Source organism: Pseudomonas abyssi, from assembly GCF_002307495.1.
GTDB lineage: Bacteria > Pseudomonadota > Gammaproteobacteria > Pseudomonadales > Pseudomonadaceae > Halopseudomonas > Halopseudomonas abyssi.
The window spans coordinates 337930-394752 of record NZ_NTMR01000002.1; the positions used below are offsets into that span (position 1 = coordinate 337930).

Sequence of the window (56823 nt, forward strand, 5' to 3'; positions counted from 1 at the left end):
GCGGACACGTGCTGTTCATCCGCTACCGCCAGGGCATGACTGCGTTTCTGGTCATCGCGCTGCTGCACCACACCGAGGGCGTCACCGTGACCGACGAGCTGGACGTGGCCGCTGCCCGCCACCTGGACCTGTCCAGCCTCAATATGGCCGCGCGCATCAACCTGACCGAGTGGAAACAGAACGCCAGTGCGAAGAACTACATTTCCTTTATTCGCGGGCGCAGCGGCAAGCGGGTATCGGACTACTTCCGCGACTTTATCGGTTGTGTGGAAGGGGCCAATCCTGAGGAAGAAACCAACACGCTGCTACAGGCCTTCAGCGATTACGTCGGCGAGGCGTCGCTGGAACCCGAGCTGGTGAAGGACAAGGCCAAGGCCATGAGCAGCTACGTGAACAGCCAGACCCGCGCCGGTGAGCAGGTGGCGCTGGAGGAGCTGTCAGGCGTGCTGGATGAAGAACACCCCCGCGCCTTCTACGACTATATCCGCAACAAGGATTACGGTCTTAACCCGGAGATGCCGGCCGACAAGCGGGCGATCAACAACTTCCTGCGCTACTACGGCAAGGCCGACGGGCTGTCGATCAGCTTTGAGTCGCACCTGCTCGGCGAGCGCGTGGAGTACGACGAGAGTGAAGACGCACTGGTCATCCGTCACCCGCCCAAAGGGCTGGTACAGCAACTGCGCAACAAGCGGCGCTGAGCACAGGTCAGAGGCCTGTCGGCCCGCCCAGAACGCGGGCCGCTAGCCTCAATGTTCCAGCATGAAGGTGCTGTATTCCAGCTTCTGCAGTGCACCGTTCAGGCGCACCAGACCGGCCAGTACACAGACAATCAACGATACGGTGAAGCCGTAGCCGAAGAAGGTCGGCCCGAGATAGAGGGTTAGCAGGGTCAGCACTGTGTTCAGCAGCACAAACAGCAGGCACAGCTCCAGGGCAATGCGCCGCTTGTCCAGATAGAAGAACACGTTCAGCAGCGCCATGAACACCACCTGCACACTCACCCCGATCAGATCCACGTAGAACAGCGGCAGGTAGTGCTGAGAAATGCCCAACCGGTCTAGCAGCATGGGCGCGCCGAGAAACAGCAGCAGCACGGTCAGCCCCTGCACCTTGCAGATCTCCTGCAGGCCTTGACGAATCGACAGGGTCATCTCGTTCTTCAGCTGACGGATGTGCTGCAGTGTCTCGCCCTCACGCACGGCGCGGAACAGGCGGTCATACCACTCGGCAAAGTCGGTTTCGATACGTACCAGAAACACCGCCATACCAGGGATGATCGACAGGTAGGCAAGAAAGATCGGCAGGTCGTAGATCAGCGAGGCGCGCAGCGGGCCAATAACCTGCTCAGAGGTACCCGGGTTAGCCCAGAACAGAAACTTGTCGATCCAGATACCCAGGTTGTAGAAAAAGCCGGTCAGCAGCAGGCTGACAAAGACCTTGCGGCGCTGGAAAAACTCAAAGGCCACCAGACGCTCGGACGGATACTGGCGCAGCACATCAAACAGGAAGATGAACAACAGCAGCGCGTGGCCAATCAACAGCGCCAGCAACAGCCCTTCCATGCCGACATTACGCAGAAAAAAAGCGCTGGCAATCATGCCCGCATAGCCCAGCAGCATGACCACCAGGATGCGGTTATAGGCCTTCATGCCGGAGAGGAAGACAATCACCAGCCAGAGGTTGCACAGGGTGACGAAGTTGGCCAGCATCAGCACGCGATAAACGAACGACTGGTCAAACAGAACAACCATCACCAGGGTGCCAAGCAAGCCGGCAAACAGCGTCACCATCAGCAGGATACCCAGCAGGTTGGGCGTGATGGCATCCATCCGCTGCTCAAACAGGCGGTCGGACACAAACCGGGTGAAGAACAGCTGCAACCCGCCGGTGACAATCAACGAGGTTGCCATCAGATAGGTGACGCTGACCAGAAACTGCCGCACCAGCAGATCCGGCACCACAAAGCCGATACTCATGACGCCGATCAGCATCACGCTGATGATCGACAGCACCCAGGGCCCGGAGCTGATCAGCCCGGCGTACAGGTAGGCGCGCAGCGTGGCGCTGTAGCTGTCCTTGGCGAGAATCCGCCGCAGTTCAAATCCGATACCGGCCATCTGCTCCTAACCCTCTCCGATCGCGTCGCGATACAGCCGCGAGTAACGCGCAAACATCAATTCATCACTGTAGCGCTGTTGCACCCGCTGCTCGCCGGCCCGTTGCGCTGCGTGCCAGCGCTCGGGGTCCTGCAGCAGGCGCTGGATGGCCATGGCGGTCGCCTGCGGGTCGGCAATCGGCACCACTTCACCCGCCATGCCCAGCGCGCGGTCCTGCTCGCCAACCCCCTCGATCAGCTCGCGACAGGAGCCCACATCCGTACTGACCACCGGCGTGCCGGCGCACCAGGCCTCTAGAATGACCAGCGGCTGAGCCTCGCTGATTGAGGTCAACACCATCACACCCAGCTGCGGCATGATCTCGCGAATATTGCAAAAGCCCAGAAAGTGCACCTGGCCGGTCAAACCCAGGCTGCTGACCAGGCTGTGACACTCCTGCGCGTACCCCGGGTCTTCGTCTTCCGGACCGACAATCCAGGCTTCGAACTCGGGGATGTCGCTGACCACCGAGCGCACTGCGCGCAAGAAGGTTTTGACGTCCTTGATCGGCACCACGCGGCCAATCAGGCCGGCAACCGGCGCGATGCCCTCGCCGCGCTGTGCCCGCACCCGTTGCCAGTCGCTCAGAGCAATACCGTTGGGAATGACCTGAGTCAGCGCCGCCTCCGCGCCATCGCGAATCTGACGGGCGCGATTGCCCTCGTACAGCGAGATGATCGGGTCGGCGTTCTGATAGGCCAACAGCCCGGCGCGCTCGAAGTAGCGAATCCACAGGGTACGGATATAACCACTGCTGGCCGCCAGGCCGCTGATTTCGGCTTCTTCGCTCTTGCCCGCGACCCAGGCTGCCTGCGCCAGGTCGATCTTGCGCTCTTTGGTGTAGATACCGTGCTCGGTCAGGATGAAGGGACACTGCCAGTAGCCCTTGAGTAGCGCCCCGAGCAACCCGGCATAGCCAGTCGACACGGCGTGCACGGCACGCGCTCGCGGCAGGCTGGCCAGCAACTCGGTCAACATGATCAATGGCGCCTGCATGGTGCGCAGGGTCCAGAAATAATCAATGAACGAGGGGTCGCTGCAATGCTCCAGATAGCCCTGGCTCAGCACTTGCCAACTGGCTTCACTGCGCAGCAGCTGAGCACTGGTGATACGGCCCGCGGCCAGTTGCTGCAGCAACTGTTGACCCTGCTCCGGGCTGGGCGCCTCCGGGTGCTGAAAATAGCGGTACAGGCTTTCCAGCGCGTCGCGGTCGCCGACCGGCGGCGTATCATCCGGCCGCGCCGGGTAACGCCAGGCATCGGAGACGAACACTTCCTGCAGGTGCACCACATTGGGCGGCACCTCGTAGTGACGCTTGGGATAGGCGCTGCGCTCGCCGCCGATAAACACCACGGAAAAGCGCACATCCGGCAGCCCCAGCAGCATCTGATGTACCCAGCTGGACACACCACCGCGTACGTACGGCCAGGTTCCTTCCAGCAGCAGACAGATGTCTGCCTGTGGTGCACTCATAACCAATACCCCACCGTCGCGGCCAAGGGCGGCTTGGCCTGCAACGCGGGAGGAATACGCTGCAGTTGCACGACCACCTCGCGATAGCGATGTTCAAGAAAGGCAACCTCTGCCAGCAGTGGCGCCAGCCGCGCCGGCCCGACGCCGAGATCAGCGGCCTGCTGCAGATAACGGCGTGCCTCCAGGCTCTGGCGGCGCGCGATCTGGACACGTCCTGCCAGCACGGCCAGCTCCCCGCTGGGCTCTGCGTTCAGCGCAGCGTCAGCATGCTCCAGCGCCTGCTGCAGCACGTGGCGCAATACACCTCCCTGAGCCAGCCCCAGATAGGCCAGCTCCCAATACCAACTTGCCAGGGCCGCGCGGGTACCCGACGACGGACTCTCGGCCTGCAGTTCCAGCAGGCGCTCGATCTGCTGGTTGATGTGGTTTTCACGCTGATCCAGCATCGAGTAGGCCAACAGGCGAACATCGTCCTCCGGATCACGCAGCGCCAGCTTGAGTACCGGTACCGCTTCGTTACCGGGCATGGTCCGAGTGGCCAGCAACGCTGCGAGGCGGCGCTCGGAGTCACCAGCCAGTTGCAGCACGTCCTGCAGACCACCATCGTTGAACAGGGGGGACTGCCATTGATCTACCGCGCGATAGGGCAAGCTCGGCATACGCGTCAACTGCCAGCCCTGCTCACGCTCGCGGCGCGGCAGATAGAGACCGGGGAACACTCCGGCGATGGTACCGACGGCGCCGACCACCGGGATAAAGAAGATCAGGCTGAACAGCAGCAACGGCGACCAGGGCAAAGGAAAGCGGTAACGCCGGGGCAACACCAGCCAGAGCGCAGCCGCCAGCATCAACGAGGCAATGGCATGCGGAACGACATACAGATACAGCCCCTCGATCAGCGACGGGTTGCTCAGCAGTCCTCCCCAGCTCCCCAGCTCAAAGGCCAGGGCGCCGCTAAATAGCCACTTGCTGGTCATTCAGACCACACTCCTTGTAGAGGAAGTCGGCCAGCGCGCTGTCACTCTGCTGCTGGCGAATCTCGAAGTTGTGGACGACCACGCCCAGCTCGCTGAGAGTGGATGCGTTTTCAAAGCGCTCCTGCACCATGCGGTCGAGTCGCTGACGGTAACCGCGACTGCCATCCTGATCGGTCAGTGGCATCAGCACCAGCAGGCCTTCGCCGCCATTGGCGCGCGGTACCAATACCTGCAGATCCAGGCCACGCTGGCTTTCCACCAGCAGCTTCTGCAGCTTTTCACTGTCTGCCGGCAACTCGACAAAGGCCAGGCTGCCCGGCAGATCATGTTCGGCAGCATCTCGCCGGGCGCGGCGCAGTTGCTGGGAGAACCGGCGCGCTTCGGCATCATCCGGGCGCAACAGCTGCCGTGGCGTCTGCAACAGGTCGGCCATATGGCCACCCAGCAGCGCCAGCAGCGTAAAGGTGCGTTCGTTGAAGGCAAAGAAAGGCATGCTGTGCACAGCCACCACGGCGAGTACCTGTCCATCCACCGAGAGCAGCGGTATACAGGCCTGCAGGGCCGACACCTGTTCCTCGCGGCCGGTCTCCAGATAGCTGTCGCGCACACTGACCACCTCGCCGCGCTGCAAGCACAGCGTCAGCAGCAGGTCGTCGGCAGGCACCTGGCCGGGCTCGCCCACCTCGGCCAGCGACCGTTGCAACTGCGCCTCACCGTCCTGTACGGCAAACAGGGCCGCAGCGTTGAACGAACCATACTGTCCCAGCACGCCCAGCAACGAGGGTGCCATTTGGGCCAGCAGGTCGCCTTCGGACTTGTCCTGCAATTGGCGACGCAGCAACAACAGGGTACTGCGCAGGCTGGTATCGCTGCCGGCGACACGCTGCTCCAGACGTTCATGGGAGCTGCGCAGCACATGGTAGGCGCGGGTAAATTCGTCGAGGCGGTACTGACGGTATTCGTTGGCCGTTTGCAGGCGCTCCAGACGGCGCCCCCAGAGGTCACGGAACTCGCCCACCACCATGCTGGAGACCAGCACCCCGACGATAAAGGAGCCGGGCAACTGCACGTAGCCGGGCGTGCCCAATCGGTGCAGCACAAGGGCAGCCAACACCAGCAGAGCCGCACTGCAAGCGCCCTGCAGGAAGCCATAGCGCACAGCCAGCAGCAAGGGCGCCAGAATCGGCCAGGGGAAGCCCTGCAGAAACAGCGGGTCCGCCGGGTGCAGCCAATAGCAAAGCCCCAGCACCAGCGCCGTCAGCAACGGCGTTTCCAGCCACGCCCAGCGGCGATTGCCGATGGCGATGAGGCTGTAGTCCTTGTGCACCGAGTTCTTGAACATTAGTCGATCCGCAGGTCACCGATCAGGGTATTGAGTACCTTCTGTGCCGAGCCGGCCAGGCTTTCACGCGACCAGCCGGCGCGGGCGCCGCTGTTGCTCCACAGCACCTGTCCGGTGCGCGCATCCAGCACGCGCAAGCTCAGGCCCACGGCGGGTTCACCGTCCAGACCATTCTTGTACTGCCACTCCTCGACGCTGCCGCTGACGAGGTAGTCAAAGCTCTGGCCCTGGGCCCACTGCAGGGCCTGCTCATAGCGCTTGCGATCATCCAGCACCAGCAGATCCTGGTCCTCTACGTGGGGATAAACCCGCGGCTGGATGCCCTCTTCCGAGAGCACGCTGAGCAGGATCTGCTCGCTGCGCTCGCCAGCCTGCGGCGTCTGTGAATAGTTGACCATCGGCAGCAGGCCCCAGCTGGCGGACGCCGGAAAGCTCGGGCCGTTGTTGCCGGAGAAGGTGCTGCAGGCGGAGACGGCCAGCAAGGTCGCCGCCAGTGTCATACCCTTGAGAATACGCATGTTGTGCTCCTTTGTTGTGCCTTCAGCGACCGAAGCGGCTGCTGTAGGAAATCGTTGCGGTACCGCCCGCCTCGCCGTCACCGCCGACCGGCTCCGACTGGTAGCCCGCGGTAAACGCCAGTTCATCATCACCAAACACCTCAATACCAATACCGGCATTGATGGCAAAATTCATGCTCTGGTCTTCCCAGTCCCAACCGGTCGAGGTATCCAGCAACCAGGTGTACTGGCCCCGGTTGCGGTTGATCAGTCCCGGCATGCCACGACGCAGCTGACTGCCGATATAGATCCGCCCGACGCGCTCAGGCAGCAGTTGATCGACCGTGACATCGTTCTGCCGCACCGCGCCGCCGTTGGCCACCAGCAGAGAATCCAGCGGCTCGCCGCTGAGGCTGTTGCGCTGATACTCGATGCCGCTGCGCAGAATCCAGGTGGGTCCCTCAAAGAACTGGATCTGGCTGAACTCCAGGTTCAGCTGCTGCCCGGAGCCGATATCAACACCCGAGCGGGTCTCGAACTCACGCTGGGCGACCTGCCAGCTCAACTGGTCACGCGCGCTGAAGGCGTGGCTGGCTCGCAGCCAGAGTGCGCTTTCCTGTCCGAGCGCGCGCATCAGACCCGTCTCGCGGCTTTCTCGCTGCCAGTCGGCGCCCACTTCCACCTCGTTGCCGCCTTCACTCCAGCGCCTGGCGATGCCGGCGCCGGTGCGGTTATCATCCTGTCGGTCGCTGTGGTCCAGCGTCACCGACAGGTCGCCGTTGCCCAGCTGGCGCTCGGCGCGCAGCAGCAGGTTCTGCTCGGACCCGAGCACACTGCTGTCGAGCAGCGAGGAGTCATAGGTCACCCGGCCGCCATCGGCACGCAGGTACCAGTTCTCGCCAATAAAGCGCGCGATGCTGAGCTGCGGGCCACGGGTCTTCAGGCCGCCAAAGTCTTCCTGCCCCCAGCTGACACGCACGCCCTGCGGGTAGCGCTCAAGAAAGGCAACCGACTGTCGCCACAACTGGCGGCGCACAGCCAGCGGCTGCTCATCGCCGAGCGAGGACAGCGCCTGGGCCATGGCCTGATTGTCGTCACCCAGACGCTCCTGCGCGGCAACCCGGTGGGCGTCATCAACCTGCGGGTTGACCAGCAGCGCGGCCAGCGCCTCGCGATTGTTGGTGCGCAGCGCTTCCTGAATGCGCTGATAGCCCTCTTCACGCAGCCCGCGTGCACGGCCCCAGGCCAGCCAGGCGTCCTTTTGCGCTTCCTGATTGATGCTGTCCAGCCGTGCCAGCTGCGCGGCATACCACAGCTGCAGCATGCCGACCGAGCCATCGTGCCAACGCTGCAGCCCGGCCAGCGCCTGGCGGGGTGAGCCACCGGCGGTCATCAGACGCGTCCAGATCTGGCGTTCGGTAAAGGGCGCCCGTTCGGTCTCGGCAAAGCGCAGGCGGTTGAGCAGGCGTGAACGCAGCTGCAGCGCGGCCGCCTCTCTGCCGCTCGCCTCAAGTGCGTCGGCGTAGGCCGCCAGCGCCAGCGTGTCCTCGGGTTGTTCGCGCAGGTGGCGATTGAACCATTGCAGCGCCTGAGTATTGCGCGAGAGCAGTTGATTGGCCGCGCCCATGGGCAGCCACATGACCGGCACCGATTGCGCTTCGCCCTCCCACTGACGCAGGGCACGGGCCAGCTTGGTCCGGTCAGCACTGTCGACAAACAGCCAGAGGATCCGTGCGCGCAGCAGGCTGTTGCGCGGCTGGCGCGACAGCCCCTGCAGGTACAACCGCTCTGCTTCGGCAAACTGCCCGGCGCGCTCGGCCAGCAAACCGCGCGCCAACAGCACCGGCATCAGATTGGCGCTTGCCGGCTGCTGCATCGCCTCGGCCACCAGCGTTTCCATCAACTCCCAGTCCTGCTGTTCTTCGGCCAGTTGCAGGGCATCGGTCAGGTAGCGGGTATCGCCCGTGCGCCGCCAGTTTGCTACCTGAATCCGCAGCGCCAACGCCGGGTCGCGTTGCCGGTACATATCAACCAGCTGCGCCTGCTCGCTTTGCAGCAGCACGGCGCCCTGCGCCAACAGCGCCTCGTAGCTGGCCAGTACCGCGTCGTCGCGCTCCAGCTCCCAGGCCAGCGCAGCGCGCAGGCGCCAGTAATCCGGGCTGAGCTGATCGAGCGGTGCCACGTCCAGCACCTGCCAGGCCTGCTCAGGCTGATACAGATTCCAGAGCACCTCGGCCCAACTCATGCGTTCAGTGATCGTCAGCTGGTGACGCCCGGCAAATTGCGGCCAGGTATCGGCTTCGCGTTGCAGCAGCTCGCGGTTATGCAGGTTCTGCACCAGACGGGTCCAGGCCAGACGCTGGCTGGAAGCGCGCTGCAGATAGCCGCGCAGCCAGTTCTCCGCCATGGCCGGCGTGCCGCGCTGCTCATGGGCATAGACCAGTGCGTCAAGCTCCTCATCGCTGAGGCGGCGGGAGGCTGCCGTGGCGCCGAGCAGCTGTATGCCGCGGTTGTAATCAAACAGCTGGAACGCCAGACGCCACGCTTTGTCGCGCGCTTCGGCATCCGCCGCCATATCCAGATAGGCCACCCAGTAGTCCAGCGCCGCTTCGGGCTGGCCGCGCCACTGCCCCAGCTGAGCCATTTGCCGCAGCAGCTCGGCGCTGGGCGGTGACTGCGCCAACAGGTCTTTGCCCACCTCCCAGGCCGTAGCCGTGTCGCCTGCCGCCAGCGCCATGTCGAATCGTGCTTGCAGGGCAGCCACGCTATCGGGCTCAGCCCGACGCCAGTGCTCTGCCAGGCGCGTTGCCAGGTCATAGCGCATCGCGCCCTGCGCTGTCTGTACGCTGCGCAGCCACCAGTCGTCGCCCAAGGTGCTCAAGCTGCCGCTGTCGAGCAGTTGCACCGCATAGACACTGGCTGCCTGAGCCTGATCGGCAGCCAGCAGACCGTTATAGGCCAGCAATGCAAATTGGCGCCGCCCCTCAACAGTGCGTGCTTGCTCGGCCAGTTGCTGGTAGATGACGGCGGCATCGGCGGGCTGCTCCGCAGCCAGATACCAACGTGCGGCGGCCAACTGGTGCGCTTGCTGATCAGGCCCTTCGACCTGCGCCATCGCCAGGTGCAGATCTGCGGCGCGTCCCGGCAGACCAAGCGCCAGCGCCAGGTCTGCCAGCTGGATTTGCTGCGCGGGAGTCAGCCCGGCCAGATCGAACTCGGCCAGCCGCTGACGTGCACTCAGAATCGCCTGCTCGTCACGGCGCACAGTGGCCATGCGGCCATCGAGCACCAGGTTGTAGAAGCGCCGAGCCTGCTCATCACCGCCCTGCCAGTCACCCAGATGCTTCAGCGCACGCGAGAACTCGCCGCGCGAGATCAGCATCTCAACCAATTCCGAGCGCAGCTCGATATTGTCAGGCTCAGCCGCCAATAGCAGCTCGGCGTAGCCCACCGACACCGCGTCGGTCTCGCCCTGGGGCATAAAGGCGTCCTTGTTCTGATACGTCAGCACCAGAACCACCAGCACCAGCAAAATAGCCAGCCCCATGGCCCATGGCCGGAACAGCGGGGTCGACTCAGCGGCAGGCGAGTACTGCATCGCTCACCTCCTGACGCTCAAGGTTGAACTCCAGCAGGTCGCCACGGCGCTGCCCCTCATAACGACGCCCGGCAGCAGACAAGCTGCAATTGCCGGCATAGCGCACGGCAAAGCGCAGGGCGAACTGGCCGGCCATGGATAGCCGCACCTCACGCTCGCCACGATATTCCCACGCCTGCAACGGCACATTGGCGTACTCCAGCGCCGGCGCTGTGTCGCGCGTCGCCTGCAACGCCAGCACCGCGCGGTCGTTGCTCAGATGCACATAGCGCCCCTGCGGCAGATCACGAACGCCGGCCACACCCTCGGAATTGAGCAAGTCCGGCCAGCCGAGCCGTGGGTCCAGACGCACGGTGCGCAGCCCTTGCAGGGAGCGCAACTGCCAGCGGCCGTCGGTGCGGCGCGCCATGCTCCCTTCATAGAGGCCGCGCACACGACGCAGATAGTCCCCCATCCAGAGCGAAATGGGCTGCTGGCGTTGCATCGCGGTGTACACGTCGTCCATCGCCTTGATCGACGCCTGCTTGGTGCCGGAATAGAAGTGGTAGTACAGATTCAGACCGCGCAGACGCCGGGGCGAGTCGGTCAGTTCAAAGGTATCGAGCACCCGCTCGAACCCGTAGAAGGGGCCGGTCCAGAGATTGGTATACAGGTTTTCGTTGATGATCGGCGCGTAGATCTGCAGACCGCCCGAGGTCGGTCACAGCAAGGGGTAGAGTCCGGTCAACGAGGGGTTGGCACGGGTGATAAAGGTCTCAGCACCGTTGACGTTAGCCATACCCGCCGCGTACGCCATGCCAATCGCCTCTGCACTGGGCAAGGCCTCTCCCGACCAGAAGATCAAGCGTACCTGCTTACCCGCCGGCAGCAGCTCACGCTGGATGTAGTCACGCGAGCCGACAATTTCCCGCTCAAGGTTCATGGTCGGGTAATTGGGGATCGCCATGTTCATCCCGTACTCGGCAGTGAAGCCTTCGCGTTGGCTGGCTTTTTCCGGCTCCCAGAAGAACGGATGGCTGAAGGTATGGGTTGCCGGCTCGACCTTGGGGTCGGCAAAGATGCGCCGGGCAATCGGCTCCAGGCGCTTGGTGAGATAGGGGTACATGCCTTGGGGCCCCACCTCGCCTTCGACCACCGAGACCGAGGTCAGAAAGTCATGGGCGCGGATAAAGTCCTGCAGCACCACCTCACCGGAATAGGGTGTGCCCGGTATCTCGGCGCGGGAGGCAAAGCCATCACCGTCGATATGCACCGTGGCGATGCGGCGGCCGTTTTCAGTGGTGACGTCCAGGGCCGGCAGCGGTGGCAGTTGCAGGCTGTCCTGCAAGAAGCGGAACGGGTCCAGCATCCAGCGACGTCCAGAGGCCGACTCCTGAAACAGGTAGGGTGCCAGCGCATAGCCGCCCCAGTCTGCCGTGGCCACCGGTGTCAGCAGATTGCTCTGCTCGTCCTGCACCTGCAGCGCCGGCTTCAGCAGCCTGTTGTCGGCAGACAGGGCCAGCAGATCACGCGCGCGCAGTCGCAGCGGTGCTTCAAAACTGCCAACCAGCGCGGCATCCACCTGTTTGAGGCTGACCTCGCGCGGCTCGTAGGCCAGGCGACGCAGTCCCAGACGGGCAAGCAGGCGCGCGTCGTCTACCGGCATGCCGCCAAAGAACGCGATGCGCGTCCCCTCATTCAGCCGCGCCTGTAGAAAACGCCGGAACTGACCGGCCTGCGCTGGTGCACCGCTGGTCATCCACACCACGACGCCCGCGTAGAGCTCGTCAAAACGACGCTCGGGCAAGTGGCCGTCAACGGCAAAATAGTCGACACGATAGCCTAGGTATTCAAGCAAGCCGCCCAGCAGTACATGACCGGGCGAGCGGGTTAACTCACCTTCACGGGGGTCATACAGCAGAGCAATACGGCGCGGCACCACTTCCAGCGTGCCGACACCCAGAGAGTCCAGCTCCGGCGTTGTGATGACCGGCAGATAGCCCTGCTGCTGCAGCCGCTGACTCAGCTCGCGGGCCTGCGCACGCTGCTCCGGCGGCAGGTACTCAATCGCCACGACGAGCGTCCCGGCATCGAGCAGCGGCTTGAGCTGGCCATCAAGCCAGGCGCGATCACTTTCCGAAACCCGACCGTATCGGTCCTGGGCCTGATCCCAGCTGGCTTCAAGCGACTCCACCGCAACCGCAGCCGGCGCAAAGCCCAGTTCCGGCAGTGCCTCAAAACCACGATTGAAGAACAGCTGAAGATCCGGATAGTCGGTATGCAAGCGTTGCAACAGCGCGACCAGCCCCTGCTGCTGCGCCGGGCGCCGCTCCTCCGGCAGGCGCATGAAGCTGTCCAGGGTGTCCAGAAACAGGCCGCTATACCCCTGACTGCGCAGGCGCGCGGCCCGCTCAAGCAGGTGCTGCTGCCAATCCGGACTGGCCAGGTCTGCTATATCGCTCTGCCACTCGTGATTACGCTCGCCGCTCGACAGGCGCGCCGCATCTGCCGAGGCTTCATCCTCAGGAGACAGCTCACCAACAGACAGATAGGCAAAGGGGACGGCGCCCTGGGCGTGCAGAAAGGCAACCTGATCGGGCTGGACATGCCCAGGCTCCAGCACAACCCAATCGTATTGGGCCAGCTCGGGCAACGGCGGTTCGGCGGCATACCAGAAAGCCACCGACCCGGGCCCGGTTGAGGCCTGTGCTGATGCCATGCAAAGCAGCCCAGAGAGGGTGAGCATCAGCGAACAGCACACCGTTCGGAGACGCAAAATTCCACGCGACAACAGCACCAAATTGTCTCCTAACCTGACGTCACTGTGTGAGTTTGGGAGTCAGCCTGGCGACGACAAAGAACGCATCCGTGGCAGGCGTCGCACAGCAAATCCAAATGATATTAAAGCGACACCATAACAAAACGATGACATATTCTCAATGCGCAACGCTAGAAAGTCAATAAAATGGCTTGATAAGGCACTCATATGCCCCCTCTGGCAAGGGGGCGCGCGCCGGGAGGGGACAGATCTGTCAGGGTTTGATGCGGTAGCCGGTGCGGAATATCCAGCTGATGACCAGCAGGCACAGCGTCAGGAACACCAGGGTCATGCCAACACTCACGCCAATGTGCACATCCGCCGCGCCATAGAAGCTCCAGCGAAAGCCGCTGATCAGATACACCACCGGATTGAACAGCGTAACGGTCTGCCAAAACGGCGGCAGCATGGTGATGGAGTAAAAGCTGCCGCCCAGAAAGGCCAGCGGGGTGACGATCATCAGCGGAATGATCTGCAGCTTCTCGAAGCCGTCCGCCCAGACCCCGATAATAAAGCCGAACAGACTGAAGGTGATGGCGGTCAGCAGCAGAAAACCCAACATCCAGACCGGGTGCTGAATCTCATAGTCGACAAAGATCCGCGCCGTCAGCAATACCAGCAGGCCGAGCAACACCGACTTGGTGGCAGCTGCCCCCACGTAGCCGACCACAATCTCGAACGGCGACACCGGCGCAGACAGGATTTCGTAAATGGTGCCGGTGAAACGCGGCATGTAGATACCGAAGGAAGCATTGGAAATACTTTCGTTCAGCAGCATCAGCATGATCAGCCCGGGGATGATAAATGCCCCGTAGCTGACGCCGTCTACCTCGGTCATGCGGGTGCCGATGGCCGCGCCGAAGACGATGAAATACAGCGACGTGGAGATCACTGGCGAGGCGATGCTCTGCAGCCGGGTGCGCAGCATGCGCGCCATTTCGGCCAGGTAGATTGCCTTGACTCCTTGCAGGCTCATGCGGCACCTCCCAGTGTCGACGCCTGTTGCGGTTGTTCGCGACTGTGCACCAGCCCGACAAAGATGTCCTCCAGCGAGCTCTGACTTGAACGCAGGTCCCGCACCTCAATTCCCAACTGATCCACACTACGCAACAGCTCGGCGATACCGCTCTGCTCGGCTTTGGCATCGAAGGTGTACACCAGCGCGTAGCCCTGCTCCTCCAGCGTCAGCGGATACTCCGCCAGCGCCGCCGGGATGGCCGGCAATGGCTGCTGCAACTGCAGCGTCAGCTGCCGGGTACCGAGCTGCTGCATCAGGCTGTGCTTGTCTTCGGTGAGGATCAGCTCGCCCTGACGGATCACGCCAATGCGATCCGCCATTTCTTCGGCTTCCTCGATATAGTGCGTGGTCAGAATGATGGTGACCCCGCGCTGCTGCAGGCGGCGCACCATATTCCACATATCCCGGCGCAGCGCCACATCGACCCCCGCGGTGGGCTCGTCGAGAAACAACACCTCCGGTTCGTGCGCCAGGGCCTTGGCAATCAGCACTCGACGCTTCATGCCGCCGGACAGATCCATGATCCGCTCATTGCGCTTGTCCCACAGCGACAGCTCACGCAGGATCTGCTCCAGCAGCGCATCATTGCGCGGCTTGCCAAACAAACCGCGACTGAGACGCACGGTAGCCCAGACGCTGTCGAACATGTTGTTGGTCAGCTCCTGCGGCACCAGGCCAATGCGCTGACGGGCCTGACGATAGTCGCGGCGGTTATCGAACCCGTCGACCAGCACTTGCCCGCCGGTCGGGTTCACCAGCCCGCATACGATGCTGATCAGCGTGGTCTTGCCAGCACCGTTGGGCCCAAGGAGCGCGAAGATTTCACCACGTCGGATCTGCAGGCTAACCCCCTTGAGCGCCTGAAAACCACTGGCGTAGGTTTTGGTCAGGTTGTCCACCGCAATAATGCTGTCCACGCCGTCTCTACCCCTGTCTGCTCGATCACCCGTTGTGCAGCGGTACAACTGACCGCGCTTGAATTGCAATAGCGACCCTACACCAGATTGACGACGAGGCGAAGCCAGACGACAGTTAGTCACTCCCCCTTGCGAGCACACCCCATGAAAATCTACGGTGATCACCGCTCCGGCAATTGCTACAAGCTGGAGCTGCTGTGCGCCCTGCTTGACCTGGACTATGAATGGCAAACGGTGGACATCATGCGCGGCGACACTCGCACGCCCGACTTCCTGGCCCGCAACCCCAACGCCAAGGTGCCGCTGCTGGAACTGGACGACGGCCGCTGCCTGGCCGAGTCCAATGCCATCTTGCTGTTCCTCGCCGAGGGCAGCCGACTCGTTCCGACGGAGCCATTCAGCCGCGCCCGGATGCTTCAGTGGCTGTTCTTTGAGCAGTACAGCCACGAACCCTATATCGCCGTGGCGCGTTTTATCGCGCTTTACCTTGGCCTGCCAGAGGAGCGCCGAGCCGACTACCTGAGCAAACAGGCAGGTGGCTACAACGCGCTGGACGTGATGGAAACACAGCTGCAAAGCAGCCCCTATCTGGTTGCAGACGAGCCCAGCCTGGCCGATATCGCACTCTACGCCTACACCCACGTTGCCGCCGACGGCGGCTTTGAGCTGACAGGCTACCCTGCCATCACCGCCTGGCTGCGGCGCATCGAAAGCCTGCCTGGCTACCAGCCCATGAAGGCCTGAACCTCAGCCGTCCTGCTGCGTCCGGTTGCGGCGCACCCGGATGTTGAGCAGCTCGACCACTACCGAGAAGGCCATCGCAAAGTAGATATAGCCCTTGGGCACATGCACATCCAGCCCCTCGGCCATCAGCGTCAGGCCGATCATCATCAGGAACGACAGCGCCAGCATCTTGATGCTGGGGTGGCGGTCAACAAAGTCGCCGATGGACTTGGCGGCGAACAGCATCACCGCGACCGCGCCGAGGATAGCAATCACCATCACCGACAGGTGGTCCACCAGCCCGACGGCAGTAATCACCGAATCGAGGGAAAATACGATATCCAGCAGAGCGATCTGCACCACGATACCGACCATGCCATTGCGCGCAGCCGCCGCCATTGAGGCCTCGGCCTCCGCCGGCGCCTCCAGACTCAGATGAATCTCGTGGGTCGCCTTGCCCAGCAGGAACAAGCCGCCGAGAATCAGCACCAGATCGCGTCCGGAAATATCCTGTCCCAGCACACTGAACCAGGGCTCGACCAGCCCGATAATCCAGGCCAGCGAAAACAGCAGAGCCAGCCGCGTCAGCATGGCAAAGCCGATACCCAGCCGGCGCGCCAGTTCACGCTGCTGCGGCGGCAGGCGGCCAACCAGAATAGAAATGAAGATGATGTTATCGATGCCGAGCACAATTTCGAGCGCCAGCAAGGTCGCCAACGCCACCCAGGCTTCGGGCAGGAAGATCCAGTCAAACATGGCAGGGGGTCCTGAGGAAGAAACGGTCGAGCTGACCGCTTGCGCAGATTAACGCAGCGCCATCAGGCTGGCGAGAGGGACGCAATCCAATAGAGTGTTGCAAGACGCGTCAGTGGCCAACGCCGGCCACTGACGCGGCTAGACTCATGCCGCGCGAATACGGAAGCCGAAGCGCGGGAAGTGCACGTGTACCAGGCCGGCACGCTCATCTTCACGGGCGATAATGATTTCCTCGGCGCCCTCGTACAGCAGAGTGCCCGCCACCTCATCGGTGCCGTAGTCGACCGCATTGACGATCACCGCCTGACCTGCGGCCAAGCCCGTCGGGCTGCTGATGGCATCGGTCGGCAGCGCCGCCGGTGTGGCCTCGCGGGCAATCCGAATCGCTTCGTCGGCGCTGAGCTCGGCATGCGAGCCGTGACCGATGTCGCGCACGCGCTGCATCCAGGCACGTACCGCCGGATAGGGCTCAAGGGCATCGGCTACCGCGCGGTTGGAAGCAACGAACCAGAGCGCGTGATAGTGGGAAAAGTCGGCGATGCTTGGCTGGCTGCCCAGCAGGAAGTCGCCATCGCGCTCCAGTTGGGTTTCCAGACGTGACAGCAGCGCCGGCCACTGGCCCAGCGCCACCTCGGTATCCAGACGGCTGGCCGTCCCACCACTGAACAACTTCTGACGATCGGCCACAAAGCCCTTGATTACCTGCTCGGGCATGCCGGCAAAGCGCTCGGCCAGACCCTTGGGCTGGAAGTTGATCGCCACGGCGTGCTGGAACAGCACCTGGTCGGCGAACTGCGCCAGGCTGGCAGCGGCCGCCTCCTGGCCCTCGGGAAACAGCGCCGGCGCTGCCTTTTCCTGCTCCAGACGGCGCGCGATCAGCGCGGTGTCGCAGTAAATGTCAGCCCCCACCTGCAGCACCGGTGTACGCCGGTAGCCACCGGTCAGCGCCGTCAGATCGGGCTTGGGCATCACCGGCGGAATCATCACCGAATGCCAGGACAGGCCCTTGAAGCCCAGCAGCAAGCGAGCTTTTTCGGCAAAGGGGGATTGCGGGTAGTGATGCAGAATCAGGTCGGTCATGACAGCTCTCCGGCGAAATGAACCGCCACTGTAGACCGCCCATACGGAGGCTGGCTAGCCCTTCGGGCCGACTGATAAGTCACCATCGGGCTGATCTATCAGGCACTCCTTGGCTTTGCGCGTCAGCGCCTTGATCGCCCTCTCCTGTCGCAAGGCATCGCCATGACCGGCGCAGCTACGACGCCACACCAGCGCCGCCGCCGGACTGCGATTGAAGAAGCGCGCGCCCTTGCCGCTCTGATGCTGAAGAAAGCGCCGCTCAGGGTCCACACTGATGCCGGTATACAGGTGGCCATTCTCGGCACGCACCATGTAAACCCACCAGATACGCTCAACCGCAGACAAGGTAGACTCTTCAACAGACATACGCAGACAGACTCAGCGCAAAGGGATACCGGATGTTCATTCAGATTTTCAGCACGGGCGGCACTATCGACAAGGTCTATTTCGACGCGCTCAGCGAGTTCCAGATCGGCGACCCCATGGCTGCAGACATCCTGCAGCAAGCGCGCGTCGGCTTTGAGTACCAAATCGAGTCACTGACACGCAAGGACAGTCTTGAACTGACCGACGCCGACCGCGATCTGATGCACGCCAGCGTCGCAGCCTGCCCCTATGAGCACATTCTGATTACCCACGGAACCGATACCATGACGGTCACTGGGGCGGCGCTGGCGGATATCGAGGACAAGGTTATCGTACTCACCGGCGCGATGCAGCCGGCACGCTTTCGCGATACCGACGCCAGCTTCAACCTGGGCCTCGCCATCGGCGCCCTCAACTGCCTGCCCCACGGCGTCTACGTCGCCATGAGCGGCAAGGTGTTCCCGGTTGACCAGGTACGCAAGAATCGGCTGGCCGGGCGGTTTGAAGCGCAGTAGCAGCGGCAAGCCACAAGCCACAAGCCACAAGCCACAAGCCACATCAGATTGTGCTTTGGTTCGGCTTGTGCGCTTGTACCAACGTCCTTTACTGCTATCCAGGGCCTTGGGCTTACCGTCAACATCCGCCCTGCTCGGCCTTTTTGCTTGCAGCTTGAAGCTTGCGGCTGCGGGACCGGCGTCAGCCGGTGCCGCCGACTGTAATCTGATCGATCTTCAGTGTCGGCTGACCAACGCCGACCGGCACCGACTGCCCATCCTTGCCGCACACGCCCACACCGGTATCGAGCTTCAGGTCGTGGCCGACCATGGAGACGCGGTTCATCACCTCGGGGCCGTTGCCGATCAGGGTGGCGCCCTTGACCGGGGCGGTGATCTTGCCGTCTTCGATCAGGTAGGCCTCACTGGTGGAGAAGACAAACTTGCCGCTGGTGATGTCGACCTGACCACCGCCCAGGTTGGCGCAGTAAATACCCTTTTTCACCGAGCGGATAATCTCTTCCGGATCGCTCTCGCCCGCCAGCATATAGGTATTGGTCATGCGCGGCATCGGCAGATGAGCATAGGATTCGCGGCGACCATTGCCGGTCGCGGGCACGCCCATCAGGCGCGCATTCAGCTTGTCCTGCATATAGCCTTTGAGTACGCCGTTTTCGATCAACGTGGTGCAGTTGGAGGGCACGCCCTCGTCATCGATACTGAGCGAGCCCCGGCGACCTGGCAGGGTGCCGTCATCGACGATGGTGCACAGGCTGGAGGCGACCTTCTCGCCCACTCGGCCACTGTAGGCCGAGCTGCCCTTGCGATTGAAGTCACCCTCAAGACCATGACCGACTGCTTCGTGCAGCAACACCCCAGACCAGCCCGGGCCCATGACAACCGGCATGCTGCCGGCCGGCGCGGCGATCGCCTCGAGATTGACCAATGCCTGGCGCACGGCCTCACGCGCGTATCCCAGCGCCCGCTCCTCTGCCTCGAAATACAGGTAGTCGGTGCGCCCACCGCCGCCACTGCTGCCGCGCTCGCGACGCCCGTTCTGCTCCATGATCACGCTGACGTTCATGCGCACCAGCGGGCGAATATCACCGGCCCAGGTGCCGTCACTGGCAGCAACCATCACGGTATCGTGGACCCCGGCCAGGCTGACCGTAACCTGGCTGATACGCGGGTCGAGGCTGCGGGTAAAGGCGTCGATACGCTGCAAAAAGGCCACCTTGTCACCCTGCGGCAGCACATCCAGCGGGTTGTCCACGGCATACAGCGCAGCAGCCTGCGGACGTTGCCAGGCCTGCACGCTGCCGGCCTGGCCGGCCCGGGCGATGGAGCGCGCCGCGCCAGCCGCCTGGCTCAATGCCCCCAGACGAAGGTCATTGCTGTAGGCAAAGCCGGTCTTTTCTCCGGACAGGGCACGCACGCCAACGCCCTGGTCGACATGAAAGCTGCCGTCCTTGACGATACCGTCCTCCAGCACCCAGGACTCGCTGATCTGGTGCTGAAAATACAGGTCGGCGGCGTCTACCCCCGGCGCCTGTACCAGTGAGCCCAGTACGCCGGCTACGGCATCTGCGCTCAACTCGGCGGGCTGCAGCAGCGCCTGCTCGGCGCGGGCGACGATATCACTCATGTTCACTAAACTCCTTTGCCCGGCGGCAATGGCTCGGCCGGCAGGGCGAAACGACGATGTCGGGTTATCGGCATGCGCTCACGCACACTTTGCAACTGATCAGGCACCAGCGTACCGGTCACCACGCCCTCACCCGCAGCCAGACACTGCTGAACGGCGCCCCAGGGATCAATCAGGCAACTATGACCATAGGTCTGTCGTCCATTGGGATGCTCGCCCACCTGGTTGGCCGCCAGCACCCAACACTGGGTTTCAATGGCCCGCGAGCGCAACAGCACCTCCCAGTGCGCGGCACCGGTCACGGCGGTAAAGGCGGCTGGCACCACAATCAGTTCGGCGCCCTGGGCGCGCAACGCCTGGTAGAGCTCGGGAAAGCGCACATCGTAACAGATACTCAGACCCAGCCGCCCGACCGGGCTGTCGATGCACACCACCTGATCGCCAAAGTCGTAGTCCCGGGACTCGCGATAGCTGCCGTGACTATCGGCAACATCGACATCAAACAGGTGTAGCTTGTCGTAGCGTGCCACCTCCTGACCACGCTCATCGACTACCAGCTGACAGGCCATTGGCTTGCCGCCAGCCTGGGCCGGCAGCGGCAAGCTGCCGCCGACCAGCCAGACACCATGCTGGCGCGCCTGCGCGGCGAGAAAGCGGCGAATCGGGCGCGCCTCGCCCCACTCGGCCTCGGCAATGGCCGCCAGCGACGAGGTGCCCATGGCGGCGAAGCATTCGGGCAGCAGCACCAGTTCAGCGCCCTGCCCGGCGGCTTCGGCGATCAGCCGTGCGGCCACCTGCAGGTTTGCCGCCGGCTCCGGGCCGCTGGTCATCTGTACCGCAGCCACCGTTGCCATCTCATTCCTCCTCGAGCGCCGCCTTGTCGTCAAAGGCGCGGTCAAATTCAACATTGGGCTTTTGCCAGTCGCCGCTAATCCGGTATTTCACCGACGCAAAGCGCGCGACCTTGTCGCCCAGAATCTTGTCAGCCAGAAACAGCACCCCGCCAATCTGCGGCGCGCCGGCAATAATCGCGGCCAGCGGCAGATTGTTGGTCACCGGCAGTGTTACCAGCAGCCCCATGTCCGCCTGGTTGCTGCGCAGATTCAGCTTGCCTTCAAGCTGCAGTTTTACGCCGGGGCCCTCCAGCACAACCGGCTGTTCGCTGTGCAGCACGCCATTTTCCACATACAGGCCGGCGTCCAGGCTGTCGTAAGCGGTCCCCTTGCTGAACAGATCAGAAAAGTCGAGCCGCAGGCGCCGGGTCAGCGCATTGAAGTTGAGCAGGCCGAACACGCGCAACGCCTCGGCGCTGCCTTCGCCACTCTGCAGCATGCCATCGCGAGCCTCAATACCCAGCGTACCGGAGGAGGTGCGCAAGGCAAACGCGGCGGGAGAGCCGGGCCAGTTCAACGCAGCGTTGGTGACAAAGCGGTCGCTGGTGATGGTCGGTGCGTAACGCCAGTTCTTCAGCACCTCGCCGATGTCGTCAGCCTCCAGGCTGCCTTCGAAGACCGTGTGCGCCGGCGCCTCCCGCCAATCCATACTGCCCTTGATGCGCAAACCGCGCAGGTCGACATCCAGCTCCGGCAGATGGGCGCCGGTGGCGTCAGGACGCAGGGCAAACCGGGCGGCACCGATCGGGTCAGCGCCCCACGACAGCCGGTCGATATTCACATCCAGAGACGGCAGCGTGGAGGGTTTGATCCCCGCCAGGCGGTCCACCGGCTCGGCATCCGTTTCCCCTGGCTGCGGCAATGGCGGCGCGTCAGCACTCTCGGCACGCGGCAGACGCAGGCGACTGAGGTCCACCCGAATGGGCTCGCCATCGGGATCGGGCACCAGCACCTGCCCCGCCACATCGCTCTGCTCCACATCGATCTGCCAGCCAGCATTGCCGTGGCCGACGCGGGCCTGCAGATTGTCCAGCTCCAGGCCCATACCGACGAACCGGTCTGCCCGCACCTGCAACTGCCCCAGGGAACCGGAAAGCTGCCGCGGCCTGGCCGCACCGGAGGACTGCAAACCGGAAAGCCATTGTCGCCATTGGTCCCAGTCCAGCACCGGCAGACTGGCCTGCAGGTTGATGCCTGGCGCCTGCGGCAGGCTGGGCGCGCCGCTGGCGTAACGCACGTCTCCGGCCAGCTCACCGCCGCGATAGCGCAGCACCGCCTGCAGGCCGTCGTCGCTTTGAATCTGCCAACGCTGCTGGCCGTTCGCCAACGTCAGGTCGACCTGCAATGGGCGCGGCGTCTTCGCATCCTTGGCAAAGGGCTCGGGCAACGACAACACCAGACCCTTCAGGTCACTGCGCAGGCGGATCTGCTGACGACCGGCCTGCAGATCAACCCGAGCCTGCCAACCCAGCTCACCACTGAACAGCGAGGCCGGAACCGCCTCCAGCAGGGCCCAGCGTCGCAGCTGCTCGACACGGTGACGACCGTGCAACTGCAGGCGCTGCCCACGCTCACCCAAGGGCGTCAGCTGTCCCTCAACGGACGCGCCAAGAAAACGGGCAGACAGCGTGTCAGCACTCAGCCCTTCGCCACGAGCAAAGCGAAACTGCCCGTCAATCGCCTCCAACGGGGCCTGCAATACGGGGATGTTCACTTGCGCGTCAGCCAGTTGCCACTCAACCAGCGCCTGCGTCTGCGCCGCCTGCTCGCCGCTGCGGCGCAGCGGAATGGACAGCTGCAGTTCACCGCTGACCGCCCCCTCCCCACTCCAGCCGGCCAGCGGGTTGCCGGTCAGCTCGGCCAGGGGGCTGTCCTGCATCAGCTTGAGCGCATCGCTGACCGAACCCTCGAAAGCGGACTCGACCTGCAGCTGCAAGGGCCCGGTGGTATTCATCAGCTGACCATGAACGCGCGCACCATGGGCCTGAGCGCCCAACAATCGGGCATTGCTGGCCCGTATATCCAACGCCCCGCCACGCAGCAGCAAGTCTGCATCCAGCTCGGTCAGGGGCGGCCAGCCGCTCTGGAATACTAGCTCGCCACTGCGCAGCTGCGCATACAGGGCGATCTCGCGCTCCTCGGCACTCGCCCCCTTGAGCAGCGAGCCGTGGTACTCAAAGATCGCCAGCGGCACCTGACCTTGCACACCACTGGCAGCCATCCAGGTCGCCAGCGCCGGGCTGAACCCCCGCGAGCGCACCGGCAGATAGGCACGGTGTGCCGGGGCCTGACTGTTGCGCAGGGCGACCTGCAGATCCATCGTCGGGGTCTGCCCTGTGGGCGGCAAATGTAGCGACAGCGTCGCGCTGGCATCCCCATCTTCACCACTGACGGCCATGCCCGGCGAGTCCAGTTGCAACCCCTGCTCCTTGGACCAGCGCCAGTTCAGCAGGCCCTGAGCACGCTGATATTGCCAGGGCTCGGGGAACAGGTTGGGCAATTGCATGCTCCACTGCTGCGCATCCACGCGCAGCTCTCCCTGCTGCGGGCTACCCTGCACCGTGCCACTGACACCGGTGAATGACGGCGCGTTATGGAAAGCGGCCATGCCGACCTCTTCCAGCCGGCCGCTGAAATCCAGCGAGGTCAGATCACCGGCAGGGTCGATGCCGTTCACGCGGACCTGGCGCAAGGTGCCCTCGGGCGCCAGCTCATTGACCAGATCTGCTACCGGCTGGTCCGGCGCCAGCAACGTCAGCCAGGTGCCAAGCTTGGACAGGCGCAGGCGATCAAGGGCAACAGACCAATGCCCTTCAGCGCTCTCGCGCTCCAGTTGCAAGCGAGTGGTGGGCCAGACTTCCTCGCCCAGGTGCAGACTCAGGTCCTGCACCTGAAGCTGCTGGGTCTCACTGTCGTCGACGTATTCAAAGCGGGTAAAGAGGTCATGCAGCACCGGCTCGCGCTCACCGCTCTGCAGGCGAATCTGCGGGGCGATCAGGGTCCCTTGCAGGCGCTGCAGACGCTGATCCTGCCAACTGCCCCAGAAGCGCCCGCCGGCGGTCAATTCTCTCAGGTGCGAGCGCTCCAGCCACTCCAAGGGCAGCCAGCGGCTCCAGTCACTGGCCGGCAGTTCAACAAAGAAGCCAAGCGACGCGTCGGACAATTGCTCGCCAGGCATCAGGGCGCTGACCTGCCAGCGCAGGCGCTCGCCATCGGGCAGGCTCAGGTGCCCATCCAGCCGATGCCAACCGTCGCCATTGAGCAGCGTAAGGTCTCCGTGCTCGAACTGCCAGCGCGGCTCTTCAAAGGGGCTGACCTCAATGCGCGTATCAAGCAGCGTAATGCGCCGTTGCTGCTTGAGCGTACCGATGGCCTGCTCCAGCGCGCCGAGGCGCCGCGTGCGCTCGCCCACCCCCTGCATATGCCACTGGCCCTGCTCGTCCTCACTGAGCGTCAGCGCCAGCCCGCGAATCTGCAGCGCATCCATCACCGGGCGCTGCAGCCAAAGGCTGCGCCAGACATCCAGCCGCGCCGTCACATCGTCCAGATCGAACAACACCTCGCTGTCTGGCTGCAGACTTTCGTGCACCCGCAGACCGCGCAGCGTCAGCACCGGCTGAGCGCCCTGCATCTGCCCCTGCAAGGAGCGCAGCTCGATGTGCCGGCCGGTCAGTTGCTCAACCTGGGCAACCAGCTGCTCTTGATAGTTCTCGACCGTCGGCACCAGCAGGCGGCCGAGGCTGACATAGGCCGCCGCCAACAGCAGCCAGCCGACCAGCAGCAGGATCAGCCCGTTCAGTCCTCGTATCAGCCAGCGTCGCCTGCGCATTGCTCAGTCCGCCATCACATCAGCACCACGTCGTACTGTTCCTGGGTGTACATGGTTTCCACCTGAAACTTGATCGGACGCTCGATAAACAGCTCCAGATCCGCGACGTTGCCGGACTCTTCGTCCAGCAGGCGATCAATCACCGCCTGCGACGCCAGCACGGTGTAGGAGCCGGCCTGATAGGCGCGCGCCTCGCGCAGGATCTCGCGGAAAATTTCGTAGCACACGGTCTCCGGCGTTTTCTGAATGCCACGGCCCTGGCAACTCGGACAGGGCTCGCACAGCACCTGCTCGAGGCTTTCGCGGGTGCGCTTGCGGGTCATCTGCACCAGACCCAGCTCGGTGATACCGATGATATTGGTCTTGGCGTGATCGCGCTCCAGCTGTTTTTCCAGCGTGCGCTGCACCTGGCGCTGATGCTCCTCATCTTCCATGTCGATAAAATCGATGATGATGATGCCGCCCAGGTTGCGCAGACGCAGCTGACGGGCGATCGCAGTGGCCGCCTCCAGGTTGGTCTTGAAGATGGTTTCTTCAAGGTTGCGGTGGCCTACAAAAGCGCCGGTGTTAACGTCGATGGTCGTCATCGCCTCGGTCTGGTCGATCACCAAGTGGCCACCGGACTTGAGCATCACGCGCCGGTCCATGGCCTTCTGAATTTCGTCCTCGACGCTGTAAAGATCGAAAATCGGCCGTTCGCCCGGATAATGCTCCAGCAACTCCTCAACGCCCGGCATCAGCTCGTGCACAAACTGCTCGACCTTCTGGAAGGTCTCACGCGAATCGATCCGCACCTTCTCCAGCCTGGGGTTGGCCAGATCACGCAGGGTGCGCAGGGCCAGCGGCAGGTCTTCGTAGATTACCGAGGGGGCTGGCGCCGTGCCCATCTGCTGGGCGATCTGCTGCCACAGGCGGCGAACGTAGCGAATGTCGACCAGAATGTCCTCCGGACGGGCGCCTTCGGCGGCAGTGCGCAGGATGTAACCGCCGGCTTCGTCGATGTCCTCACTTTCCTGGCAGTCGGCGACGACCTGCTTCAGCCGCTCGCGCTCGGCTTCGTCTTCAATTTTCAGCGAGATGCCCACATGCGGCGTGCGCGGCATATACACCAGATAACGTGATGGGACCGAGAGGTGAGTGGTCAGGCGCGCGCCCTTGGTGCCAATCGGGTCTTTGGTGACCTGCACCACCAGCGCCTTGCCCTCGTGCACCAGTGCACTGATCGGCTCTACCGCCTGCCCCTCGCGCTGGGAGATTTCGGAGGCGTGAATAAAGGCCGCACGTTCCAGCCCGATATCGACAAAGGCCGCCTGCATGCCCGGCAGCACACGCACTACCTTGCCCTTGTAGATATTGCCGACGATGCCACGGCGCTGGGTACGCTCGATGTGCACTTCTTGCAGCACACCGTTCTCGACCAGCGCAACACGGGTTTCCATCGGCGTGATATTGATGAGAATTTCTTCGCTCATGGGCTCTCTCGCTTCTTGTCTGTCACCACAATACCGGTGATTGGAGCCCCGGAACAGCCGCGTCAGGGCCGTTGCCAGCAGGAAATGCCAAAGCCCTCAAGCAAACTGGCGGTCTCGCGCAGCGGTAACCCGACCACGGCGCTGTAGCTGCCTTCGATACGCTCGACAAAGACCGCACCCAGGCCCTGAATACCATAAGCACCCGCCTTGTCCGCCGGCTCGCCGGTATCCCAGTAGTCCGCCAGCTCCTGCGCACTCAGACGGCGGAAGCAGACCCGGGTATCGACCCGCTGCAGCGCGATACGTTCATCCCGGGCCACCGCGACTGCCGTCATCACCCAGTGCGCGTCAGCAGACAGGCGGCCCAGCATGTCCAGCGCATGCGCGCGGTCGCGCGGTTTGCCGAGAATCTGCCCGCCGTGCACCACCGCCGTGTCTGCCGCCAACACCACCCGACCGGGGCAGGCAGCAACGGCGGCCAGCGCCTTGTCACGGGTTACCCGCTCGACGTAGGCCTCAGGCGACTCGCCCGGTAACACCCGCTCATCAACCTCGCTGGGGCGCTGGGTGCAGGGCACACCGATCTGCGCCAGCAGCTCGCGTCGCCGGGGCGAGGCCGAGGCCAGCAACAGCTCAATTGACATGGAAACGCCGACGCACGCCGCGCAGCAACGAGAAGACCCAGGGCCAAAGCACCGCACTGACCACCGCCGGCAACAGGAACATCAGGGTCGGCGGCCGATTGCCGCTCAGACTGTTGAGCCAGAGCGCGACCATCTGGGCAATCCCAAAGACCGGCAGCATGACCAGGCTCTGCTGCCACAACGGGAAGCGGCGAATGCGCTGATACAGCAGCAACACCATCCAGACCACCAGTGTCATCACCAGCGCGTTTTGACCAAACAACTGGCCGAACAAGACGTCCGACAGCAGGCCCGCCAGCCAGGCGGTCAGCAGGCCGACCCGGTGCGGCAACGCCATGACCCAGCAGGAGAGCACCAGCGCCAGCCACATCGGGCGCGCCAGACTGACCGGCTCGGGCATCGGCATGACGCTGAGCAGCAGCGCCACCACAATACTCAGGATGATCGCCAGACTAGTCTGCATCGGCTGCCTCCCCGGCCGGCTGGCCCTCGCTGTCGGCGGCGGGCGTCTCTGCCGCCTCGTCACCAGCCGCTGTCGCCCCACCGTCCTGCTCGCTAGCGCCCTCGGTGCCCAGCTCCAGCGCCGGCAATACATCGCCGTAACCGCTCTCGGGGCTAAACACCAGCAGCAGATAGCGGCTGCGATTGAGCTGCGCCGACGGCGTTACCCGCACCTCGGCAAAGGATTGCGCCGGATGCCGCGTCACCGTCTGCACCCGACCGACCGGATAACCGGCCGGAAAGCGCTGCCCAAGACCCGAGCTGACCACAATGTCGCCCTCGCGTACGTCGGCGGTATCACCCACGTAGCGCAGCTCCAGCCACTCGTTACGACCCGTACCACTGGCAATGGCGCGCAGCCCGTTGCGATTGATCTGCACCGGCAGGCTGTGGGAAGCATCGGTTACCAGCAGAACCCGGGCACTGTGCGGCAAGACCTCGACGACCTGCCCCATCAGCCCGCTGGCATCCAGCACCGGCTGGCCAAGAAACACGCCGTCAGCTTCGCCCTTGTCGAGCAGAATGCGCTGGGTGAAGGGGTTGGGGTCGACACCGATCAGTTCGGCGACCAGTACGCGCTCATCCACCAGCGAGGACGAGTTGAGCAGTTCGCGCAGCCGCACGTTCTGTTCGGTCAGGGTGGCAAGTTTTTGCAGTTTGCGCTGGGTCAGCAGCGCTTCGGCGCGCAGCCGTTCATTGTCGGCAATCAGCGCGGCCCGGCTGGTGGTCAGTTCGCTGACCGTCTCCCATGCCCGCACCGGCATTTCAGCAGCCGAGTACAACGGCGCCACCAGCAGCCCGAGCTGGGCGCGCAGGGGCTTGAGGGCCTCAAAACGGGCATCGACCACCATGAGCACGATGGACAGCACCGTGAGCACGATCAGGCGGACACCGAGTGACGGCCCCTTGATAAATAGCGGTTTGATGGCAGGCTCCTCGCAGCCACTGGCGTGTTGCCGTCAACGACCCGCCGCATAGCGACGGGCCGGCCGCCGACTCACTCGGTCGACAGCAGGTCCATGGTGTGCTGGTCCATCATTTCCAGCGCACGGCCACCGCCACGAGCAACGCAGGTCAGCGGCTCTTCGGCAACAATCACCGGCAGGCCGGTTTCCTGGGTCAGCAGTTTGTCCAGATCACGCAGCAGCGCGCCACCGCCGGTCAGAATCAAACCACGCTCAGCGATGTCGGAAGCCAGTTCCGGCGGAGACTGCTCCAGCGCGCTCTTGACCGCCTGTACGATGGTCGCCAGCGACTCCTGCAGCGCTTCGAGCACCTCGTTGGAGTTGAGGGTAAAGCTGCGCGGCACGCCTTCGGCCAGGTTGCGGCCGCGGACGTCGACTTCCAGCATTTCGCCGCCCGGGAAGGCCACACCGATCTCCTGCTTGATACGCTCGGCGGTGGACTCGCCGATCAGGCTGCCGTAATTGCGACGCACGTAGGTGACAATGGCTTCGTCGAAGCGGTCACCACCAACCCGGACGGACTCGGCGTAGACGACGCCGTTCAGGGAAATCAGGGCGATCTCGGTGGTACCACCACCAATATCCACGACCATGGAACCGCGTGCTTCCTCCACCGGCAGGCCGGCACCGATGGCCGCAGCCATCGGTTCTTCGATCAGATATACCTCGCGGGCGCCAGCACCCAGGGCCGATTCGCGGATGGCCCGGCGCTCAACCTGGGTAGACTTGCACGGCACGCAGATCAGCACACGCGGGCTCGGTTGGATAAAGCTGTTCTCGTGCACTTTGTTGATGAAATACTGCAGCATCTTTTCGCAGACACTGAAGTCGGCGATAACGCCGTCTTTCATCGGGCGAATGGCCTGGATGTTGCCGGGCGTGCGTCCCAGCATGCGTTTGGCATCAGTACCAACTGCAACAACACTTTTCTGATTGCCGGCGGTGGTGCGAATGGCAACCACCGAGGGTTCGTCCAGCACAATGCCACGATCGCGGACGTAAATGAGGGTGTTGGCAGTGCCCAGGTCGATGGACAGATCACTGGAAAACATGCCACGAATTTTTTTGAACATGCGTTGACTAGACCCCGAGGACGCGTGGGTTAATGGTAAAAATATAAAGAAAGCACTGATAAACCACCTGCCCACTGCATCGCCGCACGGATGGATAGCGGCGAAAGGCCTTTAGGAAACAGGGCAAACAGGTAGCTAATCGGTACTTCCGGAAGTGTCGCAACTCTAACAATGGCGGGGTTTTTGGGCAAGGCGCGCTGTGGTAAATTCCCGCCTTTGCCCGCATTTCCCGTGGCGAACCACCCAACGGCGCCTGTCGCCAGCAGCCAACCGGAATTCTTCCGGCTACATGGAGCTTTACACATGTCCCTGGACCGCACCGATGTGGAAAAGATCGCGCATCTGGCCCGTATCGCCATCAGCGAGGATGAAATCCCCGCTACTACCGCCAAACTGTCCGGCATTCTGGACCTGATCGACAAGATGCAGGCGGTGGATACCAGCAACGTCACCCCGCTCGCCCACCCGCTGGAAACTATCCAGCGCCTGCGCGCCGACGAAGTGACTGAAAGCAACCAGCGCGACGCCTACCAGGCCATCGCACCGGCCACCGAAGAAGGCCTGTATCTGGTTCCCAAGGTCATCGAATAATCCTGCCGCGCCGACAAGAGACTACCCCCATGCACGAAAAAACGCTGGCCGAACTGTCCCAGGCCCTGCAGAGCAAGGCGCTGTCCAGCGTCGAGCTGACCCAGCATTACCTCAAGCGCATCGAGCAGCTTGATGGCAACCTCAACAGCTATATCACCGTGACCGCCGAATCGGCCCTTGAGCAGGCAGCCGCGGCGGACGCCCGCATCGCCGCCGGCAACGCCACCGCGCTGACCGGCATACCGCTGGCACACAAGGACCTGTTCTGCACCCAGGGCCAACGCACCAGCTGCGGCTCGAAGATGCTCGACAACTTCATTTCGCCGTACGAATCGACCGTCACCCAGCGTTTCCTCGACGCCGGCGCGGTCAGCCTCGGCAAGACCAACCTCGACGAATTCGCCATGGGCTCGTCCACCGAGTCCAGCTTCTACGGCCCGACCCGCAACCCGTGGGATACCGATCGGGTACCCGGCGGCTCCTCCGGCGGCTCCGCTGCCGCTGTTGCCGGACGCCTGTGCGTGGCAGCCACCGGTACCGATACCGGCGGCTCGATCCGCCAGCCCGCCGGCTTCACCGCCCTGACCGGCCTGAAACCGACCTATGGTCGGGTGTCCCGCTGGGGCATGGTGGCCTACGCTTCCAGTCTGGATCAGGGCGGCCCGATGGCCCGCACCGCCGAAGACTGCGCGCTGATGCTGCAGGTCATGGCCGGGTTTGACGCCAAGGACTCCACCAGCGTCGACCAGCCGGTGCCGGACTACAGCGCCGGCCTGAACGACTCGCTCAAGGGCCTGCGCATCGGCCTGCCCAAGGAGTACTTCGCCGCCGGCCTGGACGCTGCGACCAGCGATGCCATCAGCGCCGCGGTCAAGCAATTTCAGGCGCTGGGCGCCGAGATCAAGGAAATCAGCCTGCCGAACGCCGAGCTGGCGATTCCCGCCTACTATGTCATCGCCCCGGCTGAAGCCTCCTCCAACCTGTCACGCTTTGACGGCGTGCGCTTCGGCTACCGCTGCGACAACCCGGCCGACCTGACCGACCTGTACAAGCGCTCACGTGCCGAAGGTTTCGGCGCCGAGGTCAAGCGCCGCATCATGGTCGGCACCTACGCGCTGTCGGCCGGTTACTACGATGCCTATTACCTGAAAGCCCAGAAGATCCGTCGCCTGATCAAGAACGACTTCATGGCCGCCTATGAGCAGGTCGATGTGATCCTCTGCCCGACCTCGCCGACCCCGGCGTTCAGAATCGGCGAGAAGATCGACGACCCGGTCAGCCTGTACCTGACCGACATCTACACCATTACCGCCAACCTGGCCGGTGTTCCGGGCGTCGCCCTGCCCGCCGGGTTTGCCAACGGTCTGCCGCTGGGCATGCAACTGCTGGGGCCCTACTTCAGCGAAGCCCGTCTGCTCAACATCGCGCACCAGTACCAGCAGGTTACCGACTGGCACCAGCGCGCTCCGGCCGGCTACTGAGAGGATTGACAGCAATGCAATGGGAAATCGTCATCGGGCTGGAAATCCACGCCCAGCTCACCACCGCGTCGAAGATCTTCTCCGGCAGCGCCACCACCTTCGGCGCCGAGCCCAACACCCAGGCCAGCCTGATTGACCTGGGCATGCCGGGCACCCTGCCGGTGCTGAACGCCCAGGCCGTGCGCAACGCGGTCAAGTTCGGCCTGGCGATCGACGCCGAGATCGGCATGACCAACGTTTTCGCGCGCAAGAACTACTTCTACCCTGACCTGCCCAAGGGCTACCAGACCAGCCAGATGGATCACCCCATCGTCGGCAAGGGTCATCTGGACATCACCCTGGACGACGGCACCGTAAAACGCGTCGGCGTGACCCGCGCGCATCTGGAGGAAGATGCCGGCAAGAGCCTGCACGAAGACTTCCACGGCATGAGCGGCATCGACCTCAACCGCGCCGGCACCCCGCTGCTGGAGATCGTTTCCGAGCCGGACATGCGCAGCGCCAAGGAAGCGGTCGCCTACGCCAAGACCATCCACTCGCTGGTGCGTTATCTCGGCATCTGCGACGGCAACATGGCCGAAGGCTCGCTGCGCTGCGACTGCAACGTCTCGATCCGCCCCAAGGGTCAGGCCGAGTTCGGCACCCGCTGCGAGATCAAGAACGTCAACTCGTTCCGCTTTATCGAGAAGGCGATCAACACCGAAGTCCAGCGCCAGATCGAGCTGATCGAGGACGGCGGCAAGGTGGTACAGGAAACCCGCCTGTACGATCCGAACAAGGACGAAACCCGTTCCATGCGCAGCAAGGAAGAAGCCAACGACTACCGCTACTTCCCCTGCCCTGATCTGCTGCCCGTGGTTCTGGAGCCAAGCTTTATCGAAGAAGTCCGTGGCGAGCTGCCGGAACTGCCGCAGCAAAAACGCGAACGCTTCGAAAGCCAGTTCGGCCTGTCGACCTACGACGCCAGCGTCTTGAGCGCCAGCCGCGAACTGGCCGACTACTTCGAGCAGGTTCAGCAAACCTGCGGCGACGCCAAGCTGGCGGCCAACTGGGTCATGGGCGAGCTGTCCAGCCTGCTCAACAAGGAAGGTCTGGACATCGAGCAGTCACCGGTCAGCGCCACGCAGCTCGGCGGCATGATCCTGCGTATCAAGGACAACACCATCAGCGGCAAAATCGCCAAAATGGTGTTCGAGGCGCTGGCCGCCGGCGAAGGCGACTCCGCCGATGCGATCATCGACGCCAAAGGGCTCAAGCAGGTCACCGACAGCGGCGCGATCGAAGCCATGCTGGACGAGGTCCTGGCCGCCAACGCAGCCCAGGTCGAACAGTACCGCGCCAGCGACGAAGCCAAGCGCGGCAAGATGTTCGGCTTCTTTGTCGGCCAGGCGATGAAGGCATCCAAGGGCAAGGCCAACCCGCAGCAGGTCAACGAACTGCTGCGCAAGAAGCTGGAAGGCTGAACCGGCGAGCGGTGGTGCGGTCTCAGATCGCGCCACCGTCATCCGGGATTCTCCCCATGCTTCGTGCCCTGCTGATCGTCCTTGCTACCCTCTTGGCCAGCAGCGCCATGGCCGACGATCTTTCGCTGGGTGACCCTGGCTGGACCCAGACCGGCAAAGCCTCCTACTACTCCTCTCGCCTGCACGGCCGACGCACCGCCAGCGGCGAGCCTTACGACGAAACCGACCTCACCGCAGCACATCCGCAGCTGCCCTTTGGCACCCTTGTTGAGGTGACCAATCTGTACAACAACCGCTCGGTTGTCCTGCGTATCAACGATCGCGGCCCCTTTGTCGGCCACCGTATCCTCGACGTCTCGCAGAGCACCGCCGAGCTGCTCGGCATGATCCGCGCCGGCAGCGCACGGGTGCGCATCGAGGTGCTGGACCCGGACCGGCAAAACGAATAAGCGGAACCTTTGGCCCTGGCGGCTATCCTCTATCAGGTAACGAGCAAAAACACTGACCAACATCGGCGCCCCGAGGCCCGCATGTCGGCTGGCGGCTGCTCACCCAAAAAACCGGTCAACCGACCGGTACACGCAGGACAAGGAGATCTGCATGACTGACGCCAAGCGTGGCTGGCAATCAACCGTACTGGTTCCCGTGTTTGCCCCTGCCGTGATTGTGACCCTGCTGCTGGTTATCGGCACCATCAGCAACCCCGAACTGGCCGGCTCGCTGTTTTCCAGCACCCTGGCCTACATCACCGAGACCTTTGGCTGGTTCTACATGCTGGCGGTCGCCAGCTTTCTGCTGTTTGTGGTACTGGTCGCCTGCAGCAGCTGGGGCAATATTCGCCTCGGGCCAGATCACGCCGAGCCGCAGTACAGCTTCCCGGCCTGGTTCGCCATGCTGTTTTCCGCCGGCTACGGCATCGCCCTGCTGTTCTTTGGCGTCGCCGAACCGGTCACCCACTTTGCCAGCCCGCCGGCGGGCGCCCCGGAGACGCTGGATGCAGCCAAGCAGGCGATGCAGATCGCCTTTTTCCATTGGGGCTTTCATATCTGGGCGATCTACGGCCTGGTCGGCCTGGTACTGGCCTACTTTGCCTTTCGGCATGGCCTCCCGCTGTCGATGCGTTCAGCGCTCTATCCGCTGATTGGTGAACGCATTCACGGCCCCATCGGGCACACCGTGGATGTGGTCGCCATTCTCGGCACCCTGTTCGGTATCGCCACCACCCTTGGCCTCTCGGTGGCACAGATCAACGCCGGGCTGAACTACCTCTGGCCCAGCATTCCGGTGACCAGCAATGTCCAGGTTATCGCCATTGCGGTGGTCACCGGCCTGGCCTTGTTTTCGGTCGTCGCCGGCCTCGACAAGGGCGTCAAGAACCTCTCCATCGTCAACATGGTGCTGGCGGTGTCGCTGATGCTGTTTGTGTTTCTGGTCGGCCCCTCGATCTTTATTCTCGAGGCCTTTTTGCAGAATACCGGCAGCTACCTGAACAACATTGTCGAGCGCACCTTCAACCTGCAGGCCTACACCCATAGTGACTGGATCGGCAACTGGACCCTGTTCATCTTCGGCTGGACCATCGCCTGGGCTCCGTTTGTCGGGCTGTTCATTGCCAAGATCAGCCGGGGCCGCACCATTCGCCAGTTCGTTTTTGGCGTCATGCTGGTACCCACCATGTTCACCTTCCTGTGGTTCTCGGTGTTTGGCGACACTGCCCTGCACCTGATCATGAACGAGGGTTATAGCGCGCTGATCAGCGAGGTTCAGGCAGACAAGGCGATCGCCCTGTTCAAACTGTTCGAGCACCTGCCGCTGACCTCGATCGTGTCGTTCATCACGGTAGTGCTGATCGTCACCTTCTTCGTGACCTCGTCCGACTCCGGGTCGCTGGTCATCGATTCACTGGCCTCCGGCGGGGTCATGCAGACCCCGGTCTGGCAGCGCGCCTTCTGGGCCATTCTGGAAGGTGTGGTTGCGGCGGTGTTGTTGCTGGCCGGTGGCCTGAGCGCCCTGCAAACCATGACCATCGTTACAGCCCTGCCGTTTGCCATCATCATGATCATTGCCATGCTCGGTATGTGGCGGGCGCTGGTGATCGAAGGGCACCGCGATGTCAGCCTGCTGCACCAGATGCAGGTCAGCCGCTACAGCGACAACAGCCTGACGACCAACTGGAAGAAACGCCTGGCCGGTATCGTCAACTTTCCTGACCGGGCAGCGGTGGAAGGCTTTATCAACAAGACCGCCATGCCCGCCATGCAGCGCCTAAGCGATGCGCTGGTTGACCAGGGCTGGCCAACCAAGGCAGAGCGCGACCCGGAAAATGGTCGGGTGTATCTGGAGATACACAAGCCGGATCAGCTCGACTTCATCTACGAGGTGCGCCTGCGCGAGTACCTGCGCCCGGATTTTGCCTACCCGGAAATGCGCCGCACCGACAACAACGAGCAGCAGCATTACTACCGCGCCGAGGTATTCCTGCGCCGCGGTGGCCAGACCTACGACGTCTATGGCTACGACGAGCAGGAAATCATCGGCGACATCCTCGACCACTTCGAGAAGTATCTGCACTTCCTGCACATCTCGCCGGGTGTACTGCCCTGGAACATGACCGAGCACGACGAAATGCTGCAATCACCCCCTGCCTGAACTGTTGACGCCAGGCACAAAAAAACCGACGCCCCAAGGACGTCGGTTTTTTTATACCCGCAGCCCTTTACTGCTGCAGGATCTGAATGATCGCCGGGTCCTGAAACACGCGGGTCAGCGCATCACTCATGACATCGGTCACCAGCTGCGTGTTGGTCTGCTCGTTCGGGGCATAACCAAAACGCTGCTGCAGTGAGGAGCTGTAACGCCCCTGGTAGTTCTTGTTCATGTTGCGCGCCTGCGCCACGAAGGTTGCGCTGATATCGGCCTGGGTCACGTATACCGAACTCTTCGGCGACTGATAGCTCAGGTCAGACAGGTTCAGCGTCAGGCTGTTGGCATTCGGCGTGCCCTGCGGCACGACATTAAAGCCCAACTGGCGCAGCGCGTTCTCTACCTGCTGACGTACCGCCGGCAGGGTGCTGTCACTGATGGTGATATTGCTGGAGTCAGGGTAGATGCCGCCACGGGTGCCCAGAATCTTGCTCTGGCGCGTGTCCTGCACCTGTACGGTCACCGGCTGCTGCTGGGCGACCGGATTGAGCGGCTTGTTGATCTGCGGTTGTACTGTCAGTTGCTGCGGGCTGTGTGCGCAACCCACCAGGGCCGCCGTCAGCGCTGCCAGCAACAGCATGCCTGAACGCTTGAGCATAAGTAGCTTACTCCTGCCATCTATCGGAAAATCGGTTTGTCACCGGGCTGCTGCCGGTTTGGACAGGCGCAGCATACTCCGGTTCCGAGGCCGCCGACAGGGGGATGCGCTGTCATCATCCTGCAATGCAGATAGGCCAAGCTGGCGCCCTGAATAACGACGGAGTCCGCCCCATGCTTAACGCACTGTTCAAGCGTCGCCGCTGCTATGCACAACTCAGCCCGCAGGGGCTGTGTCTTGCCCTGTGGGAGCTGAAGGAAGCTCCGCGCACCGGGCATTGGGTCGAGGTCAACGAGCTGGAGGCCCGTTGGATCGGCAAAGCACTGCCGAGCAGTGCTCGCGTGGCGCAGCCATCACGGCGCAACCACTGGCGCCTGCTGCCGGCCTGAGCCGGCGGCGAGGCACTGTCAACGCGCGCCGGCCGCTTCCAGCACGGCAACGTAGTCTTCGCCCTGCGCGTGTTCGCGCACGGTCTCGGCGAAGGTGCGACCTTCACCGTTCACGGCGTTCAGGTCAAAGCCTTCGGCCTTGAACATCACCAGAAAACGCTCGAAATCCTCGACGCGCAGCCCACGGTAGGCGCGGACCAGCAGGTGATAGTCGGCTGATTCTTCACTGCTATAAGGACGCGCGTTGAGAAACACCGCGACCTGCTCATCGGTCATCGGCTCGCCGATCACCTTTTCTTTGTCTTTACGCATGTTGCTTCCTCACTGGCTCAGGGTCGGCATTGTAACCATCCGCCGACGCGGCCACCAGTTCAGCGGCCACCGGACTGCGGCGCCGAATGCACATCGGCCCAGATCAGGCCATTGCCGTAAAAGCGTCCCTGGACATAATCGGCGCCGGGCGCATCAAGCTGCTGCCGGATAATCGGCAGAAAGCTCAGCGGATAGGTGATCACCAATGTATGGGCGCCATCCTCCAGCCGCGCCGCGCGACGACCACCTTCGCCCTCGACAAAGTGCAGTCGCGCACGCTCAACCGGGCTGCCCGGCAGCAGCGAGCGCCCTTCCAGCAGCAGCCAGATGCCGGCTTCCGCCTGGTTGGGACGCCCGCCGGGGCGCAGCTCGCTGCCAACGGTCAGACTGTAGCGCTGCACTTCAAACAGCACCTGCTCGGGCTTGTCCTGCCGTTGCCCGAAGGGATCAGCCGGCAGGTATTCGTCGTGCGGCAGGCTGACCTGCGCCGCCAGCAGCGGCGCCAACAGGCTCAAGCCCGCCCCCAGCAACCAGGCGCGCATCGTTTAGTGGCCCTTGAGGGCAAAGATACCGGCGGCGTTGCGCCAGTAGCCCTTGTAATCGAGCCCGTAACCGAAGATGTAGCGATCCTCGACATCCAGACCGGTAAAGTCGGCACGCATGCCGGGATAGGCCTTGCGATCATGCTGCTTGTCCAGCAGGACCGCGGTGTAGACGTGCTCGGCGCCGGCATCACGGCAATACTCGACGATCGCGGCCAGGGTGTGCCCCTCATCCAGGATGTCGTCGATGATCAGCACGCTGCGGCCCGCCAGCGAGTGCTCGGCGCGCGCCTTCCAGAACAGCTCGCCACCGGACAGCTTGTTGCGGTAGCGCGTGGCGTGCAGATAGCCCACTTCCATCGGGAAAGGCAGTTTGGGCAGCAACTTGCCACTGATGATCAGGCCGCCGTTCATCACGCTGTAGACAATCGGGTTGCTGTCACTCAGCCGCGTGTTGATGTCATCGGCCATGCGCTGCAGCGCTGCCTCGACGTCTGCCTCGGTAAAGAGACAATCCGCCTCCGCCATCACTTCTTTAATATGCTGCAGCTCTACCGCCATGACTGACCTCCGCTGGTGCCGGAAAAAAGGGGCGAAAAATACCCATGTCGCCGCGAAAGCACAAGTATAGGTAAGTTCTGCCCAGTTCCACACATGCTCTGACAGCATGTTGACCCGGCTCAGGCTGTGCCATAATTGCCGCGCCCTTCTTGCAACAGAGTAACTGTCCGATGAACGTCAAAGAAATCCGCCACCCCCTGATCCGACACAAGCTGGGGCTGATGCGCCGCAACGACATCAGCACCAAGAACTTTCGCGAACTGGCCCAGGAAGTTGCCGCCCTGCTGACCTACGAGGCGACGCAGGACATGGCGGTGGAAGCCCATACCATCAAAGGCTGGTGCGGCGACGTGCAAGTCGAGAAACTCAGCGGCAAGAAAGTTACCGTGGTGCCCATCCTGCGTGCGGGTCTGGGCATGCTTGATGGCGTCCTCAGTCTGGTACCGAGTGCCAAGGTCAGCGTCATTGGTCTGGCCCGCAACGAGGAAACCCTGGAAGCGGACACCTATCTGGAAAAGCTGGTCGGCGAACTGAACCAGCGTATGGCCCTGATCATCGACCCGATGCTCGCCACCGGCGGCTCCATGGTCGCCACCATCGACATGCTGAAAAAAGCGGGTGCCCGCGAGATTCGCGCGCTGGTGCTGGTGGCCGCGCCCGAGGGCATCAAACGCGTCAACGATGCCCACCCCGACGTGCAGATCTACACCGCCTCGGTTGACCAGCGCCTGAACGAACAAGGCTACATCATCCCGGGCCTGGGCGACGCCGGTGACAAGATTTTCGGCACCAAGCAGAAGGATATTGTCTGATGGAAGGCGTCCAGACCCACGGCTGGCGCACCGCGCTGGCCGGCTCACAGATGCTGTTTGTGGCCTTTGGCGCACTGGTGCTGATGCCGCTGATTACCGGCATGAACCCGAGCGTGGCGTTGTTCACCGCCGGTATTGGCACCCTCTTGTTCCAGTTCACTACCCGCCGTCAGATCCCGATCTTTCTGGCCTCAAGTTTCGCCTTTATCGCACCGATCATGTACAGCAACCAGACCTGGGGCCTGCCGGCCACGCTGGGCGGCCTGGTTGCCGCCGGGGTCATGTATATCCTGCTCAGCCTGATCATCCGCTGGCGTGGGCCGGGCTTTATCCAGCGCCTGCTGCCGCCGGTAGTGGTCGGCCCGGTGATCATGGTCATTGGCCTGGGCCTGGCCTCCACCGCCGTCAACATGGCGATGGGCAAGTCCGGCGACGGCAGCCAGCAACTGGTGGACTACAACACCGCGATTCTGATTGCTGCAGCGTCGCTGACCACCACTATTGTGGTCGCGGTCTTTGCCAAGGGGCTGTTCCGTCTGGTGCCGATTCTGGCCGGCGTCCTGGTGGGTTATGTGCTGTCCTGGCTGCTGGGTGTGGTCGACTTCAGTCAGGTGGCTGAATCCCCCTGGCTGGCAGTGCCGGCCTTTGTTGCGCCGGAGTTCCAGCTGGCAGCGATTCTGTTCATGATTCCGGTCGCCATTGCGCCGGCCATCGAACACATTGGCGACGTGCTGGCCATTGGGGGCGTCACCGGCAAGAACTACCTGGAAAAGCCCGGCCTGCAGAACACCCTGCTGGGTGACGGCATCGCCACCTCGGCGGCAGCCTTCCTGGGCGGCCCGCCCAACACCACTTACTCGGAAGTCACCGGCGCCGTCATGCTGACGCGCAACTTCAACCCCAATGTGATGATCTGGGCGGCCGTGTTTGCCATCGGCCTGGCCTTTGTCGACAAGTTCGGTGCAGTGCTGCTGGGTATGCCGGTACCGGTCATGGGTGGCATTCTTTGCCTGCTGTTCGGTTCAATCGCCGTGGTGGGTCTGAATACCCTGGTACGCAATCAGGTAGATCTGGCGCAGGCGCGCAATCTCTGCATCGTCTCGGTGACCCTGGTATTTGGCATCGGCGGCATGGTGATCGGCAATGACAGCTTCAGCCTGCAGGGCATCAGCCTGTGTGGCGTGGTCGCCATTGTCCTCAACCTGATCCTGCCCAAAGGCGAAGACGAGAACGTCTTGCCCCATCAGTAATGTCGGCTCAGCGCCGCCAGCAGCGCGCGTCTGCTGGCGTGCGCTGTCCAAGCTGGTTAAGCGTCAGTTCAGCACACACATCGCCGTCCATCAGTCCGCCGCTCACCGCCTGGGCACGCAGTACAAAGCGCTCCCGATCTCGCTCCGCGCTCACCCGATAGACCGCCGTGCCCTGCGCCGGACTCTGCAGCCACAACCCCTCGACCGTGCCCTCGTCATAGCGGCCAGTGCTGGCATAGTGGTGCTCCAGACGCTGGGCATTATCCAGTACCAAGCCACTGACCTCAGCCCGTTGCCCCTTGCGTACATGCTCCTGATAGCCGGGATAGGCAATGGCCGCCAGCAGGCCAACGATCGCAACCACCACCATCAGCTCCAGCAGGGTAAAGCCGCACGCGCGCTTCATCGCAATTGCCGCCAGTGAATCCGCGCAAATACGCAGCGCCCACCACCAGCCAGCAGCGCGCTGCCTTCACTGCCCTGCAGCAGGTAGTGCTCGCTCTCGCAGCCGGGAAGCGTCACTTCCGGGTCTGCCTCCGCGCGCAATACCTGCGGCAGACTGGGCAGGCCGATATCCAGCTCAATACCGATCACGCCGATATCTGCCTCGGTCACCTGCAGATCGGCATTGCCGTCCAGGCTCGCGAAGGGCGGCGCCAGGCCGGTATCCAACGCCAGCGATATCAGCCAGCCACTGCTCTGATGGCGACACAGATCTGCGGCACTGCGGCGCGGAATCAGCGTGCTGAACAGGACCCGGCTACCCACGACCGTAGCCGCCTCGACCACTCGTTCGGCGCTGACCGAATGCACCGGCAGCGGCACATACCAGCCCGCCTGCTGCTGCCAGTCCAGCGCGGCGCCCTGCACCTGCCGGGTGCTGGCGGTATCACCTGGTTGCAGCTGACGCTGCGTCAGATCCGCCACGCTCAAGGTGCGTCCCGAGGGCGCCAACCGCAGCGCATAGAATGCCTGTTGCTCTCGACTTTGCGCATCGCCATCGGCCAGCAGGCGACCACTGCCAAACAGCAGCAGTGGCGCCTTGGCTTGCGCGCCGAGATGCAGCACCGGAGCGGCCGTCAGCGGTTGACCGGGCGGCGCCACAAACAACGGACTGCTGCGGTTGATCACCTGCCAGTGCTGCGGGTCGTCTGCGCTCAGATCAAAGCCCCACAGCTGTCCATGCAGATCACCCGCATAGGCTGCCACGACGTTTGCGCCGGCGTCACGCTGCAGGGTCAATGCCGACAATCCGTTGCCCTCAGATGTGCCCGCCCTGGACGGCAGGTCCAGTTGTCTGAGCAGTTCGCCGCTTTCCGCATCCAGCACAAGCAGGCTGGCTACGCCCGTAGCACTGCCGTAGCCGTTGCCCGTAATCAGCAGCGCCCGCCCGGCCTTGTTAAACACCTGCGGGGCGGCGTACAGGTGGCCGAGCGCCTGCCAACCCGGCTGCCCTGCATCTACCTCCCACAACGCTCCCAAGGCATTGGCGGCGTCGCGCTGGTCATATAGCCGCACGGCAAACAGCCCCTTGCCGCCGGCGCCCAGGCCCGCCGCTGCCAAGGTACTCCAACCAGCTGACAGGCGAGCATCAGCCAGCGCTATCTGGCCATCAACTCCGGAGTAATGCCCGTAACCTGCGCCGTAGGCCGGAGCTGCCCAGTGCTGCAGATTGCCCTGCAAGGCAGCAGGCAGATAGGCGTACCGATGCAGGCCGCCCGCCTCGAATACGTGCAGCAAACCGTCATTGGCGCCCACCAGCAAGAGGTCACCCATGGCGCTGCGCTGCTGCAGATAGGTCTGGTAGGCCGCCTCCTGGCTGGTCTGCAAGGGCGCCCCGGCCATCAAAAGCCGAGGCGCGCTGCGCACGCTATCCCCCAACAGCCGGGCGCGTTCGCGCAGCCACGGTACCGGCACACCGCGGGCCCAGTCGAGCAACTGTTGCCCGGCATCGGCACCATGCAAGCCGAGCCCGGCGGCCATCGCCTGCAGCTGCTGTTGCTGGACGGCCGCCAGGGCGCCAAATCCGGCGCCGCGCAGGGTCACCGGGCCTGCTGGCTGCAGGGCATCGGCGTGGCGCCAGCTCTGGTATCGGCCGCGCAGCCCGCCGGGTACAAACTGGCTGTCGCTACGCCAGATCACGCCCTGCTCTGCTCCGCCGCTGTCCAGCGCCAGCAGCTCCAGCTCGCCGCTCCAGTCTCGGGCATGATAGTGCAAGCGGACACGCAAGCGGCCAGCGCTCAACGTCTGGCCATCAAGGGTTGCTGCCGATACGTAACCGCTGTGCGCTCCCACCTCCCCCACAAGCTGGCTCAGCGCAGCGGACAACCCGCTGGCGTCGGCGACGCTCAGGTAGCGCCCACCTCCGGCTTGCGCAGCGGCAAGCAAACGCGGGTCATCAACGGCAAATCCGAGGGTGTAGCTACGCAGGTTTTGCGGCGGATAGGCCGGATCGTCCCAACTTTGGCCCGCTGCGTCGGCGCCGCCCTGGCGCAGATCGAGCGCGCGGGCGAAGGCCGCCATATCGTCCAGATAAAAGGTACTGCCCGGGTCCTGCAGGCTGGCGCCGGTCGCATCATCAGCGGTGTCGCCATCCCAGTCTGGCAGGTGCCAGTTGCCCGGCAGGTGGGGGTTCCGGCCAGCCGGCTCCTGCTGGGCCGAGACCGGAAAGGTGCTGTCATGGGTTGGCAGCCCGTCAGTCAGCACAACCGCAGCGCTGGCCTGACAACGCCACTGCAGCGGGCTCTGGTAGCGCGGTATGGCGGGGTCGTAGAAGGAAGTCATGCCGCGCAGGTAGCGGCTGATCTCATAGTGGGTTTCCGCTAGCGGTGTCCAGGTATACAGGTCCGGATTACTGCCCGCTGCGGGGTTCAGGCTGGTAATGGCCTGCTCCAGCCGCTGCAGATGCTGCCGCCCGGCGGTGTCATCGCCAATCCCGTCGACGGGCACCAGCAAGCGCCCGCCGGCCGTGTCACGCTGCGCGCCCGTCCCCGACGCCGGGTTAAAAGCAAACAGGCCAAAACGCAGGTCGCGATGCTGGCGCAGCAGCTGGCTGGCAGCCTCCTGCATCACCGCCAGACGGGTACGCCCGCCTGTACTGTTCAGCACCATGCTCGAGGAGTTATCCAGCAGCAGGACCACGTTAGCGGGGGCGGCGCTACGCGTGCTCACCGGACCGCTGATCGGCTGAAACGCCAGTGCTGCAGTCGGCACTGCACTCAGCAGCAAGGTTGCCAGCTTACTGATAGGCCAGTGCATACATAGCCTCCAATTCGGTGCGACGACGCCCGGTTTCTGTGCGCACCACAAGCCGGTAAACCTGTGACTGCCCACTGTGCTGCAACTGTGCAGGTATCGCACTGGTGCCCAGCCAGTCGACTCTGTAAACAACCGCCACACCGGCTGCGGCAGAGGCAAGGCTTTGCCAGCCAGCGTCCGCCAGGTTGCAATCAGCACCGCTGCAGGCCTGCCCGGGCAGGGCCAGCTGCTGTGCCCGGATCTGTGCCTCCAGAGTACGCAGTGCACTTTCGGCAGCTTGAAAACCGAGTTGACGCTGCACCAGATTGGCAACCTGACGTTGCTGATGGGTGGCGCCGCGCACAGCAGCGTGTGCCCCCACCACCATCAGCAGCAGAAATACCAGGCTGATCAGCAAGGCAGCCCCTTGCTGCCGCCGGAACGAACACCTCCTGCTCATATCACTCCCTTATTGATCTGGTCGATTGCGCAGGCGCGTCACCTGCGTAAAACGCTGGGTGAGCAGACGTCCCGCCTGCGGACTGCCCGGGTTATCACTGAGCGCCAGACTCACCCGCACACTGCGCAAACGGGGCTGCTCCCCGGGCGTGAGCGTGGACTGGTAGCGGCCACCGGCATCTGGCATATCTGCGTTGGCGGCCAGGGCAAACTGCACGCGAAAATCCACCACCTGCTCGATCAGCGTTTCAAAGTTGCCGCTACCATTGAGGCGCACCTGCACCCGGTCGCCCTGCTGACGGTATTCGAGCTGACGAAGCGCCAGCAGCCAGTCACCAGGCTGCACTTGCAGCTCATCTTCGGCGATGGTCACACGGTCCCGGCAATTGCCTGCCACCAGCCAGCGCGCGCCAAAGGTGCCGGGACGATAGCCGGTGGGGGCATTGGTCTGGACTCGGACCGGTAAGGCGGTAACGATCTGCAGCACACCGCCCTGGTAACTGACCGGTTGGGCCAGTGGTGCTGGCAACGCGATACCCGGGCTAAGCTGCAGGTTGAGACACCCCTCACTGCCCGCCGCGCGCAGGTCCGCCGCCAACCGCCCCATCAGGTAGCGCGCATCCTCCTGCAACTGGTTGCCGTGACGCAGCAGCACCAGGCTGTCGCGACTACCCAGCAAGGTCTGCATCAGGGCCATGGTCAACAGCAGTCCCAGCGCCATGGAAACCAGCAGCTCGACCAGGCCAAAGCCGCTCGGCCGGCCGTTCACGGCTGCGCTCCGATCCGCACATCAAGCTGCAGGCGGGCCGTTCCCTGCTCGCTGATCCGCGCCTGTGACCAGCGCACCAGCACCCGCGCCACGCCCTGGTCGACCGTCACCCGCGCTTCGCCTTCGGGCAGTTGGCAGGTCACGGCGCTGGCAAAATCAGCGCGATCCTGTTGCAGCACAGGCAGGTTTTCCACGGCCTGTTCGGGGCACTCTCCGCTGACTGTCATGGCATACAGCGGCAAGGCACCACGGTTGGCACGCATGCGCTCAAGCAAGTCATTGGTCATCAGCAACGCCTGGGCACGGTGGGCGCTATCGGCGCTGAAGCGCAGGGCATTGAGCTGCAAGCCGATGGCGCCGAACACCCCAAGGGTGGTCAGCAACAGCGCCACCAGCACTTCGAGCAATGAAAATCCGCGCTGGGCCGGCGGGCCGCAGACAGACGAGTGATTGGCCGGCATGGGGCAGGTCCTTGTGCCAATGGACCTGCGCAGCAATGCCTGCAGGCCCTGATTCCGTGGCGGATCAACCGGACTGCAGCTAGCCGGCGAACGTCATCCGATGACGTCGTTCACCGTAAAAGGAGGCATCCGCGCAACCATCACCCTTTTGGGTGAGGGCGGCGACGGAGGTGTGAGGGAGTTAGCAGATGCCGACCTGACGAAGCATCTGGCCGTCGGCAAAACCCAACAGGTTTTCGCGCAGTTGCTCGACAATACGCTGGCGCGCCTCGCGGCTGCCCCAGGCGCTGTGCGGGGTGATGACCAGATTCGGTAAATCAGCATCAAGCAGCGGATTGCCATCGACCGGCGGCTCGACCGTCAGCACATCACAGGCCGCACCGCCCAGGTGCCCGAAGCGCAGCGCCGCCGCCAGCGCAGCCTCATTGACCAGCCCACCGCGACCGGCATTGATCACCAGGCTGCCCGGCTTCATCAGCGCCAGCTCGGGCGCGCCGATCAGATCCCGGGTTGCCTCGGTCAACGGGCAGTGCAGGCTGAGTACATCAATCGCTGGCAGAAAGTGCTCGAGTGCCGGGCGCCCTTCACGCTCACGTCCGGGCAACGCGCCCACCAGTACGCGCATGCCAAAGGCCTCGGCCAGCCGCGCGACCGCTTGCCCCAGCTCGCCGTAGCCAAGAATACCCAGGGTCCGGCCAGACAGCTCGCCGATGGGATAATCCAGCAGGCAGAACTGCTCGCTACGTTGCCAGGCGCCGCCGCGCACGGCCTCACGGTAGGACTCGAACCGGGTAATCAGCACCAGCATCAGCATTAGCGTGTGCTGCGCCACCGCCGGGGTACCGTAGGCCTGGCAATTGCACACCACGATGCCCTGCTCACGCGCCGCCTCTAGGTCGACATTATTGGTGCCGGTTGCGGCAATCAGGATCAGCTTCAGCTGCGGATTTGCCTGCATCAGCGCGCGGTCAATCACCACCTTGTTGGTAATCACCACCTGCTGCCCCTGCAGCCGCTCGCTGACCTCACTGGCAGCCGTGCGCGGATAACTGGTGAAGACACTCGCGGTGCCTTCCAGCCCACTCAGATCCAGATCGCCCTGGTCGAGGCTGGCACGATCGAGAAAAACGGTGGAGAGACCTTCTTGCATGCTGGCTGTACCTATGTTGCAGGGAGACGGCGCAGTATAATCTTGCGCCCACAGGAGGACCTGCAATGTATTGGAATGAATTTGCGCTGGTGGCACTGGTCCACCTGCTCGCGGTGATCAGCCCCGGACCGGATTTTGCCGTGGTCATTCGCAACAGCGTCAGCGCCGGGCACCGCGCCGGCCTGTACACCGCGGTCGGTGTTGGCTGCGCCATTTTCCTGCACGTGACCTACTCGCTGCTGGGCATTGGCCTGATTGTGTCGCAGTCGGTCTGGCTGTTCAATCTGCTGAAGCTGGTCGCCGGCGCCTATCTGCTCTATATCGGTTTTCGCGCCTTGCGCGCGCAGCCGGCCTCGGCGGACCAGCAGGTTAGCAACCAGCACAGCATGAGTGCCGCGCAGGCGTTTCGTCAGGGCTTTATCACCAATGGCCTTAACCCCAAGGCGACACTGTTCTTCCTGTCGCTGTTCACCGTGGTCATCAGCCACGACACTCCGCTACTGGTACAAGCCGGCTATGGCGTTTATACGGCGGTAGCGACCGGCGCATGGTTTTGCCTGGTGGCCCTGCTGTTCAGCCGCGATGCGGTGCGTCGCGGCTTTCATCGCATGGGGCACTGGTTCGATCGGATGATGGGCGGCGTGCTGATCGCCCTGGGCCTGCATCTGGCCCTGTCGCAGTGGATCAAGCGCGGTTGATGGCAATGCGGCAGGCTCACGCCTGCCGCGGGGTCTCCCGGCACCAGTCAGCGAGCACCTGAACCCATTGCGGGTCGTCATTCAGGCAGGGGATCAGCACCAGCTCCTCTCCGCCGGCAGCGACAAACTGCTCGCGCGCGCGATCGCCAATTTCCTCCAGCGTCTCGATGCAATCAGCCACAAAAGCCGGGCAGGCAACGAGCAGCCGCTTGACGCCCTGCGCAGCCAGCTCGTCGATCCGCGTCTCGGTATAGGGCTCAATCCACTTGTCACGACCCAGGCGGGACTGAAAAGCCATTGACCATTGCTCTGGCGCCAGCTCCAGGCGGGCCGCCAGTTCGCGGCTGACGTGGCTGCAGTGCGCACGATAACAAGTGGCGTGAGCAGCGGAAGCACGTTCGCAGCAGTCGCCGGACGCCAGGCAGTGAGTACCGGTCGGATCGGCCTTGCGCAGGTGACGCTCGGGCAAGCCGTGGTAGCTCAGCAGCAGGTGATCAAAGCCCTGCGCCAGATAGGGCCGCATGCTGTCGGCCAAGGCGGCCAGATAGTCGGGGCGATCATAAAACGCCGGCAGCACGTTCAGGCGGATATCCAGACCATGCTGCTTGATCACCCGCTGCGCCTCCTGCACCGAGGTGGTAATGGTGCTGTCGGCGTGCTGCGGATACTGCGGCATGAACAGCACCTCGCGCACACCCGGCCGCGCCGCCAGTGCCAGCAGCCCCCGCTCGATGGAGGGCTCGCCATAACGCATCGCCAGTTCGACCGGCATATCCAGCTGTTGCTGCAACGCCTGCTGCACCCGGCGACTGATCACCACCAAGGGCGAGCCGTCCTCCCACCAGATTGAGGCATAGGCATGCGCCGAGGCCTTGGGACGCGTGAGCAATATCAGGCTGACCAGCAACCGGCGCGCAGGCCAGGGCAGGTCTACCACGTAGGGGTCCATCAGAAACTGATTCAGATAGCGCCGCACATCGGCCACCTGGGTACTCTTTGGCGAGCCCAGATTGACCAGCAAAACCCCGCGTTCAGACATTCACTCACTCCAACGGATCAACAACCATCATTTTTGCGTTTGCAGCACTTGAGCCAGTGCGGTCTCAAGATGCGGGTAACGAAACACAAAGCCTTCCTGCTCCGCCTTGGCCGGCAACGCGCGCTGCCCGGTCAGCAGCAACCGCGACATCTCGCCCAGCGCCAGCTTCAGCACAGGTGCCGGGGCCGGCAACACCGCCGGCCGGCCAAGCGCCCTGCCCAACGCACGGCTGAACTCCCGGTTGGTTACCGGCGTCGGCGCGGTGCCGTTATACACCCCGCGACAGTCAGGACGCTCAATCAGCCATTGCAACAGCGCCTCGACATCACTGTGATGCACCCAAGGCATGTACTGCCGCCCAGACCCTAGCGGGCCGCCCAGCCCCAGGCTGAAAGGCAGACGCATGCGCTGCAAAAAGCCGCCATCGGGCGCCAGCACCAAACCAATACGCAACACACAGACCCGCATGCCGTAAGATGCCGCGCGGCGCGCCGCCGCCTCCCAGGCATCGCACAGGGTGTGGGTGTATTCTACCTTCGCCGGGCTGGTCTCGGTCAGCGGCGTATCGCCACCGTCACCGTACCAACCCACCGCCGACGCCGTAACCAGTACCTCGGGGCGCTGTGCACGCTGGCCAAGCCACTGCACCAGTTGCTCAGTCAGGGTCACCCGGCTCTGCCACAGCAGTGCCTTGCGCTCAGTACTCCAGCGCCGGTCCGCCACGGGAGCACCAGCCAGATTGATCACCGCGTCCAACGGGCTGTCATCCAGCTGCTCCAGGCTGGCGACGCCGCGCACCTGTGCACCGCACAGGCTGGCAACGTCACCCGGACGGCGGCTCCACACCGCCACCTGGTGCCCTGCTGCTACCAATTGGCGACACAGTTGCCGCCCGATCAGACCGGTACCGCCGGTCAGTAATACATTCATAAGGACTCCCTGTCGTCAGCACTGCGAGCCGCCACACTAGGGCCTGACAGCCCATGGGGCAAGCGCGGGCACGCCAAACTGCCAAATGGACAACATGCGAGACAACGGCGACACCTACGACGCGCAAATTTTTATACAAACAGCATGCCCATGTATAGCTTTTCCTGTTCCGCCGGGGTAAAACGGCCCCATACAGCGACCTGAACAGGACCAGATCACATTATGAGCGTAGCCGTAATCGGCGCCGGCATCGCCGGCATCAGTGCCGCCCGTCACCTGCACGAAGCCGGCGTTAGTGTCCACATCTTCGACAAGAGCCGGGGTACCGGTGGCCGAATGAGCAGCAAGCGCACAGAACAGGGTGAGTTTGATATCGGCACCCAGTACTTTACCGCTCGCCACAGCGCCTTCCGCGCAGCCGTCGAGTACTGGCAGGAACAGGGCTGGATTACCCGCTGGCAGCCGCGCCTGTATCGCATCGATGAACAGGGCCTGCAGCGCTCCGACGATGACCAGCCACGTTATGTCGGCACACCTCGCATGACCGCACTGAGTCGCGGCCTGCTTGGCGACATGCCGCTGCACAGCGCCACCCGCATTGCCGCACTGCAGCGGGTCGAGAGCGGCTGGCTGCTGGTTGATACCGAGGCGCAAACCTATGGTCCCTACCAGCAGGTTATCGTTGCCACCCCCGCCCCTCAGGCAGTGCCCTTGCTGGAGGCCGCCCCGGCGCTGGCCAATGCCGCCAAGCAGGCGCAAATGGAGCCGGGCTGGGCCGTCTCAGTCGGCTTTGAGACGCCACTGGCCGTCGAGCTGGACGCCGCCTTTGTACGCTGCGGCCCGCTCGACTGGGTTTGTGCCAACCACAGCAAACCCGGACGCAGTGAGGCGGCAAACTGGGTACTGCAATCCACCCCCGCGTGGGCGAGCGATCATCTGGACACCCCAGCGCATGAGGTTGCGCAGCAGTTGGTCGACGCCCTGGCACAGGCGCTCGGCATCGCGCTGCCGGCCATCCGTTTTCTGCACGCCCACCGCTGGCTCTATGCCCGGCCTGCGGACGACTGCGAATGGGGCGCACTGGCGGCCCCCGACCTAAACCTGTACGCCTGCGGTGACTGGTGCCAGTCCGGCCGCCTTGAAGGCGCCTGGCTGAGCGGTCGCGAGGCCGCCCAGGTACTGCTCGGCAAACGCTGAGCAGTCAGGTTTGCAGCGCCAAATCAGTACAACTGGTTACAGCTGACAGACGAAAGGTGAAAAAACTTATACAAAAATAGCCAAATCAGTCTTATCCTTGTACAAAAGCTATTCAAGCTGTACAGGAGACACGCCATGCGATCTGCCAATTCTGCACGCATCCCCGTCGGCATCAGCCAATGCCTGATGGGTGACCCGGTACGTTTCAACGCTGGCCACAAGCACTCGCGCCTGTGCACCGACCACCTGGGCACCCTGTTTGAGTTGCGGCCCTTCTGCCCCGAAGTCGCCATTGGCCTGGGCACCCCGCGCAAGCCTATCCGGCTGGCCGGCGACCCGGCAGCGCCTCGCGCGGTCGGCACCGTGGATCACACCCTCGACGTGACCGACGCCCTGCAGCAATACGCCGACGATGTCTCCGTACTCTGCGAAGAGTTGTGCGGCTTTATCTTTATGCAAAAGTCACCCAGCTGCGGCATGGAGCGAGTCAAGGTTTACGAGCCCAATGGGCATCCCGCACCGGCCACCGGCCGGGGCATCTTCGCCGCTCGGCTGATGCAGGCCAATCCGCTGCTGCCGGTTGAGGAAGAGGGACGCCTGAACGATCCGGTGCTGCGCGAAAACTTCGTCAACCGTGTCATCGTTTACTCGGATTGGCAGCAACTGCTGCGCGACGGGCTCAGCGCCAGCCGCCTGCTCGCCTTTCACGCGCGCCACAAATACCTGCTGATGGCACATCAGTCACCCAGCTACCGTCAGATCGGGCAGATGCTGGCCAACCCGGGGCGCGGCGCCGCCTTGCGTGACACCGCCAACGCCTACTTTGCTGAACTGATGGCCGCACTGCGGCGTCCCGCCAGTCGAAGCGGACACAGCAACGTGCTACAGCACGTCGCCGGGCACTTCAAGAAAGTACTCAACCCGCCGGAAAAAGAAGAGCTGCAGCAGCTGATCAACCACTACCGCAGCGGGATCGTGCCGCTGGTCGTGCCGGTTACTCTGTTGCGCCACCATCTGCTGCGCCATCCCGATCCCTATCTGCTGCAACAGGCTTACCTGCAGCCGCATCCGCCTGAACTCAGCCTGCGCAACGCGATATAACGATGAATACCCTGACCCGTCACTACAGCCGTCACACCGGAGACCGCGCATGAGCAGCCCCCTGCAACTGTGCTGGCTGCGTGGCGATCTGCGCCTGCACGACAACCATGCACTCTGGCACGCCAGCCAGAAAGGCCAGGTGCTGGCCGTGTTTATCACCACGCCGAACGACTGGCGCGCCCACGACGACGCACCGATCAAGATTGATTTCTGGCGCCGCAACCTGGTGGCGCTGCAAGCACAGCTCGCTGAGCGCAACATAGCCTTGCGCGTGCTGCAAGCCGAGGCCTGGGACGATTGCCCCGAGCTGCTCGTCGAGCTGGCGCAGGAGCTGAAGGCCAGCGCCCTGCACTTCAACAACGAATACGGCCTGCACGAGCAGGCCCGCGACGCCGCCGTTGCGGCGACCTTCAAGGACGCAGGTCTGGACTGCCAGCGCTATACCGACCAACTGCTGTTCGAGCCAGGTAGCCTGACGACGCAGAACGGCACCATGTACAAGGTGTACAGCCAGTTTCGCAAACAGGCCTATGCCAGCCTCCATCGGCGTCTGCCGGACTGTCTGCCCGCGCCCAGGCGCCAGCCGCCGCATGCCATTGAGAGCGATCAGCCGGCGGCCGGCTTTGACTCGTTCGAGCGCCCAACTGATGACCAGCAGGCACTATGGCCTGCCGGTGAAGAGGCCGCTCTGGAACGCCTGGAACACTTTTGCGCCGACCTGCTGCAAGACTACGCCGAGGACCGCGACCGCCCCGACCTGGATGCCACCAGCCGCCTGTCGGCCTATTTTGCTGCCGGCGTACTCTCGCCCCGCCAATGCCTGCACGCAGCGCTACGCGTCAACCAGGGCGAATTTGACGGCGGCAACCCCGGCGCCGTGAGCTGGATCAACGAGCTACTCTGGCGCGAGTTCTACAAGCACATTCTGGTCTGCTATCCGCGTGTCTCCCGGCACCGTGCCTTCCGCCCGGAAACCGAGTCGGTGCGCTGGCGCAACGACCCCAAGGGCCTGGCCGCCTGGAAAGAGGGCCGCACGGGTATCCCGCTGGTCGATGCCGCCATGCGCCAGCTGCTGGCGACCGGCTGGATGCATAACCGGCTGCGCATGGTCAGCGCCATGTTCCTGACCAAAAACCTGCTGATCGACTGGCGCGAAGGCGAGCGCTGGTTCATGCAGCACCTGATCGACGGCGACCTCGCAGCCAACAACGGCGGCTGGCAGTGGAGCGCCTCGACCGGCACCGATGCCGCGCCCTACTTCCGTGTATTCAATCCGGTCAGTCAGTCCGAGAAATGCGACCCGGACGGCAGCTTCATTCGCCAATGGCTGCCGGAACTGGCCGGGCTGCCTGCGCGCGACATTCATCTGCCGCCCCAGGCCGACCTGTTTGCCGACAGGCCTGCCTACCCTGCCCCTATTGTTGACCTGCGCAGCAGCCGTCAACGGGCCATCGACGCCTTCCGCGAAGCAGGAGAAACCGCATGATCAGTCAACAGCAGATCGATGCCTTCGCCCAGGGCTTCGCCAGTCTCAATCGCGACAACCTCGAGCGCCTGGCCGAGCTGTACCACCCCGAGGTGCAGTTCACCGACCCGCTGCATCAGGTGCATGGCCTGCCTGCGCTGGAGGCTTATTGCAGCAACCTCTACAGCAATCTGAACAGCGTACGCTTTGAATTCGGCCAATGCTCGCCGGTGGATGACGAGCAGGCGCTGCTGTGCTGGACCCTGTACTACCGCCACCCCCGACTGGCCGGCGGACGCGAAGTCAGCGTTCCGGGCGTAAGCCAGGTGTGGTTCCGCGACGCCAAGGTGTACCGACACCGGGATCACTACGACGCGGGCGCCCTGCTGTACGAACACATACCGCTGCTCGGCAGCGTCATACGCTTACTCAAGAGACGACTGACATGAACCATCAACGTAGAATCTGGTTAACCGGCGCCTCCAGCGGTATCGGCCTGGCACTGGCTGAGCAACTGGCCGCACAGGGCCACCGGGTAGTCATGACCGCGCGCCGCCGCGAACCCCTGCTGGCACTGGCCGAACGCTACCCCGATCAAGTCCTCGTGGTCACCGCCGACCTCACCGATATCCACGCCGTGCGCGAGGCAGCAGAGCGTATCGATACCGCCTGGGGCGGCCTGGACTGGGCTATTCTTAACGCTGGCACCTGCGAGTACATGGAACTGCCGCACTTCTCCGCTGCCCTGCTGGGCCGGGTCATGCAAGTAAACGTGCAGGGCACCGCCAACTGCATCGAGGCAGCCCTGCCACTGCTCCGACGCAGCAGCGCGCCGCGTCTGGCGGCGGTGGGCAGCAGCGTGACCTATCTGCCGCTGCCACGCGCCGAAGCCTATGGTGCCTCCAAGGCCGCCGTGCGCTACCTGATGCAGTCGCTGGAGCTGGACCTGGCCGAAGAAGGCGTGGCGGTCACCCTGGTCAGCCCCGGCTTTGTCGACACCCCGTTGACCGCCAAAAACGACTTCGCCATGCCGATGCGCGTCAGTGCAGAAGAAGCCGCCCGCCGCATACTGCGCGGGCTGGAGCGCGGCCAGCGGGAGATCCGCTTCCCCGGACGCTTCATCAGCGTATTGCGCCTGATCGCTGCACTGCCGGCCGGGATACGCGTGGCCTTGACCCGTCGCCGTCGCAAACCTGAAGTCGGCGCACGACAGGAGCTCAACTGATGCGTATTGCTGTTGTCGGCAGCGGTATTGCCGGCCTGGTGGCGGCGCACCTGCTGTCGCGTCGCCACGAAATTACCGTGTTCGAAGCCAATGACTGGGTCGGCGGGCACACCCATACCGTCGATGTCGAGGTGGCGCAGCAGCGCTACGCCATCGACACCGGGTTTATTGTGTTCAATGATTGGACCTACCCCAATTTCATTCGCCTGCTCGACAAACTCGGCGTGGCCTCGCAGCCCACCGAGATGAGCTTCTCGGTGTGCGAACCGGCCAGCGGTCTGGAATACAACGGCAACAACCTCAACAGCCTGTTTGCCCAACGCAGCAACCTGCTGTCGCCCAGTTTTTTGCGCATGCTGTTCGATATCCTGCGCTTCAACCGCGAAGCCCTGACCGATCTGGAAAAGCCGGAAGCCAACACCCAGACCACCCTTGGCGACTACCTGCGCGAGCGCCGCTACAGCCGCTGCTTTATCGACCATTACATCGTGCCTATGGGATCAGCCATCTGGTCGATGTCGCTGCGCGACATGCTGGACTTTCCGCTGGCCTTCTTTGTCCGCTTCTTTCACAACCACGGACTGCTGTCGGTCAGCAATCGGCCACAGTGGCGGGTTATCCAGGGCGGCTCGCGCAGCTACGTTCCGGCGCTGACCGCGCCCTTCGCCCGCAACATACGCCTGAACTGCCCGGTCCAGCGCATTCGCCGCGATGCCCAGGGCGTCAGCATCATCAGTCGGCAGGGCGAGGAGCGCTTTGATCGGGTGATACTCGCCTGTCACAGCGACCAGGCGCTGAACCTGCTGGAGCAACCCAGCGACGCAGAGCAGGCCATTCTTGGCGCCATTCGCTACGCCGACAACGACGTGGTCCTGCATACCGACACCAGTCTGTTGCCAAGCCGGCGACTGGCCTGGGCCAGCTGGAACTACCGGCTTGGTGGCGATCCGCATAATCCCGCCGCGTTGACCTACAACATGAACATCCTGCAGGGCATACAGGCGCCGGAAACCTTCTGCGTCAGCCTCAATCAGACCGAGCAGATTGACCCCGCGCGCATCCTGGCGCGCTTCAATTACGCCCACCCGCAGTTCAGCCAGGCCGCGAGCGCTGCCCAGCAACAATGGGAATCACTGCTTGGCGAGCAGCACACCTTTTTCTGCGGCGCCTGGTGGGCCAACGGTTTCCATGAAGACGGGGTGGTCAGCGCCCTGCGCGTGGCAGCCCACTTCGGAGAGTGCCTCTGATGCCCCTTGCCAGCGCACTCTACAGCGGCCAACTGCAGCACCGGCGGCATCAGCCGCGCGGGCATCAGTTCCGCTACCGGATCACCTTGCTACTGCTCGATCTGGATGAGCAACCCGAGGTATTCGGCCTGAGTGCACTGTGGAGCGGTCGCTGGTGGTCGCCGATGCGTTTTGTCGAGAATGACTACCTGCGTACCGAGCGCCAGCCAGAGGAAAACCTGAAAGCCTGCGCCCAGCGCCTGGTGCGCGAGCAGTTGGGCCTAACGCTAGACGGCCCGGTCCGCCTGCTGACGCAAATTCGCAGCTTCGGCATGCTGTTTAACCCGGTTTCGTTCTTTTATTGCCATGACCGGAGCGGGCAACTGCGAGCGATCATCTGCGAAGTCACCAATACCCCCTGGGGTGAACGCTTCAGCTACCTGCTGGAAACCGACCCCGAGCAGCCTCGCCAGCACTTCAGCCTGGCCAAGCGCTTTCACGTTTCACCCTTTTTGCCCTGCGACGCCGAGTACCAGATGCACTTCAGTACGCCGGCCGAGCGCCTGCAGGTGCGCATCGAGCACCATCAGGACGGCCAGCGGCTGTTCGACGCCAGCATGGGCCTGCAGCGCCAGCCGCTCAGCCCGGCGCTACTGCGCCGCGAGACAGTTCGCTTCCCCTTCATGGTGCTGCGTACCGTCAGCGGCATCTACTGGCAGGCCCTGCGTCTGCTGCTCAAAGGCATACCGTTGTTTGACCATGCGCCCGCCGCGCAGTCGGTGGCAGCGCATTCGCGCAAGGAGTCCGGACATGAAACCGAGCAGACCTGAACTCACCTGCAGCACCGCGCAAGAACGCGAGGGCTGGCTGCAACGCCTGTGCCGCCAGGCCGTGCTGTCTCGCCTGAGGCTGTTGCAGCGCGGCACCCTGCGACTGCACCTGGAGGGCGAAACCCTGGACTTTGGCCAGCCCGATCACGATGGCCTGCACGCCGACATTCGCCTGCACGATCCGGCCGCCTGGGGGCAGATTGCCTGCAATGGCAGTGTCGGTGCCGGCGAGGCCTACTTTCAGGGCATGTGGAGCACGCCAGACCTGACCTCGGTAACCCGCCTGTTTGTGCGCAACCTGGATGTGCTCGACGCCATGGAAACCGGCCTGGCACGGCTCGGGCAGCCGGCGCTGCAGTGGCTGCATCGTCTCAACCGCAACAGCCTGAAGGGGTCACGGCGCAATATCAGCGCGCACTATGATCTTGGCAACGACCTGTTCGAACGTTTGCTGGACCCCAGCATGATGTACTCGGCGGCGATCTTTGCGCCCGGCAGCGACGACCTGCACGCCGCCCAGCTGAACAAGCTGGAACGCATCTGCCGCAAGCTGGAACTGACTGCCGACGATCACCTGCTGGAAATTGGCACCGGCTGGGGCAGCATGGCCATCTATGCCGCCCAGCATTATGGCTGTAGGGTGACCACGACCACCTTGTCGCAGGAACAATACCGGCTGGCCGAGGAGCGTATTGCGCAAGCCGGCCTGCAGGACCGCATCACCCTGCTGCTCAAAGACTACCGCGAACTGGAAGGCCAATACGACAAGCTGGTATCTATCGAGATGGTCGAGGCCGTAGGGCACGCCTACTTTGCTACCTACTTCAAGGCCTGCGCCGCCTTGCTCAAACCCGATGGCCTCATGCTCCTGCAGGCCATCACCATCCGCGACCAACGCTACGAACAGGCACGTCGCAGCGTAGACTTCATCCAGCGCTATATCTTCCCCGGCGGCTCCCTGCCCTCAGTCAGTATCATCGGCGAGCTGACCCGGCGACATACCGATCTGGCCATGCTGCATCTGGAAGATATCGGCCTGCACTACGCCCGCACGCTCCGTCACTGGTACCACAACCTGCAGCGCTACCGTGGTGAGCTGGCGCAACTCGGGTATG

The 56823-nt window shown here is 63.5% G+C and carries 51 protein-coding genes and 1 pseudogene (2 of these 52 cut by a window edge); 20 read left to right on the forward strand and 32 right to left on the reverse strand.

What is annotated here, in order from left to right:
• Positions 1 to 701, forward strand: partial view of a nucleoid-associated protein YejK gene (gene yejK / locus CNQ84_RS01835; RefSeq protein WP_096003206.1) — the 3' portion only. The gene continues 307 nt to the left of window position 1, outside the view; the window shows 701 of its 1008 coding nt (coding positions 308-1008); its start codon lies off the left edge, out of view; its stop codon occupies positions 699 to 701.
• Positions 702 to 749: 48 nt separating this feature from the next.
• Here yejK and pelG read toward each other — a convergent pair whose 3' ends face one another.
• The 9 genes and pseudogenes from pelG to CNQ84_RS01880 form a co-directional block, all read right to left on the reverse strand.
• Positions 750 to 2120: an exopolysaccharide Pel transporter PelG gene (gene pelG, locus CNQ84_RS01840; protein ID WP_096003207.1), complete on the reverse strand. Its 1371-nt coding sequence runs from the start codon at positions 2118 to 2120 to the stop codon at positions 750 to 752.
• Positions 2121 to 2126: 6 nt separating this feature from the next.
• Positions 2127 to 3632 carry a GT4 family glycosyltransferase PelF gene (gene pelF / locus CNQ84_RS01845; RefSeq protein WP_096003208.1) on the reverse strand — a complete coding sequence of 502 codons (1506 nt, stop codon included), beginning with the start codon at positions 3630 to 3632 and terminating at the stop codon, positions 2127 to 2129.
• Positions 3629 to 4609 carry a tetratricopeptide repeat protein gene (locus CNQ84_RS01850; RefSeq protein ID WP_096003209.1) on the reverse strand — a complete coding sequence of 327 codons (981 nt, stop codon included), beginning with the start codon at positions 4607 to 4609 and terminating at the stop codon, positions 3629 to 3631. The genes pelF and CNQ84_RS01850 overlap by 4 nt, the downstream gene beginning before the upstream one ends.
• Positions 4587 to 5951, reverse strand: a complete 1365-nt coding sequence (locus CNQ84_RS01855; RefSeq protein ID WP_096003210.1) for a PelD GGDEF domain-containing protein — start codon at positions 5949 to 5951, stop codon at positions 4587 to 4589. The genes CNQ84_RS01850 and CNQ84_RS01855 overlap by 23 nt, the downstream gene beginning before the upstream one ends.
• Positions 5951 to 6469, reverse strand: a complete 519-nt coding sequence (locus CNQ84_RS01860) for a penicillin-binding protein activator LpoB (protein WP_096003211.1) — start codon at positions 6467 to 6469, stop codon at positions 5951 to 5953. Before CNQ84_RS01860 ends, CNQ84_RS01855 begins: the two co-directional genes overlap by 1 nt.
• Before the next feature lie 22 nt (positions 6470 to 6491).
• Entirely contained in the window at positions 6492 to 10046 is a 3555-nt protein-coding gene (locus CNQ84_RS01865; protein ID WP_096003212.1) for a tetratricopeptide repeat protein, read from the reverse strand.
• A pseudogene (locus tag CNQ84_RS01870) lies at positions 10024 to 12771 on the reverse strand (bifunctional glycoside hydrolase/polysaccharide deacetylase family protein). The gene CNQ84_RS01865 and the pseudogene CNQ84_RS01870 overlap by 23 nt, the downstream one beginning before the upstream one ends.
• 286 nt (positions 12772 to 13057) lie before the next feature.
• A complete protein-coding gene (locus CNQ84_RS01875; RefSeq protein WP_096003213.1) occupies positions 13058 to 13819 on the reverse strand; it encodes an ABC transporter permease in 762 nt (253 codons plus the stop codon).
• Positions 13816 to 14769, reverse strand: coding sequence for an ABC transporter ATP-binding protein (locus CNQ84_RS01880; protein WP_407920681.1), 954 nt, complete (start codon positions 14767 to 14769; stop codon positions 13816 to 13818). The genes CNQ84_RS01875 and CNQ84_RS01880 overlap by 4 nt, the downstream gene beginning before the upstream one ends.
• 153 nt (positions 14770 to 14922) lie before the next feature.
• On the opposite strand from CNQ84_RS01880, the gene CNQ84_RS01885 reads away from it, so the two are divergent.
• Positions 14923 to 15522, forward strand: a complete 600-nt coding sequence (locus CNQ84_RS01885; RefSeq protein ID WP_096003215.1) for a glutathione S-transferase family protein — start codon at positions 14923 to 14925, stop codon at positions 15520 to 15522.
• A gap of 3 nt (positions 15523 to 15525) precedes the next feature.
• On the opposite strand, the gene CNQ84_RS01890 is transcribed toward CNQ84_RS01885, so the two are convergent.
• From CNQ84_RS01890 to CNQ84_RS01900, 3 genes are all read right to left on the reverse strand, one after another.
• On the reverse strand, positions 15526 to 16257 hold the full coding sequence (locus CNQ84_RS01890; RefSeq protein ID WP_096003216.1) for a TerC family protein: 732 nt from the start codon (positions 16255 to 16257) through the stop codon (positions 15526 to 15528).
• 144 nt (positions 16258 to 16401) lie between these two features.
• Entirely contained in the window at positions 16402 to 17337 is a 936-nt protein-coding gene (locus CNQ84_RS01895; RefSeq protein WP_096003217.1) for a glutathione S-transferase family protein, read from the reverse strand.
• A gap of 54 nt (positions 17338 to 17391) precedes the next feature.
• Entirely contained in the window at positions 17392 to 17703 is a 312-nt protein-coding gene (locus CNQ84_RS01900) for a GIY-YIG nuclease family protein (RefSeq protein ID WP_096003218.1), read from the reverse strand.
• Between the two features lie 32 nt (positions 17704 to 17735).
• Between CNQ84_RS01900 and CNQ84_RS01905 the strand changes: the two genes are divergently transcribed.
• The gene (locus tag CNQ84_RS01905; protein ID WP_096003219.1) at positions 17736 to 18218 is read left to right on the forward strand and encodes an asparaginase domain-containing protein; all 483 of its coding nucleotides are present in this window, start codon (positions 17736 to 17738) and stop codon (positions 18216 to 18218) included.
• Positions 18219 to 18399: 181 nt separating this feature from the next.
• Here CNQ84_RS01905 and tldD read toward each other — a convergent pair whose 3' ends face one another.
• The 8 genes from tldD to mreB form a co-directional block, all read right to left on the reverse strand.
• Entirely contained in the window at positions 18400 to 19842 is a 1443-nt protein-coding gene (tldD, locus tag CNQ84_RS01910) for a metalloprotease TldD (protein ID WP_096003220.1), read from the reverse strand.
• Positions 19843 to 19847: 5 nt separating this feature from the next.
• The gene (locus tag CNQ84_RS01915; RefSeq protein ID WP_096003221.1) at positions 19848 to 20696 is read right to left on the reverse strand and encodes a carbon-nitrogen hydrolase family protein; all 849 of its coding nucleotides are present in this window, start codon (positions 20694 to 20696) and stop codon (positions 19848 to 19850) included.
• Position 20697: 1 nt separating this feature from the next.
• On the reverse strand, positions 20698 to 24564 hold the full coding sequence (locus tag CNQ84_RS01920; protein WP_096003222.1) for a YhdP family protein: 3867 nt from the start codon (positions 24562 to 24564) through the stop codon (positions 20698 to 20700).
• A 14-nt stretch (positions 24565 to 24578) separates the two neighbouring features.
• Positions 24579 to 26036: a ribonuclease G gene (rng, locus tag CNQ84_RS01925; RefSeq protein WP_096003223.1), complete on the reverse strand. Its 1458-nt coding sequence runs from the start codon at positions 26034 to 26036 to the stop codon at positions 24579 to 24581.
• Positions 26037 to 26098: 62 nt separating this feature from the next.
• On the reverse strand, positions 26099 to 26680 hold the full coding sequence (locus CNQ84_RS01930) for a Maf family protein (protein ID WP_096003224.1): 582 nt from the start codon (positions 26678 to 26680) through the stop codon (positions 26099 to 26101).
• Positions 26670 to 27143 carry a rod shape-determining protein MreD gene (mreD, locus tag CNQ84_RS01935; RefSeq protein WP_096003225.1) on the reverse strand — a complete coding sequence of 158 codons (474 nt, stop codon included), beginning with the start codon at positions 27141 to 27143 and terminating at the stop codon, positions 26670 to 26672. Before mreD ends, CNQ84_RS01930 begins: the two co-directional genes overlap by 11 nt.
• Positions 27133 to 28092 (reverse strand): rod shape-determining protein MreC, encoded by a 960-nt coding sequence (mreC, locus tag CNQ84_RS01940; protein WP_174704236.1) that lies wholly within the window; start codon positions 28090 to 28092, stop codon positions 27133 to 27135. The genes mreD and mreC overlap by 11 nt, the downstream gene beginning before the upstream one ends.
• A gap of 86 nt (positions 28093 to 28178) precedes the next feature.
• Positions 28179 to 29219, reverse strand: a complete 1041-nt coding sequence (gene mreB / locus CNQ84_RS01945; protein WP_096003227.1) for a rod shape-determining protein MreB — start codon at positions 29217 to 29219, stop codon at positions 28179 to 28181.
• Positions 29220 to 29522: 303 nt separating this feature from the next.
• Here mreB and gatC point away from each other — a divergent pair, with 303 nt between their 5' ends.
• From gatC to CNQ84_RS01970, 5 genes are all read left to right on the forward strand, one after another.
• Complete coding sequence (gene gatC / locus CNQ84_RS01950) at positions 29523 to 29810, forward strand: Asp-tRNA(Asn)/Glu-tRNA(Gln) amidotransferase subunit GatC (RefSeq protein WP_096003228.1); 288 nt, start codon at positions 29523 to 29525, stop codon at positions 29808 to 29810.
• Between the two features lie 29 nt (positions 29811 to 29839).
• A complete protein-coding gene (gatA, locus tag CNQ84_RS01955) occupies positions 29840 to 31291 on the forward strand; it encodes an Asp-tRNA(Asn)/Glu-tRNA(Gln) amidotransferase subunit GatA (protein WP_096003229.1) in 1452 nt (483 codons plus the stop codon).
• A gap of 14 nt (positions 31292 to 31305) precedes the next feature.
• Positions 31306 to 32754 carry an Asp-tRNA(Asn)/Glu-tRNA(Gln) amidotransferase subunit GatB gene (gatB, locus tag CNQ84_RS01960; RefSeq protein ID WP_096003230.1) on the forward strand — a complete coding sequence of 483 codons (1449 nt, stop codon included), beginning with the start codon at positions 31306 to 31308 and terminating at the stop codon, positions 32752 to 32754.
• A 56-nt stretch (positions 32755 to 32810) separates the two neighbouring features.
• On the forward strand, positions 32811 to 33203 hold the full coding sequence (locus CNQ84_RS01965; RefSeq protein WP_096003231.1) for a septal ring lytic transglycosylase RlpA family protein: 393 nt from the start codon (positions 32811 to 32813) through the stop codon (positions 33201 to 33203).
• A gap of 151 nt (positions 33204 to 33354) precedes the next feature.
• The gene (locus CNQ84_RS01970; protein ID WP_096003232.1) at positions 33355 to 35403 is read left to right on the forward strand and encodes a BCCT family transporter; all 2049 of its coding nucleotides are present in this window, start codon (positions 33355 to 33357) and stop codon (positions 35401 to 35403) included.
• Between the two features lie 67 nt (positions 35404 to 35470).
• On the opposite strand, the gene CNQ84_RS01975 is transcribed toward CNQ84_RS01970, so the two are convergent.
• Positions 35471 to 36055 carry a YajG family lipoprotein gene (locus CNQ84_RS01975; protein ID WP_096003233.1) on the reverse strand — a complete coding sequence of 195 codons (585 nt, stop codon included), beginning with the start codon at positions 36053 to 36055 and terminating at the stop codon, positions 35471 to 35473.
• Positions 36056 to 36228: 173 nt separating this feature from the next.
• On the opposite strand from CNQ84_RS01975, the gene CNQ84_RS01980 reads away from it, so the two are divergent.
• Positions 36229 to 36444 carry a hypothetical protein gene (locus CNQ84_RS01980; protein WP_096003234.1) on the forward strand — a complete coding sequence of 72 codons (216 nt, stop codon included), beginning with the start codon at positions 36229 to 36231 and terminating at the stop codon, positions 36442 to 36444.
• A gap of 18 nt (positions 36445 to 36462) precedes the next feature.
• Here CNQ84_RS01980 and CNQ84_RS01985 read toward each other — a convergent pair whose 3' ends face one another.
• Genes CNQ84_RS01985 through CNQ84_RS01995 form a run of 3 tightly spaced genes read right to left on the reverse strand, consistent with a single transcriptional unit; the run spans position 36463 to position 37859 of the window.
• Positions 36463 to 36756 carry a PA4642 family protein gene (locus tag CNQ84_RS01985; RefSeq protein ID WP_096003235.1) on the reverse strand — a complete coding sequence of 98 codons (294 nt, stop codon included), beginning with the start codon at positions 36754 to 36756 and terminating at the stop codon, positions 36463 to 36465.
• Positions 36757 to 36815: 59 nt separating this feature from the next.
• On the reverse strand, positions 36816 to 37298 hold the full coding sequence (locus tag CNQ84_RS01990; RefSeq protein ID WP_065336044.1) for a hypothetical protein: 483 nt from the start codon (positions 37296 to 37298) through the stop codon (positions 36816 to 36818).
• Between the two features lie 3 nt (positions 37299 to 37301).
• Positions 37302 to 37859, reverse strand: coding sequence for a hypoxanthine-guanine phosphoribosyltransferase (locus CNQ84_RS01995; RefSeq protein ID WP_096003236.1), 558 nt, complete (start codon positions 37857 to 37859; stop codon positions 37302 to 37304).
• 170 nt (positions 37860 to 38029) lie between these two features.
• Here CNQ84_RS01995 and upp point away from each other — a divergent pair, with 170 nt between their 5' ends.
• Positions 38030 to 38671 (forward strand): uracil phosphoribosyltransferase, encoded by a 642-nt coding sequence (upp, locus tag CNQ84_RS02000; RefSeq protein WP_083726135.1) that lies wholly within the window; start codon positions 38030 to 38032, stop codon positions 38669 to 38671.
• Positions 38671 to 39921: a uracil-xanthine permease family protein gene (locus CNQ84_RS02005; RefSeq protein WP_096003237.1), complete on the forward strand. Its 1251-nt coding sequence runs from the start codon at positions 38671 to 38673 to the stop codon at positions 39919 to 39921. Before upp ends, CNQ84_RS02005 begins: the two co-directional genes overlap by 1 nt.
• Positions 39922 to 39928: 7 nt before the next feature.
• Here CNQ84_RS02005 and CNQ84_RS02010 read toward each other — a convergent pair whose 3' ends face one another.
• The 6 genes from CNQ84_RS02010 to CNQ84_RS02035 all read right to left on the reverse strand — a co-directional run bounded on the left by CNQ84_RS02010 (position 39929) and on the right by CNQ84_RS02035 (position 45997).
• Positions 39929 to 40327: a type IV pilin protein gene (locus tag CNQ84_RS02010; protein ID WP_096003238.1), complete on the reverse strand. Its 399-nt coding sequence runs from the start codon at positions 40325 to 40327 to the stop codon at positions 39929 to 39931.
• Positions 40324 to 43179 carry a pilus assembly protein gene (locus tag CNQ84_RS02015; RefSeq protein WP_096003239.1) on the reverse strand — a complete coding sequence of 952 codons (2856 nt, stop codon included), beginning with the start codon at positions 43177 to 43179 and terminating at the stop codon, positions 40324 to 40326. Before CNQ84_RS02015 ends, CNQ84_RS02010 begins: the two co-directional genes overlap by 4 nt.
• Positions 43160 to 43618, reverse strand: a complete 459-nt coding sequence (locus CNQ84_RS02020) for a pilus assembly PilX family protein (protein ID WP_096003240.1) — start codon at positions 43616 to 43618, stop codon at positions 43160 to 43162. The genes CNQ84_RS02015 and CNQ84_RS02020 overlap by 20 nt, the downstream gene beginning before the upstream one ends.
• 9 nt (positions 43619 to 43627) lie before the next feature.
• Entirely contained in the window at positions 43628 to 44386 is a 759-nt protein-coding gene (locus tag CNQ84_RS02025; RefSeq protein WP_096003241.1) for a PilW family protein, read from the reverse strand.
• On the reverse strand, positions 44383 to 44847 hold the full coding sequence (gene pilV / locus CNQ84_RS02030; protein WP_096003242.1) for a type IV pilus modification protein PilV: 465 nt from the start codon (positions 44845 to 44847) through the stop codon (positions 44383 to 44385). Before pilV ends, CNQ84_RS02025 begins: the two co-directional genes overlap by 4 nt.
• Positions 44848 to 45028: 181 nt before the next feature.
• Positions 45029 to 45997: a 2-hydroxyacid dehydrogenase gene (locus CNQ84_RS02035; protein ID WP_096003243.1), complete on the reverse strand. Its 969-nt coding sequence runs from the start codon at positions 45995 to 45997 to the stop codon at positions 45029 to 45031.
• A 65-nt stretch (positions 45998 to 46062) separates the two neighbouring features.
• Here CNQ84_RS02035 and CNQ84_RS02040 point away from each other — a divergent pair, with 65 nt between their 5' ends.
• Entirely contained in the window at positions 46063 to 46695 is a 633-nt protein-coding gene (locus tag CNQ84_RS02040; RefSeq protein ID WP_096003244.1) for a LysE family translocator, read from the forward strand.
• A gap of 16 nt (positions 46696 to 46711) precedes the next feature.
• On the opposite strand, the gene hemH is transcribed toward CNQ84_RS02040, so the two are convergent.
• Positions 46712 to 47734 carry a ferrochelatase gene (gene hemH, locus CNQ84_RS02045; RefSeq protein WP_096003245.1) on the reverse strand — a complete coding sequence of 341 codons (1023 nt, stop codon included), beginning with the start codon at positions 47732 to 47734 and terminating at the stop codon, positions 46712 to 46714.
• Between the two features lie 27 nt (positions 47735 to 47761).
• Entirely contained in the window at positions 47762 to 48664 is a 903-nt protein-coding gene (locus tag CNQ84_RS02050) for a TIGR01777 family oxidoreductase (protein WP_096003246.1), read from the reverse strand.
• A gap of 222 nt (positions 48665 to 48886) precedes the next feature.
• Here CNQ84_RS02050 and CNQ84_RS02055 point away from each other — a divergent pair, with 222 nt between their 5' ends.
• From CNQ84_RS02055 to CNQ84_RS02090, 8 genes are all read left to right on the forward strand, one after another.
• Positions 48887 to 49861, forward strand: coding sequence for an NAD(P)/FAD-dependent oxidoreductase (locus CNQ84_RS02055; RefSeq protein ID WP_096003247.1), 975 nt, complete (start codon positions 48887 to 48889; stop codon positions 49859 to 49861).
• Between the two features lie 135 nt (positions 49862 to 49996).
• Positions 49997 to 50962, forward strand: coding sequence for a YbgA family protein (locus CNQ84_RS02060; RefSeq protein ID WP_096003248.1), 966 nt, complete (start codon positions 49997 to 49999; stop codon positions 50960 to 50962).
• A 61-nt stretch (positions 50963 to 51023) separates the two neighbouring features.
• Positions 51024 to 52448: a deoxyribodipyrimidine photo-lyase gene (gene phrB / locus CNQ84_RS02065; protein ID WP_096003351.1), complete on the forward strand. Its 1425-nt coding sequence runs from the start codon at positions 51024 to 51026 to the stop codon at positions 52446 to 52448.
• Positions 52445 to 52876, forward strand: coding sequence for a nuclear transport factor 2 family protein (locus CNQ84_RS02070; protein WP_096003249.1), 432 nt, complete (start codon positions 52445 to 52447; stop codon positions 52874 to 52876). Before phrB ends, CNQ84_RS02070 begins: the two co-directional genes overlap by 4 nt.
• The gene (locus tag CNQ84_RS02075; RefSeq protein ID WP_096003250.1) at positions 52873 to 53652 is read left to right on the forward strand and encodes an SDR family NAD(P)-dependent oxidoreductase; all 780 of its coding nucleotides are present in this window, start codon (positions 52873 to 52875) and stop codon (positions 53650 to 53652) included. The genes CNQ84_RS02070 and CNQ84_RS02075 overlap by 4 nt, the downstream gene beginning before the upstream one ends.
• Positions 53652 to 54899, forward strand: a complete 1248-nt coding sequence (locus tag CNQ84_RS02080) for an NAD(P)/FAD-dependent oxidoreductase (protein WP_096003251.1) — start codon at positions 53652 to 53654, stop codon at positions 54897 to 54899. The genes CNQ84_RS02075 and CNQ84_RS02080 overlap by 1 nt, the downstream gene beginning before the upstream one ends.
• Positions 54899 to 55708 carry a DUF1365 domain-containing protein gene (locus CNQ84_RS02085; RefSeq protein ID WP_096003252.1) on the forward strand — a complete coding sequence of 270 codons (810 nt, stop codon included), beginning with the start codon at positions 54899 to 54901 and terminating at the stop codon, positions 55706 to 55708. The genes CNQ84_RS02080 and CNQ84_RS02085 overlap by 1 nt, the downstream gene beginning before the upstream one ends.
• Positions 55689 to 56823, forward strand: partial view of an SAM-dependent methyltransferase gene (locus CNQ84_RS02090; RefSeq protein ID WP_096003253.1) — the 5' portion only. The gene runs 137 nt beyond the window's last position; only the first 1135 of its 1272 coding nucleotides appear in the window; it begins with the start codon at positions 55689 to 55691; its stop codon lies beyond the right edge, outside the window. Before CNQ84_RS02085 ends, CNQ84_RS02090 begins: the two co-directional genes overlap by 20 nt.

Bases quoted from the DNA above. Each gene is read 5' to 3' on its own strand.
- pelG (WP_096003207.1), bottom strand. From the start codon at position 2,120: ATGGCCGGTATCGGATTTGAACTGCGGCGGATTCTCGCCAAGGACAGC.
- pelF (WP_096003208.1), bottom strand. From the start codon at position 3,632: ATGAGTGCACCACAGGCAGACATCTGTCTGCTGCTGGAAGGAACCTGG.
- CNQ84_RS01850 (WP_096003209.1), bottom strand. From the start codon at position 4,609: ATGACCAGCAAGTGGCTATTTAGCGGCGCCCTGGCCTTTGAGCTGGGG.
- CNQ84_RS01855 (WP_096003210.1), bottom strand. From the start codon at position 5,951: ATGTTCAAGAACTCGGTGCACAAGGACTACAGCCTCATCGCCATCGGC.
- CNQ84_RS01860 (WP_096003211.1), bottom strand. From the start codon at position 6,469: ATGCGTATTCTCAAGGGTATGACACTGGCGGCGACCTTGCTGGCCGTC.
- CNQ84_RS01865 (WP_096003212.1), bottom strand. From the start codon at position 10,046: ATGCAGTACTCGCCTGCCGCTGAGTCGACCCCGCTGTTCCGGCCATGG.
- CNQ84_RS01875 (WP_096003213.1), bottom strand. From the start codon at position 13,819: ATGAGCCTGCAAGGAGTCAAGGCAATCTACCTGGCCGAAATGGCGCGC.
- CNQ84_RS01885 (WP_096003215.1), top strand. From the start codon at position 14,923: ATGAAAATCTACGGTGATCACCGCTCCGGCAATTGCTACAAGCTGGAG.
- CNQ84_RS01890 (WP_096003216.1), bottom strand. From the start codon at position 16,257: ATGTTTGACTGGATCTTCCTGCCCGAAGCCTGGGTGGCGTTGGCGACC.
- CNQ84_RS01895 (WP_096003217.1), bottom strand. From the start codon at position 17,337: ATGACCGACCTGATTCTGCATCACTACCCGCAATCCCCCTTTGCCGAA.
- CNQ84_RS01900 (WP_096003218.1), bottom strand. From the start codon at position 17,703: ATGTCTGTTGAAGAGTCTACCTTGTCTGCGGTTGAGCGTATCTGGTGG.
- CNQ84_RS01905 (WP_096003219.1), top strand. From the start codon at position 17,736: ATGTTCATTCAGATTTTCAGCACGGGCGGCACTATCGACAAGGTCTAT.
- tldD (WP_096003220.1), bottom strand. From the start codon at position 19,842: ATGAGTGATATCGTCGCCCGCGCCGAGCAGGCGCTGCTGCAGCCCGCC.
- CNQ84_RS01915 (WP_096003221.1), bottom strand. From the start codon at position 20,696: ATGGCAACGGTGGCTGCGGTACAGATGACCAGCGGCCCGGAGCCGGCG.
- CNQ84_RS01920 (WP_096003222.1), bottom strand. From the start codon at position 24,564: ATGCGCAGGCGACGCTGGCTGATACGAGGACTGAACGGGCTGATCCTG.
- rng (WP_096003223.1), bottom strand. From the start codon at position 26,036: ATGAGCGAAGAAATTCTCATCAATATCACGCCGATGGAAACCCGTGTT.
- CNQ84_RS01930 (WP_096003224.1), bottom strand. From the start codon at position 26,680: ATGTCAATTGAGCTGTTGCTGGCCTCGGCCTCGCCCCGGCGACGCGAG.
- mreD (WP_096003225.1), bottom strand. From the start codon at position 27,143: ATGCAGACTAGTCTGGCGATCATCCTGAGTATTGTGGTGGCGCTGCTG.
- mreB (WP_096003227.1), bottom strand. From the start codon at position 29,219: ATGTTCAAAAAAATTCGTGGCATGTTTTCCAGTGATCTGTCCATCGAC.
- gatC (WP_096003228.1), top strand. From the start codon at position 29,523: ATGTCCCTGGACCGCACCGATGTGGAAAAGATCGCGCATCTGGCCCGT.
- gatA (WP_096003229.1), top strand. From the start codon at position 29,840: ATGCACGAAAAAACGCTGGCCGAACTGTCCCAGGCCCTGCAGAGCAAG.
- gatB (WP_096003230.1), top strand. From the start codon at position 31,306: ATGCAATGGGAAATCGTCATCGGGCTGGAAATCCACGCCCAGCTCACC.
- CNQ84_RS01965 (WP_096003231.1), top strand. From the start codon at position 32,811: ATGCTTCGTGCCCTGCTGATCGTCCTTGCTACCCTCTTGGCCAGCAGC.
- CNQ84_RS01970 (WP_096003232.1), top strand. From the start codon at position 33,355: ATGACTGACGCCAAGCGTGGCTGGCAATCAACCGTACTGGTTCCCGTG.
- CNQ84_RS01975 (WP_096003233.1), bottom strand. From the start codon at position 36,055: ATGCTCAAGCGTTCAGGCATGCTGTTGCTGGCAGCGCTGACGGCGGCC.
- CNQ84_RS01980 (WP_096003234.1), top strand. From the start codon at position 36,229: ATGCTTAACGCACTGTTCAAGCGTCGCCGCTGCTATGCACAACTCAGC.
- CNQ84_RS01985 (WP_096003235.1), bottom strand. From the start codon at position 36,756: ATGCGTAAAGACAAAGAAAAGGTGATCGGCGAGCCGATGACCGATGAG.
- CNQ84_RS01990 (WP_065336044.1), bottom strand. From the start codon at position 37,298: ATGCGCGCCTGGTTGCTGGGGGCGGGCTTGAGCCTGTTGGCGCCGCTG.
- CNQ84_RS01995 (WP_096003236.1), bottom strand. From the start codon at position 37,859: ATGGCGGTAGAGCTGCAGCATATTAAAGAAGTGATGGCGGAGGCGGAT.
- upp (WP_083726135.1), top strand. From the start codon at position 38,030: ATGAACGTCAAAGAAATCCGCCACCCCCTGATCCGACACAAGCTGGGG.
- CNQ84_RS02005 (WP_096003237.1), top strand. From the start codon at position 38,671: ATGGAAGGCGTCCAGACCCACGGCTGGCGCACCGCGCTGGCCGGCTCA.
- CNQ84_RS02010 (WP_096003238.1), bottom strand. From the start codon at position 40,327: ATGAAGCGCGCGTGCGGCTTTACCCTGCTGGAGCTGATGGTGGTGGTT.
- CNQ84_RS02015 (WP_096003239.1), bottom strand. From the start codon at position 43,179: ATGCACTGGCCTATCAGTAAGCTGGCAACCTTGCTGCTGAGTGCAGTG.
- CNQ84_RS02020 (WP_096003240.1), bottom strand. From the start codon at position 43,618: ATGAGCAGGAGGTGTTCGTTCCGGCGGCAGCAAGGGGCTGCCTTGCTG.
- pilV (WP_096003242.1), bottom strand. From the start codon at position 44,847: ATGCCGGCCAATCACTCGTCTGTCTGCGGCCCGCCGGCCCAGCGCGGA.
- CNQ84_RS02035 (WP_096003243.1), bottom strand. From the start codon at position 45,997: ATGCAAGAAGGTCTCTCCACCGTTTTTCTCGATCGTGCCAGCCTCGAC.
- CNQ84_RS02040 (WP_096003244.1), top strand. From the start codon at position 46,063: ATGTATTGGAATGAATTTGCGCTGGTGGCACTGGTCCACCTGCTCGCG.
- hemH (WP_096003245.1), bottom strand. From the start codon at position 47,734: ATGTCTGAACGCGGGGTTTTGCTGGTCAATCTGGGCTCGCCAAAGAGT.
- CNQ84_RS02050 (WP_096003246.1), bottom strand. From the start codon at position 48,664: ATGAATGTATTACTGACCGGCGGTACCGGTCTGATCGGGCGGCAACTG.
- CNQ84_RS02055 (WP_096003247.1), top strand. From the start codon at position 48,887: ATGAGCGTAGCCGTAATCGGCGCCGGCATCGCCGGCATCAGTGCCGCC.
- CNQ84_RS02060 (WP_096003248.1), top strand. From the start codon at position 49,997: ATGCGATCTGCCAATTCTGCACGCATCCCCGTCGGCATCAGCCAATGC.
- CNQ84_RS02070 (WP_096003249.1), top strand. From the start codon at position 52,445: ATGATCAGTCAACAGCAGATCGATGCCTTCGCCCAGGGCTTCGCCAGT.
- CNQ84_RS02075 (WP_096003250.1), top strand. From the start codon at position 52,873: ATGAACCATCAACGTAGAATCTGGTTAACCGGCGCCTCCAGCGGTATC.
- CNQ84_RS02080 (WP_096003251.1), top strand. From the start codon at position 53,652: ATGCGTATTGCTGTTGTCGGCAGCGGTATTGCCGGCCTGGTGGCGGCG.
- CNQ84_RS02085 (WP_096003252.1), top strand. From the start codon at position 54,899: ATGCCCCTTGCCAGCGCACTCTACAGCGGCCAACTGCAGCACCGGCGG.